48 protein-coding genes are annotated in these 51,772 nt (G+C 60.9%); 24 read left to right on the forward strand and 24 right to left on the reverse strand.

Annotation, left to right across the window (positions count from 1 at the left end):
- Positions 1 to 125: 125 nt before the first annotated feature.
- On the reverse strand, positions 126 to 590 hold the full coding sequence (locus tag GIW79_RS20390) for a CopD family protein (RefSeq protein ID WP_034125939.1): 465 nt from the start codon (positions 588 to 590) through the stop codon (positions 126 to 128).
- Between the two features lie 99 nt (positions 591 to 689).
- On the opposite strand from GIW79_RS20390, the gene dinG reads away from it, so the two are divergent.
- From dinG to GIW79_RS20420, 6 genes are all read left to right on the forward strand, one after another.
- Positions 690 to 2,834: an ATP-dependent DNA helicase DinG gene (gene dinG, locus GIW79_RS20395; RefSeq protein WP_014717263.1), complete on the forward strand. Its 2,145-nt coding sequence runs from the start codon at positions 690 to 692 to the stop codon at positions 2,832 to 2,834.
- 88 nt (positions 2,835 to 2,922) lie between these two features.
- Positions 2,923 to 5,220 carry a beta-galactosidase gene (locus GIW79_RS20400; protein ID WP_236455375.1) on the forward strand — a complete coding sequence of 766 codons (2,298 nt, stop codon included), beginning with the start codon at positions 2,923 to 2,925 and terminating at the stop codon, positions 5,218 to 5,220.
- An 82-nt stretch (positions 5,221 to 5,302) separates the two neighbouring features.
- The gene (locus GIW79_RS20405; RefSeq protein ID WP_236455373.1) at positions 5,303 to 6,448 is read left to right on the forward strand and encodes a serine hydrolase domain-containing protein; all 1,146 of its coding nucleotides are present in this window, start codon (positions 5,303 to 5,305) and stop codon (positions 6,446 to 6,448) included.
- A gap of 143 nt (positions 6,449 to 6,591) precedes the next feature.
- Positions 6,592 to 7,743: an OmpA family protein gene (locus GIW79_RS20410; protein WP_080757662.1), complete on the forward strand. Its 1,152-nt coding sequence runs from the start codon at positions 6,592 to 6,594 to the stop codon at positions 7,741 to 7,743.
- 27 nt (positions 7,744 to 7,770) lie between these two features.
- Positions 7,771 to 8,418 (forward strand): pyridoxamine 5'-phosphate oxidase, encoded by a 648-nt coding sequence (pdxH, locus tag GIW79_RS20415; RefSeq protein WP_236455372.1) that lies wholly within the window; start codon positions 7,771 to 7,773, stop codon positions 8,416 to 8,418.
- A 265-nt stretch (positions 8,419 to 8,683) separates the two neighbouring features.
- Positions 8,684 to 9,148, forward strand: a complete 465-nt coding sequence (locus tag GIW79_RS20420) for a glycine zipper 2TM domain-containing protein (protein ID WP_003189251.1) — start codon at positions 8,684 to 8,686, stop codon at positions 9,146 to 9,148.
- 101 nt (positions 9,149 to 9,249) lie between these two features.
- Here the strand turns inward: GIW79_RS20420 and nhaA are convergent, their stop codons facing one another.
- Positions 9,250 to 10,434 carry a Na+/H+ antiporter NhaA gene (gene nhaA / locus GIW79_RS20425; protein ID WP_032893143.1) on the reverse strand — a complete coding sequence of 395 codons (1,185 nt, stop codon included), beginning with the start codon at positions 10,432 to 10,434 and terminating at the stop codon, positions 9,250 to 9,252.
- 216 nt (positions 10,435 to 10,650) lie between these two features.
- Here nhaA and GIW79_RS20430 point away from each other — a divergent pair, with 216 nt between their 5' ends.
- Entirely contained in the window at positions 10,651 to 11,745 is a 1,095-nt protein-coding gene (locus GIW79_RS20430) for a PLP-dependent cysteine synthase family protein (protein WP_054917906.1), read from the forward strand.
- A 92-nt stretch (positions 11,746 to 11,837) separates the two neighbouring features.
- Here GIW79_RS20430 and GIW79_RS20435 read toward each other — a convergent pair whose 3' ends face one another.
- From GIW79_RS20435 to GIW79_RS20445, 3 genes are all read right to left on the reverse strand, one after another.
- Positions 11,838 to 13,451, reverse strand: coding sequence for an NAD(P)/FAD-dependent oxidoreductase (locus GIW79_RS20435; RefSeq protein WP_034125946.1), 1,614 nt, complete (start codon positions 13,449 to 13,451; stop codon positions 11,838 to 11,840).
- Between the two features lie 106 nt (positions 13,452 to 13,557).
- Positions 13,558 to 14,229: a COG3650 family protein gene (locus GIW79_RS20440; RefSeq protein WP_034125947.1), complete on the reverse strand. Its 672-nt coding sequence runs from the start codon at positions 14,227 to 14,229 to the stop codon at positions 13,558 to 13,560.
- Positions 14,230 to 14,325: 96 nt separating this feature from the next.
- Positions 14,326 to 14,925, reverse strand: coding sequence for a short chain dehydrogenase (locus GIW79_RS20445; protein ID WP_034125948.1), 600 nt, complete (start codon positions 14,923 to 14,925; stop codon positions 14,326 to 14,328).
- A gap of 218 nt (positions 14,926 to 15,143) precedes the next feature.
- On the opposite strand from GIW79_RS20445, the gene GIW79_RS20450 reads away from it, so the two are divergent.
- Complete coding sequence (locus tag GIW79_RS20450; RefSeq protein WP_034125949.1) at positions 15,144 to 16,058, forward strand: LysR family transcriptional regulator; 915 nt, start codon at positions 15,144 to 15,146, stop codon at positions 16,056 to 16,058.
- Here the strand turns inward: GIW79_RS20450 and GIW79_RS20455 are convergent.
- From GIW79_RS20455 to GIW79_RS20495, 9 genes are all read right to left on the reverse strand, one after another.
- Positions 16,049 to 16,534, reverse strand: coding sequence for a DoxX family protein (locus tag GIW79_RS20455; RefSeq protein WP_034125950.1), 486 nt, complete (start codon positions 16,532 to 16,534; stop codon positions 16,049 to 16,051). The two genes, GIW79_RS20450 and GIW79_RS20455, sit on opposite strands and share 10 nt — an antisense overlap.
- Positions 16,531 to 17,307, reverse strand: coding sequence for an HvfC/BufC N-terminal domain-containing protein (locus GIW79_RS20460; protein WP_236477407.1), 777 nt, complete (start codon positions 17,305 to 17,307; stop codon positions 16,531 to 16,533). Before GIW79_RS20460 ends, GIW79_RS20455 begins: the two co-directional genes overlap by 4 nt.
- Entirely contained in the window at positions 17,304 to 18,182 is an 879-nt protein-coding gene (bufB, locus tag GIW79_RS20465) for an MNIO family bufferin maturase (RefSeq protein ID WP_054898405.1), read from the reverse strand. The genes GIW79_RS20460 and bufB overlap by 4 nt, the downstream gene beginning before the upstream one ends.
- A gap of 22 nt (positions 18,183 to 18,204) precedes the next feature.
- Entirely contained in the window at positions 18,205 to 18,501 is a 297-nt protein-coding gene (locus GIW79_RS20470; RefSeq protein ID WP_034125953.1) for a BufA1 family periplasmic bufferin-type metallophore, read from the reverse strand.
- 257 nt (positions 18,502 to 18,758) lie between these two features.
- Positions 18,759 to 19,460, reverse strand: a complete 702-nt coding sequence (locus tag GIW79_RS20475) for an ABC transporter ATP-binding protein (RefSeq protein WP_003193540.1) — start codon at positions 19,458 to 19,460, stop codon at positions 18,759 to 18,761.
- Position 19,461: 1 nt separating this feature from the next.
- Positions 19,462 to 20,229 carry a high-affinity branched-chain amino acid ABC transporter ATP-binding protein LivG gene (livG, locus tag GIW79_RS20480; protein ID WP_236455006.1) on the reverse strand — a complete coding sequence of 256 codons (768 nt, stop codon included), beginning with the start codon at positions 20,227 to 20,229 and terminating at the stop codon, positions 19,462 to 19,464.
- Entirely contained in the window at positions 20,226 to 21,479 is a 1,254-nt protein-coding gene (locus GIW79_RS20485; RefSeq protein WP_034125955.1) for a high-affinity branched-chain amino acid ABC transporter permease LivM, read from the reverse strand. The genes livG and GIW79_RS20485 overlap by 4 nt, the downstream gene beginning before the upstream one ends.
- Positions 21,476 to 22,399, reverse strand: coding sequence for a high-affinity branched-chain amino acid ABC transporter permease LivH (livH, locus tag GIW79_RS20490; protein ID WP_003193535.1), 924 nt, complete (start codon positions 22,397 to 22,399; stop codon positions 21,476 to 21,478). Before livH ends, GIW79_RS20485 begins: the two co-directional genes overlap by 4 nt.
- Before the next feature lie 227 nt (positions 22,400 to 22,626).
- Positions 22,627 to 23,754 carry a branched-chain amino acid ABC transporter substrate-binding protein gene (locus GIW79_RS20495; protein ID WP_003193533.1) on the reverse strand — a complete coding sequence of 376 codons (1,128 nt, stop codon included), beginning with the start codon at positions 23,752 to 23,754 and terminating at the stop codon, positions 22,627 to 22,629.
- Between the two features lie 341 nt (positions 23,755 to 24,095).
- Here GIW79_RS20495 and GIW79_RS20500 point away from each other — a divergent pair, with 341 nt between their 5' ends.
- Positions 24,096 to 24,398 (forward strand): DUF2288 domain-containing protein, encoded by a 303-nt coding sequence (locus GIW79_RS20500; RefSeq protein WP_034125956.1) that lies wholly within the window; start codon positions 24,096 to 24,098, stop codon positions 24,396 to 24,398.
- A gap of 228 nt (positions 24,399 to 24,626) precedes the next feature.
- Here GIW79_RS20500 and GIW79_RS20505 read toward each other — a convergent pair whose 3' ends face one another.
- Both GIW79_RS20505 and GIW79_RS20510 read right to left on the reverse strand, forming a co-directional pair.
- Positions 24,627 to 26,888 (reverse strand): putative bifunctional diguanylate cyclase/phosphodiesterase, encoded by a 2,262-nt coding sequence (locus tag GIW79_RS20505; RefSeq protein WP_034125957.1) that lies wholly within the window; start codon positions 26,886 to 26,888, stop codon positions 24,627 to 24,629.
- 139 nt (positions 26,889 to 27,027) lie between these two features.
- Positions 27,028 to 27,396 (reverse strand): YkgJ family cysteine cluster protein, encoded by a 369-nt coding sequence (locus tag GIW79_RS20510; protein ID WP_034125958.1) that lies wholly within the window; start codon positions 27,394 to 27,396, stop codon positions 27,028 to 27,030.
- A gap of 253 nt (positions 27,397 to 27,649) precedes the next feature.
- Here GIW79_RS20510 and GIW79_RS20515 point away from each other — a divergent pair, with 253 nt between their 5' ends.
- On the forward strand, positions 27,650 to 28,996 hold the full coding sequence (locus tag GIW79_RS20515) for a spinster family MFS transporter (protein WP_034125959.1): 1,347 nt from the start codon (positions 27,650 to 27,652) through the stop codon (positions 28,994 to 28,996).
- 175 nt (positions 28,997 to 29,171) lie between these two features.
- Here GIW79_RS20515 and rapA read toward each other — a convergent pair whose 3' ends face one another.
- The gene (gene rapA, locus GIW79_RS20520) at positions 29,172 to 32,018 is read right to left on the reverse strand and encodes an RNA polymerase-associated protein RapA (RefSeq protein WP_034125960.1); all 2,847 of its coding nucleotides are present in this window, start codon (positions 32,016 to 32,018) and stop codon (positions 29,172 to 29,174) included.
- A 219-nt stretch (positions 32,019 to 32,237) separates the two neighbouring features.
- On the opposite strand from rapA, the gene GIW79_RS20525 reads away from it, so the two are divergent.
- A complete protein-coding gene (locus tag GIW79_RS20525) occupies positions 32,238 to 32,579 on the forward strand; it encodes a hypothetical protein (RefSeq protein WP_054898409.1) in 342 nt (113 codons plus the stop codon).
- Here GIW79_RS20525 and GIW79_RS20530 read toward each other — a convergent pair.
- The 3 genes from GIW79_RS20530 to GIW79_RS20540 all read right to left on the reverse strand — a co-directional run bounded on the left by GIW79_RS20530 (position 32,576) and on the right by GIW79_RS20540 (position 35,188).
- Positions 32,576 to 33,757, reverse strand: coding sequence for an aminotransferase class V-fold PLP-dependent enzyme (locus GIW79_RS20530; RefSeq protein ID WP_236455004.1), 1,182 nt, complete (start codon positions 33,755 to 33,757; stop codon positions 32,576 to 32,578). The two genes, GIW79_RS20525 and GIW79_RS20530, sit on opposite strands and share 4 nt — an antisense overlap.
- The gene (locus GIW79_RS20535; RefSeq protein WP_054898411.1) at positions 33,754 to 34,224 is read right to left on the reverse strand and encodes a RidA family protein; all 471 of its coding nucleotides are present in this window, start codon (positions 34,222 to 34,224) and stop codon (positions 33,754 to 33,756) included. Before GIW79_RS20535 ends, GIW79_RS20530 begins: the two co-directional genes overlap by 4 nt.
- 91 nt (positions 34,225 to 34,315) lie before the next feature.
- Positions 34,316 to 35,188 (reverse strand): LysR substrate-binding domain-containing protein, encoded by an 873-nt coding sequence (locus GIW79_RS20540; RefSeq protein ID WP_057975633.1) that lies wholly within the window; start codon positions 35,186 to 35,188, stop codon positions 34,316 to 34,318.
- Between the two features lie 133 nt (positions 35,189 to 35,321).
- On the opposite strand from GIW79_RS20540, the gene GIW79_RS20545 reads away from it, so the two are divergent.
- Both GIW79_RS20545 and ccoM read left to right on the forward strand, forming a co-directional pair.
- Entirely contained in the window at positions 35,322 to 35,483 is a 162-nt protein-coding gene (locus tag GIW79_RS20545) for a hypothetical protein (protein ID WP_236455002.1), read from the forward strand.
- Positions 35,484 to 35,626: 143 nt separating this feature from the next.
- Positions 35,627 to 35,743 carry a cytochrome c oxidase subunit CcoM gene (gene ccoM / locus GIW79_RS29690; protein WP_019817835.1) on the forward strand — a complete coding sequence of 39 codons (117 nt, stop codon included), beginning with the start codon at positions 35,627 to 35,629 and terminating at the stop codon, positions 35,741 to 35,743.
- A gap of 230 nt (positions 35,744 to 35,973) precedes the next feature.
- On the opposite strand, the gene GIW79_RS20550 is transcribed toward ccoM, so the two are convergent.
- Both GIW79_RS20550 and GIW79_RS20555 read right to left on the reverse strand, forming a co-directional pair.
- Positions 35,974 to 37,449, reverse strand: coding sequence for an inorganic phosphate transporter (locus GIW79_RS20550; RefSeq protein ID WP_003189291.1), 1,476 nt, complete (start codon positions 37,447 to 37,449; stop codon positions 35,974 to 35,976).
- Between the two features lie 315 nt (positions 37,450 to 37,764).
- Positions 37,765 to 37,965 (reverse strand): hypothetical protein, encoded by a 201-nt coding sequence (locus tag GIW79_RS20555; RefSeq protein WP_003189295.1) that lies wholly within the window; start codon positions 37,963 to 37,965, stop codon positions 37,765 to 37,767.
- Between the two features lie 561 nt (positions 37,966 to 38,526).
- On the opposite strand from GIW79_RS20555, the gene pcaR reads away from it, so the two are divergent.
- The 11 genes from pcaR (at position 38,527) to pcaC (ending at position 49,340) form a co-directional block, all read left to right on the forward strand.
- Positions 38,527 to 39,369 (forward strand): pca regulon transcriptional regulator PcaR, encoded by an 843-nt coding sequence (gene pcaR / locus GIW79_RS20560; protein ID WP_236454993.1) that lies wholly within the window; start codon positions 38,527 to 38,529, stop codon positions 39,367 to 39,369.
- A gap of 144 nt (positions 39,370 to 39,513) precedes the next feature.
- The gene (locus tag GIW79_RS20565; RefSeq protein ID WP_034125964.1) at positions 39,514 to 40,854 is read left to right on the forward strand and encodes an MFS transporter; all 1,341 of its coding nucleotides are present in this window, start codon (positions 39,514 to 39,516) and stop codon (positions 40,852 to 40,854) included.
- Between the two features lie 248 nt (positions 40,855 to 41,102).
- Positions 41,103 to 41,960, forward strand: coding sequence for a CoA transferase subunit A (locus GIW79_RS20570; RefSeq protein WP_003189300.1), 858 nt, complete (start codon positions 41,103 to 41,105; stop codon positions 41,958 to 41,960).
- Entirely contained in the window at positions 41,960 to 42,739 is a 780-nt protein-coding gene (locus GIW79_RS20575; RefSeq protein ID WP_034125965.1) for a CoA-transferase subunit beta, read from the forward strand. The genes GIW79_RS20570 and GIW79_RS20575 overlap by 1 nt, the downstream gene beginning before the upstream one ends.
- Positions 42,736 to 43,938, forward strand: coding sequence for a 3-oxoadipyl-CoA thiolase (gene pcaF / locus GIW79_RS20580; protein ID WP_172415466.1), 1,203 nt, complete (start codon positions 42,736 to 42,738; stop codon positions 43,936 to 43,938). The genes GIW79_RS20575 and pcaF overlap by 4 nt, the downstream gene beginning before the upstream one ends.
- Before the next feature lie 21 nt (positions 43,939 to 43,959).
- Positions 43,960 to 44,664 (forward strand): protocatechuate 3,4-dioxygenase subunit beta, encoded by a 705-nt coding sequence (gene pcaH, locus GIW79_RS20585; RefSeq protein ID WP_236454991.1) that lies wholly within the window; start codon positions 43,960 to 43,962, stop codon positions 44,662 to 44,664.
- Between the two features lies 1 nt (position 44,665).
- Positions 44,666 to 45,232 (forward strand): protocatechuate 3,4-dioxygenase subunit alpha, encoded by a 567-nt coding sequence (pcaG, locus tag GIW79_RS20590; RefSeq protein ID WP_236454989.1) that lies wholly within the window; start codon positions 44,666 to 44,668, stop codon positions 45,230 to 45,232.
- A 226-nt stretch (positions 45,233 to 45,458) separates the two neighbouring features.
- Positions 45,459 to 46,754, forward strand: coding sequence for an MFS family transporter (locus GIW79_RS20595; RefSeq protein ID WP_032893116.1), 1,296 nt, complete (start codon positions 45,459 to 45,461; stop codon positions 46,752 to 46,754).
- A 10-nt stretch (positions 46,755 to 46,764) separates the two neighbouring features.
- Positions 46,765 to 48,129 carry a 3-carboxy-cis,cis-muconate cycloisomerase gene (locus GIW79_RS20600; RefSeq protein ID WP_127881197.1) on the forward strand — a complete coding sequence of 455 codons (1,365 nt, stop codon included), beginning with the start codon at positions 46,765 to 46,767 and terminating at the stop codon, positions 48,127 to 48,129.
- A gap of 10 nt (positions 48,130 to 48,139) precedes the next feature.
- Positions 48,140 to 48,931 (forward strand): 3-oxoadipate enol-lactonase, encoded by a 792-nt coding sequence (gene pcaD / locus GIW79_RS20605; protein WP_127881198.1) that lies wholly within the window; start codon positions 48,140 to 48,142, stop codon positions 48,929 to 48,931.
- 10 nt (positions 48,932 to 48,941) lie between these two features.
- Positions 48,942 to 49,340, forward strand: coding sequence for a 4-carboxymuconolactone decarboxylase (pcaC, locus tag GIW79_RS20610; RefSeq protein ID WP_003189316.1), 399 nt, complete (start codon positions 48,942 to 48,944; stop codon positions 49,338 to 49,340).
- 129 nt (positions 49,341 to 49,469) lie between these two features.
- Here pcaC and GIW79_RS20615 read toward each other — a convergent pair whose 3' ends face one another.
- Together GIW79_RS20615 and GIW79_RS20620 are read right to left on the reverse strand one after the other, a co-directional pair.
- The gene (locus GIW79_RS20615) at positions 49,470 to 50,369 is read right to left on the reverse strand and encodes a polysaccharide deacetylase family protein (RefSeq protein ID WP_236454987.1); all 900 of its coding nucleotides are present in this window, start codon (positions 50,367 to 50,369) and stop codon (positions 49,470 to 49,472) included.
- Between the two features lie 82 nt (positions 50,370 to 50,451).
- Positions 50,452 to 51,702 carry an OprD family porin gene (locus GIW79_RS20620; protein WP_236477408.1) on the reverse strand — a complete coding sequence of 417 codons (1,251 nt, stop codon included), beginning with the start codon at positions 51,700 to 51,702 and terminating at the stop codon, positions 50,452 to 50,454.
- Between the last annotated feature and the right edge of the window lie 70 nt (positions 51,703 to 51,772).

Here is a 51,772-nt window from a genome sequence, read left to right on the forward strand (position 1 = left end):
GGCTGTAGGAGCCAGCTTGCTCGCGAAAAACGTCAACGATAACGCGTGCTTCCTGAATAAACGCGGCGTCTGTGAGTTTTTCGCGAGCAAGCTCGCTCCTACACGCGTTAGGGCAAGCCAACAGCTCAGAACATCGGCCGAGCCGAAGCCACCGCCACCACCACCAACCCCACGATCAAATTAATCCCCACCAACCTGCGAATCTGCCCCAGCGCTGCCGCGCCCGCCGGCCAATCCTCAGCCGCCACCGCTGCCTTCAGCTCCGGGAACTTCAAGGCCTGGATGCGGATAAACAACGCCGTCATCACCAGATACAACCCCATCATCACCTGTACATAACGCGGCGCGGTCTCAAAACCACTGAAGCGCAGTTGCAGCAAACCAATGCCGCTGATCGGCAAAAGCACCACAGCCACCCATACCCAAACAAAAAAACGTTGAAACACATTTGCCCACAGCTTGAGCCGGGCAGGGCCCTCAAGTGCCGCCACGGCGGCGGGGCGCAGGATCATCCAGGCGAAAAACATGCCGCCTACCCAGATCAAGGCGGCCAGTACATGCAGGGTATAGGCGAGGCTAAACGCGGTCATTGTGGTACTCCGTTCTGCGCGGGATTAATTAGCGGGGTATGATAGCGGCCGATCCGAACCACTGAAAATTTATCCAGCGTTTTTTGCGCCCGACTATCCATGATCAGCACTGAACTCAAAACCACGATCCAGGGCGCCTATTCGCGTTTTCTCGAAGCCAAGAGCTTGAAACCGCGCTACGGCCAACGCCTGATGATCGCCGAAGTGGCAAAAGTCCTCGGGGATATCGACACCGACGACGAAGGCCGCCGCGAGGGCGAGCCTGCGGTAGTGGCCGTCGAGGCCGGTACCGGTACCGGCAAGACCGTGGCCTACAGCCTGGCTGCGATCCCTACGGCCAAGGCTGCTGGCAAGCGCCTGGTGATCGCCACCGCTACCGTCGCGCTGCAAGAGCAGATTGTCTACAAAGACTTGCCCGACCTGATGCGCAACAGCGGCTTGAGCTTTACCTTCGCCCTGGCCAAGGGCCGTGGCCGCTATATGTGCCTGTCCAAGCTCGACGTATTGCTGCAGGAAGGCCACGCCCAAACCGCCACCGCCTCCTTGTTCGAAGAAGAAGGTTTCAAGATCGAGGTGGATGAGGCCAGCCAGAAGCTGTTTACCAGCATGATCGAGAAGCTGGCCGGCAACAAATGGGACGGCGACCGCGACAGTTGGCCCACCGCCCTGGAAGATTCAGACTGGGCGCGCCTGACCACCGACCACAGCCAATGCACCAACCGCCATTGCCCTAACTTCGGCCAGTGCGCCTTCTACAAGGCGCGCGAAGGCATGGGCAAGGTAGATGTCATCGTCACCAACCACGATATGGTATTGGCTGACCTTGCCCTGGGTGGCGGTGCGGTACTGCCCGACCCACGCGACACCCTCTATGTGTTCGACGAAGGCCACCACCTGCCAGACAAGGCCATTGGCCATTTCGCCCATTACACCCGCTTGCGCTCCACGGCCGACTGGCTGGAAACCACTGCCAAGAACCTCACCAAGTTACTGGCCCAGCACCCGTTGCCCGGCGACCTGGGCAAGTTGATCGAGCAAGTGCCGGAGCTGGCGCGCGAGATCAAGACCCAGCAGCAGTTCATGTTCAGCGCCTGCGAACAGGTTGCGGACTTCAAGCCCGGTGAAGACGTCGAGGGCCGAGAGCGCCCGCGCCACCGTTTTGTCGGCGGGATGATTCCCGAGCACATGCGCGAAATGGGCATCGAGCTGAAGAAAGGCTTTTCACGCCTGACCGACCTGTTCACCCGCCTGACGGACTTGCTCAAGGAAGGCATGGATGGCGAGGTCAATATCGGCATCGCCAGCAACCAGGCCGAAGAGTGGTATCCCTTGTTCGGCAGTTTGCTGTCTCGTTCCCAAGGCAATTGGGAGCTGTGGACCGCCTTTACCGTCGAAGACCCGGAAGACAACCCGCCCATGGCCCGCTGGCTGACGTTGTCGGAAAGCGGTGCGCTGTTCGATATCGAGGTCAACGCCAGTCCGATCCTCGCCGCTGAAATGCTGCGCCGCAACCTGTGGAACGTCGCCTACGGCTGCCTGGTAACCTCGGCCACGCTGACGGCCCTGGGCACCTTTGACCGCTTCCGCATGCGCGCCGGCCTGCCGAAAAAGGCCGTTACCGCCGTGGTGCCCAGCCCGTTTCATCACGCTGACGCCGGCGTGCTGCGGGTGCCAGACCTCAAGGCCGACCCACGGGACGCTGCGGCGCACACGGCGGCGATCATTCGTGATCTGCCGTCGTTGGTGGAAGGCTCCCGCGGCACTCTGGTGCTGTTCTCGTCGCGCAAACAGATGCAGGACGTGTTCGACGGCCTCGACCGCGACTGGCGCAAGCAGGTGTTTATCCAGGGCAACCTGTCCAAGCAGGAAACCCTGAACAAGCACAAGGCGCGGGTCGACGGTGGGGATTCCAGTGTGTTGTTCGGCCTGGCCAGCTTTGCCGAAGGCGTGGACTTGCCCGGTGCCTACTGCGAACACGTGGTGATCGCCAAAATCCCGTTCTCGGTGCCGGATGACCCGGTCGAGGCCGCACTGGCCGAATGGATCGAAGCCCGGGGCGGCAACCCGTTCATGGAAATCTCGGTGCCGGATGCTTCACTGAAGCTGGTGCAGGCCTGCGGGCGTCTGCTGCGTACCGAAGAAGACCGCGGCACCATCACCTTGCTCGACCGTCGCCTGGTTACCCAGCGCTATGGCAAGGCGATCCTCAATGCATTGCCGCCGTTCAGGCGCGAAATTTCTTAAGCCACCGTGGGCGGATTCGCCCACTCTGTGGTCTATCTCATCACTATCATCAGGCCAGTCATCGGCCGTTTGGGAGAACCTTGTTCGTATGATTCGCACGCTGCCCGCTCTTTTTGCCCTGCTGTTCGCTGCGCCGTTGATGGCGGCGCCCGAGGGGCAACAAACGCTGTTCAACTTCGTCCGGCCGGCCGATGTGGTCAAGGTGGCGACCCAGGACGCCAGCCTGCCGCAATACAATGCCGAACAAACGCCCGAAGGCGAGGTGCTGCGCCGCATCACCTTCAACCCAGCGGCCGAGCCGAGCCTGGTGCTCAGCCCGCAGACGGGGACGTGGGACTGGTCGCAATCGAGCGCCATGAGCCTGCGTATCCAGAGCGCGATGAACTGGGCGCTGACCCTTTACGTCAAGGTGCAGAGCGCCGACGGCAAGACGCTCGTCAGCCGCATCGACCTGCCTGCCGGCCCGGCCCAGACGCTGCTCGTCCCGCTGCAAGCCAACGCTCCCCTGAGCCAGGGCATGAAGGCCGGCCCGCCGATGCCGATGACCGTGGATGGCCAGCGGGTGTTGCTGGCCGCCAGCGCCGGAGAAATCGACCGCAGCCAGGTCGTCTCGGTGACCCTGTCGATGCTCAAGCCCAATGCCGCTCAAAGTATCCTGCTGGAGCGCTTTGGCGTGCAGGACAGCGAGCCGGTATTGAAGGCTGCCTACACTGAACTGGTGGATGCCTATGGCCAATCCAACCGCGCACGCTGGCCGGAGAAGGTCAGCAGCGACGAGCAACTCAAGGCATCGGCCGCCAAGGAACAACAGCAGCTCAAGACCTGGCTGGCCGAGCGGGACAAGTCCTCCCTGGATCAATACGGTGGCTGGAAGAAGGGCCCGGCCTTCGATGCCAGCGGTTTTTTCCGCACCCAGAAGCGCGACGGCCGCTGGTACCTGGTGACGCCGCAGGGGCATCCGTTCTACTCGCTGGGGGTGAACACCGTGGCGCCGGACAACAGCCAGACCTACGTGGCGGGGCGCGAGTGGATGTTCGCCGCGCTGCCCAAGGCCGGCGAACCCTTTGACAAGTACTACGGCAGCGAAGACAGCCGCACCGGCAACGGCGCCGGTGAAGGCCGCGGTTTTGGCTCGGGGCGTTGGTACGATTTCTATGGGGCCAACTTGCAGCGCACTTACGGCGGTGACGCGTTGGACCAGCCACGCTGGGTGACCCATACCCTCGATCGCCTGCAAGCCTGGGGCTTCAACACCGTCGGCAACTGGAGCGATCCGGACCTGGCTACTGCCGACCGCGTGCCGTACACCTTGCCGCTGTCGATTGTCGGTGACTATGCCAGCATCAGCACCGGCACCGACTGGTGGGGCGGCATGCCCGATCCGTTCGACCCGCGCTTTGCCATGGCCACCGAGCGCGCAGTGGCTATTGCCGCACGCGATCACCGTGACGATCCTTGGCTGATCGGTTTCTTTGCCGACAACGAACTGGCCTGGGCCGGTCCTGGCGAGGATGCAAAATCTCGCTACGCCCTGGCGTACGGCACCCTGCGCATGACCACCGACGTGCCGGCCAAGCGCGCCTTCCTCAAGCAACTGCGCGATAAATATCGCAATGAAGAGGGCCTTTCCAAAGCCTGGGGTATTCAACTGGCTGGTTGGGAACTGATGGAAGACCCAGGCTTCGAGCCGCCGATGCCCAGCCCTGAACACCCGGAAATCGAAGCCGACTTCAAGTATTTTCAGAAGACCTTCGCCGATGCTTACTTCAAGACCATTTCCGACTCGCTGAAGTGGCACGCGCCCAACCAGCTGTTGCTGGGCGGCCGTTTTGCGGTGAGCACGCCCGAGGCCGTCGCTTCGTGCGCGCAGTATTGCGACGTGCTGAGCTTCAACATGTACACCTTGAAACCCCAGGACGGTTACGACTTCGCCGCCCTGCGTGCGCTGGACAAACCGGTACTGATCACCGAATTCAACTTTGGCTCCGCCGACCGCGGCCCGTTCTGGGGCGGCGTGACGCAACTGGCCCGCGAAGAGGACCGCGGCGCGGCGTACTCCGCGTTCCTCAAGCAGGCGGTGGCCGAGCCGTTGATTGTCGGGGTGCACTGGTTCCAGTACCTGGACCAGCCGGTAACCGGGCGTCTGCTGGATGGTGAAAACGGCCATTTCGGCCTGGTCGGCATCACCGATGTACCCTTCCAGGGCTTTGTCGAGACGGTGCGCAAGAGCAACCTGGCCGCGCTCGACCAGTTGGGCCGTGAGGCGCAAAAAGCCAAGGCCACCCAAGCGATGCGTGAAAGTGAAGCCGGCAAGCCGGGGCGCGACGGCAAAGGCGCGGGGCAGGGCGCTGAGCATGCTGGTGGGCACGCTGGAAACGGTCATTGATTCATCGTTGACGGGTTCACAAAACCTACAATGGCTGAAAGAATGGCGACCACTTTTCATGGTGTTTTCCGAGGGGACTTAGGTGCAGATTCAGGGTCATTACGAGCTGCAGTTCGAAGCGGTGCGCGAAGCCTTCGCCGCCCTGTTCGATGATCCTCAGGAGCGTGGTGCCGGGCTGTGCATCCGGATCGGCGGGCAAACCGTCGTCGACCTGTGGGCCGGTACTGCCGACAAGGACGGTGCCGAGGCCTGGCATAGCGATACCATCGTCAACCTGTTCTCCTGCACCAAGACCTTCGCGGCAGTGACTGCCCTGCAACTGGTGGCCGAAGGCAAGCTCAAGCTCGATGCGCCGGTAGCCGAGTACTGGCCGGAGTTTGCCGCTGCTGGCAAGGACGCGATCACGCTGCGCCAGTTGCTCTGCCACCAGGCCGGGCTGCCGGCCATCCGCGAAATGCTGCCCACCGAAGCGTTGTACGACTGGCAATTGATGGTCGATACCCTGGCGGCAGAAGCCCCGTGGTGGACACCGGGCCAGGGCCACGGCTATGAGGCGATCACCTACGGCTGGCTGGTTGGCGAACTGTTGCGCCGCGCCGACGGGCGCGGGCCGGGGGAGTCGATCGTGGCGCGGGTGGCACGGCCATTGGGGTTGGACTTCCATGTAGGCCTGCCGGATGAGGAGTTTTATCGCGTCGCTCATATAGCGCGCAGCAAAGGCACTATGGGGGATGAAGCCGCGCAACGGTTACTTCAAGTAATGATGCGCGAGCCGGCGGCGATGACTACCCGTGCATTTGCCAATCCACCGTCTATTCTGACCAGCACTAATAAGCCCGAATGGCGACGCATGCAGCAGCCTGCGGCGAATGGCCACGGTAATGCACGCAGCCTGGCCGGGTTTTATAGTGGTTTGTTGGACGGTAGTTTGCTGGAAAGCGACATGCTCGAACAATTGACCCGCGAGCACAGTATCGGGCTGGATAAAACCTTATTGACCCAAACCCGCTTCGGCCTGGGCTGCATGTTGGATCAACCGCAGTTGCCCAATGCCACGTTCGGCCTCGGGCCACGTGCATTCGGGCATCCCGGGGCAGGAGGTTCAGTCGGGTTTGCCGACCCTGAACATGATGTAGCCTTCGGTTTTGTGACTAATACCTTGGGTCCCTACGTACTTATGGACCCGCGGGCCCAGAAGTTGGTCGGAATATTGGCCGGTTGTCTATAAACCCCTTGCTGTTTCACAATTTTTTGTTACAAAGGCAAGTATAAAAAAGATGCTGAACGACATGTTGTAACTTGAATGTTCTTTTAGCGTCTGTTTAACGGGTCCTGCGACCCTCTGGTTTTTTCTCATTTTGTGGATATCTCATGTTATCGAACAAGTCTTTGGCACTGGCGCTGTGCCTCACTATTACGGGTTGTGCACAAACTCCACAAAATGATGCCGAAGGTGGGCATTGGTGGTCATTTGGATCTGACAAAACGGCGACCAAGGATCCAGTGGCCCAGACCGACGCCAAGTCGGATGCCAAACCCGACGCCAAGCCGGCCGCCGGTGCCAAGCCTGTTGAGCCTGTCACCGCTGCTGCCGCTGCCCCGGCTGCCAAAGCCGACACCGGTTACAGCTGGTGGCCGTTTTCCACCAAGAGTGCCGAAGACAAAGCCGCCGACGCCAAGGCTGACCTGAAAGCCGACCTCAAGGCGGCAACCCCGGCCTCGGACGCCGCACCTGTCGTCGCCAAGACCGACAGCGAGCCGCGCTGGTGGTGGCCGTTCGAAAGCAAGCCGAAGCCATTGGCCAAGGTCGATGTGACCAATGTACAAATGCCTGACCCGAAGATCACCCAAGCCTGGCTGGACGAATACGAACCACGCCTGCGTGCCGCCATCAAGGACAGCAACCTGCAACTGGAGCGCCGTGACAACACCCTGGTGGTGATTGCCCCGGTAGACGGCTCCTACAACCCGAAGCGTCCGGCTATGTTGCTGCCGGTGACCCTGGGCCCGTTCACGCGGGTGGCCAAGGCCGTTGAAGCTGACCCGAAGACCGCCGTACTGGTGCTGGGCCACGTTGATGCCACGGGCAGCGCCCCGGCCAGCCAGGCGTTGAGCAAGGAACGTGCGCAGTCCATTGCCTCGATTTTCAGCCTGAGTGGTCTGAAACAGGATCGCTTGATGCTGCGTGGCATGGGCGACCTTATGCCGCGTGCCGCCAACGACAGCAATCAGGGGCGTGCGCTGAACCGTCGCATGGAAATCATGTTCACTCAGCGTACAACGATGTTGGCACTGCTGAGCAAGTACAACTCCGGCAAGACCCCGCCCGTAGCCGAAATGGTCGCGGTGCAGAATGTGCCTGCGCCAGCACCTGCGGCCAAAGCGCCTGCCAAAAAGGCCACGGCCAAGAAAGCGGCGGCCAAGCCAGCGGCTAAAAAGGCTGCGGCCAAGCCGGCTGCGAAGAAACCTGCCACGGCAAAAGCCAAGGCGGCACCCGCTTCGAACGATCAGGCGAAGAACTGAGCTGTTGAACCACAAGGATAAAGCCGCATGACCCAGGCACTGGCCGATATGCGCCGTGACTACACACGGGACGGTTTGAGCGAGGCCCAGGCCCCGGACGAGCCGTTTGCGTTGTTCCACCAATGGTTTGCTGATGCAGTGAAAACCGAACAGCCGCCAGTGGAGGCCAATGCCATGACGCTGGCGACAGTGGATCAGGACGGTCGCCCGCACTGCCGCATCCTGCTGCTCAAGGGCCTGGATGCACAGGGCTTTACCTTCTTCACCAACTATCAGAGCGCCAAGGGTGAACAACTCGCGGCGCGGCCGTTTGCGGCCATGACCTTCTTCTGGCCAACCCTGGAGCGCCAGGTACGCATTGAAGGGCGCGTGGCCAAGGTCACGCCTGCAGAGTCGGATGCTTATTATCAGGTGCGCCCGTTGGGCAGCCGCCTGGGCGCCTGGGCCTCTCCGCAGAGCAAAGTCATTCGTGATCGCGATGAGCTGCAGGCGCTGCTCAAGGCCGCTGAAGAGCGTTTCAGCGATACCCAGCCCGATTGCCCCGAGCATTGGGGAGGGTACCGTTTACTGCCTGAGCGCATCGAGTTCTGGCAAGGCCGCGCCAGCCGCCTGCATGATCGCCTCAACTACCGCCTGCAAGACGGCCAATGGTGCCGCGAGCGCCTGGCGCCCTGAGCGTCACCTTTCGTCATCCCACCTGGATCAACACCGTTGCGTCGAAGTCTCTGTTCAAGAGACTTCGGACGGTTTCGGCTGTGCGGCTACACTGATCGAGCCGGTTATGGCATCGTTCCGTACCCTGGCTTGGTTACCGTTCGTCGAGTTCTCTGGTGCTGGCAGTCTGTACTCAGGCTGAATGAAAGCAAGTTTCTGCCTGGTGCGCCGTGACACGCGCCAAGCCACAGCGTTTAATGAATACCTGTCCTTTGGAGTTGATGCTATGCGTAAGTCCGTTTTACTAGTTGCCTGCTTTACCACCCTGTCGTTGCTGTTGGGTGGCTGCGCCTCGAGTCTGACCGGCGACTCGTACTCTCGTGATGAGGCGCGTCGTGTACAGACCGTTCGCATGGGCACCATCGAATCCCTGCGTCCGGTGAAAATCGAAGGCACCAAAACCCCAATCGGCGGCGCCGCGGGCGCAGTCATCGGCGGCGTTGGCGGCAGCGCCATCGGTGGCGGCCGAGGCAGCATCGTTACTGCTGTGATCGGCGCAGTTGCGGGCGGCCTGCTGGGCTCGGCCACTGAAGAAGGCCTGACCCGTACCCAGGGCGTGGAAATCACCGTGCGCGAAGACGACGGCAGCATGCGTGCTTACGTACAAGCCGTGCAGGAAAATGAAATCTTCCGCATTGGCGACCGCGTACGCATCATGACCGTCGACGGTACCAGCCGCGTTACTCGCTAAGCCTTAAGCTTCAGGCGAAGAAAAACCCCCAACCGGGTGACCGGTTGGGGGTTTTGTTTGTAGGAGCGAGCAAGCTCGCTCCTACAACTGACTGACTTCAATCATGCAACGACGGCTTTCTTGCGACTTGCCATCGCCGTCACCGCATACCCGATAAAGGCCGCCAGGATCGACCCGGTCAGAATCCCCATGCGATCTTCACCGGCAAACTCACTGGCGCCTGGCACAAACGCCAGGGAGCCGACAAACAGGCTCATGGTGAAGCCGATCCCGCACAGGATCGCCACGCCCAGTACCTGGCCCCAATTGGCGCCGCTGGGCAGTGAGGCGATGCCGGTCTTGATCGCCAGCCAGGTGAGGCCGAACACACCGACTGTCTTGCCGATCAACAGGCCCGCGGCGATGCCCATGGGCACGGAGTGGGTGAAGCTCTCCAGGCTGACACCGGTGAGTGACACGCCGGCATTGGCGAACGCGAACAGCGGCAGGATGGCGTAGGCCACCCAGGGGTGCAGGGCGTGTTCCAGGCTCAGCAGCGGTGAGGTTTCGGCATTCTTGGTGCGCAGTGGAATGCAGAACGCCAGGGTTACACCCGCCAAGGTCGCATGCACACCGCTCTTGAGCACGCACACCCACAGGATCAGGCCGATGATCATATACGGCCCCAGCTTGATCACGCCCAGGCGGTTCATCGCAATCAGCGCAATCAAGCACGCCCCCGCGCCCGCCAGGGATGCCGTGGACAAGTCAGCGGAATAGAACAAGGCAATGACGATGATGGCGCCAAGGTCATCAATGATCGCCAGGGTCATCAGGAACAGCTTCAGCGACACTGGTACGCGCTTGCCCAGCAGGGCCAGAACGCCCAGCGCAAAGGCAATGTCGGTGGCCATGGGGATCGCCCAGCCGGCCAGGGCGGCCGGGTTGTCCTTGTTAAGCGCCCAGTAGATCAGCGCCGGCACAACCATGCCGCCGATGGCCGCTGCGCCAGGCAGCACCACTTGCGAAGGCTTGGACAGGTGACCATCCAGCAGCTCACGCTTGACCTCCAGGCCGATCAGCAGGAAAAACAGGGCCATCAGGCCATCGTTGATCCAAAGCAGCGCCGGCTTGGCGATTTTCAACGCGCCAACCTGAGCCACCACCGGCGTGTCGAGAAAGGCGTTGTACAGGTGCGACAACGGTGAGTTGTTGATAATCAGCGCCAAAGCGGCAGCGGCGATCAACAACAGACCACTGGCGGCTTCCAGCTGGAAGAAACGGGTGAAAGTGCTACGCAGAGGCAAGGGATGCTCTCCAATCCAGGTTCAATAGGTGGGTACCCTAACCCGTACCGTTAGTTGTTAAAACAAAAGTTATATTCTTATTTGTTATAAGGAGTTGGCCGGAACATCGGTGGGTTAAAGACTAGCAATTGTGTGTCCAATTGCGTCGTCACTGTATCTGTGTGAAGTGTGGGAAACATCCTAAGATCACCGCTGAAAACCTTTAGAGAAGCCACCATGAGCGACCACCGTACCTGGGCCCGCGAAGCCATTCGTATCATTGAAGCGGACTTCCAGCGGAGCGCCGATACCCACCTGATCCCGCTGCCATTACCGGGTTTGCCAGGCATCGAGTTGTACTTCAAGGATGAGTCCAGCCACCCCACCGGCAGCCTGAAACACCGGCTGGCGCGCTCGTTGTTCCTGTATGCGCTGTGCAATGGTTGGCTCAAGCCTGGCGCCCCCGTTATTGAAGCGTCCAGCGGCTCCACCGCGATCTCGGAAGCCTACTTCGCGCGCTTGCTCGGCTTGCCGTTCATTGCCGTCATGCCCGCTACCACGTCCCAAGAAAAGATCGCCCAGATTGCCTTCTATGGTGGCAAGAGCCATCTGGTCCAGGACCCGACGCAGATCTACGCCGAATCCGAACGCCTGGCCCAGGAAAGCGGTGGTCACTTCATGGACCAGTTCACTTACGCCGAACGTGCCACCGACTGGCGGGCGAACAACAACATCGCCGAATCGATCTTCCAGCAGATGCGCTTTGAACAGCACCCGGAGCCGAGTTGGTTGATTTCCAGCCCTGGCACCGGCGGCACCACCGCGACCCTGGGCCGATATGTGCGTTATCGCCAGCATTGCACCCGGGTGTTGTGTGCCGATGCCGAACGCTCGGTGTTCTTCGACTTCTACCAGAGTGGTGACGCCAGCCTGCGCCTGGACTGTGGCTCACGGATTGAAGGGATTGGTCGCCCACGGGTGGAGGCATCGTTTCTGCCGGCGGTGATTGACGCAATGGTCAAGGTGCCGGATGCATTGTCCCTGGCGGCCATGCATTACCTGGCGCAGCGTTTGGGGCGACGGGTTGGCGGGTCCAGCGGGACCAACCTGATCGGTGCGCTGATGGCGGCGCAACAGATGAAAGCGGCGGGGGAGTCGGGGTCGATCGTTGCGATCTTGTGCGATGGTGGTGAGCGCTATGCCACGACCTATTACGATCAAGCGTGGCTGTCGGGGCAGGGCTATGAGCTGGAAGGGTTGATCGCGGCGGTTGCGGCGAGTGTCGAGCGCGGTGAGGCGCTACCCGCTAACATCCTGCGCGCTAATATCTGACAAGCAGCGCCAAGTTGTAAGCTCCAAGCTACAAGAAAAGCAGGATGCATACCTGTTTTTAGCTTGTGGCTTGAAGCTTACAACTCGAAGCTTCAACCGTGGATGCCGAGCATATCCCGCGCCAACGCCTCGGCGATCCGAATCCCGTCGACACCCGCCGACAGAATCCCACCGGCATACCCCGCGCCTTCTCCGGCCGGGAACAAGCCTTTGACGTTCAGGCTCTGCATTGACTCGTTGCGGGTAATGCGCAAGGGCGATGAGGTGCGGGTCTCGATGCCGGTCAGCACCGCATCGTGCAGCGAGTAACCTTTGATCTGTTTCTCAAACGCCGGCAAGGCTTCGCGGATGGCTTCGATGGCGAAGTCCGGCAGGGCCAGGGCCAGGTCACCCAGCGACACACCGGGTTTGTAGGACGGCTCCACACTGCCCAGCGCGGTGGAGGGTTTGCCGGCGATGAAGTCGCCCACCAGTTGCGCCGGGGCCTCGTAGTTGCTGCCGCCGAGGATGTAGGCGTGGGACTCCAGGCGCTCCTGCAACTCGATACCGGCCAGCGGGCCACCCGGGTAATCCACCTCGGGGGTAATGCCTACCACGATGCCAGAGTTGGCATTGCGTTCGTTACGCGAGTATTGGCTCATGCCGTTGGTCACGACGCGATGGGGCTCCGAGGTCGCAGCCACGACGGTGCCGCCGGGGCACATGCAGAAGCTGTAGACCGAACGGCCATTCTTGGCGTGGTGCACCAGTTTGTAGTCCGCTGCGCCCAGCTTGGGGTGGCCAGCGTATTTGCCCAGGCGTGCGGCGTCGATCAGCGACTGTGGGTGTTCGATACGGAAACCCACCGAGAACGGCTTGGCTTCCATGTACACGCCACGGTCGTGGAGCATGCGGAAGGTGTCCCGGGCGCTGTGGCCCAGGGCAAGAATCACGTGCTTGGAGAGGATCTGCTCGCCGCCGTCGATGACCACGCCGTTCAACTGGCCGTCTTCGATCAACACGTCGGTGACCCGCTGCTCGAAGCGTACTTCACCGCCCAGGGCGATGATCTGCTCGCGCATGTTTTCCACCACGCCGGTCAGGCGGAAGGTGCCGATGTGGGGCTTGCTGACGTAGAGAATTTCTTCCGGCGCGCCGGCCTTGACGAACTCGTGCAGCACTTTGCGACCGTGGAATTTCGGGTCCTTGATCTGGCTGTACAGCTTGCCGTCGGAGAAGGTGCCTGCGCCGCCTTCACCGAATTGCACGTTGGACTCGGGGTTGAGCACGCTTTTGCGCCACAGGCCCCAGGTGTCCTTGGTGCGTTGGCGCACTTCCTTGCCGCGCTCGAGGATGATCGGCTTGAAGCCCATCTGTGCCAGCAGCAGCCCGGCGAAGATCCCGCAGGGACCGAAGCCCACCACGATTGGCCGCTCAGCCAGGCCTTCCGGCGCCTGGCCCACCACCTTGTAGCTGACATCCGGTGCCGGGTTGACGTTGCGGTCGTCGGCAAACTTGAGCAGCAGCGCGGCTTCACCCTTCACGTTCAGGTCGACGGTGTAGATGAAGCACAGCTCAGAGGTCTTTTTACGCGCATCGTAGCTGCGCTTGAACAGGGTGAAATCGAGCAGGTCATCACTGGCGATGCCCAGGCGCTGCACGATGGCAGTGCGCAGGTCTTCTTCGGGATGGTCGATGGGCAGCTTGAGTTCGGTGATTCGTAACATGACAGGATCCGGTAGGCGGCGGGCAAGGAGGCCGGCTGTTTTGCAAACCGGCGATTATAAGCCCCAATGGCAAGTTTCCGTCAGGTTAAAACAGCACAGGGCCTAATCAGTCGTCCCGCGAGCCGCCGAATGCTGCGCAACCACGCTGCACCTGGCCGTTCACGCGCAACTCGGCGCTCATGTGTTGCAGGCTGCCGCTCACACTGTCGACGCAGCGCTGGGGCGCCACCCACAGTTCGATGTGCTGGTTGTTGGCTTCAGTCATCAGATTGAAGCGGCCGTCGCCCAGTTGTTCCTCGACGTAGGGTACTGCCAAAGGTGGATGGCCTTCGCGTTCCAGCACCATACCCTTGGCCGTGACATTCATTGCCCAGGCGGGTTTATGGCCGTTGGCCCGCAGTATCATGCGCTTGAAGTCCGGGTCGGAGCACGCTGAAGTCGAGCGTTCGACGCGATACAGCTGTTGCAGGTCCACTGAACCCTGGGTGCCGCTGGCGACCCCGGAAAACTTGCCGCGCAGGTCGGCAAACAGCTTGCCCTGCTGGCCGGCCAGCGAGGCGGCTTCCTGCAGGACGCTGGTGCCGCCGGTGTCGTTGACCACGTAGCTACGCTGGTCGCCGCACGGCTGGAACAGCAGTTTGCCGTCCACCGCGGTCAACTCACCCTGCATACGGGTCAGCCCGACAGTCGATGGCTTGGCCGGCTCGCTTTCGAACAATTGGCAGGCGGCGAATACAGGAAGCAAGGCAAACAGGACGAGGGTACGGGCGGCGCGCATTATCGGGTCTCCAGGCAAGTGCCGCCACGTTACGCAGGCTGGCCGTGCATCACAAGCCCGCTTGCCAGCTTCAGGCGTTTCTTACAGCACTCACCCTCACCCCACGATAAAGGTCTGACCAGTTTGTAGGCCCTCGACGCTTTTGGCGTAAGCCAGCGCTACATCGGCGGCGGGGGCAGGTTTGTAGCCACGGAAATAAGGGGCATAGCTGCCCATGGCTTCCAGTAGCACAGTCGGGCTGACCGAGTTGATACGCAGGCCGCGAGGCAATTCAATGGCCGCCGCTTTGACGAAGGCGTCCAGAGCACCGTTGACCAAGGCCGCCGAAGCGCCGGTACGGATAGGATCACGGTTCAGGATGCCGCTGGTGAACGTGAACGAAGCACCGTCGTTGGCGTACTCACGGCCGATCAACAGCAGGTTGACCTGGCCCATCAGCTTGTCACGCAGGCCCAGTTCGAAATCGCTGTCGTTCATGTCTGCCAGGGGCACGAAGTTGACGCTGCCTGCCGCGCAGATCAGGGCGTCGAACTTACCGGTCTGCTCGAACAGCTTACGGATCGAGGCGCTATCGCTGATATCCACCTGGAAGTCACCGCTGGTGCGGCCGATGCTGATCACTTCGTGGCGCTGGGCCAGTTCCGCCTTGACCGCTGAACCGATGGTGCCGCTGGCACCGATCAATAGGATTTTCATCGTGCTGTTCCTCTGGGGCTGATTTCCTGCAGGGGCAAGCGTGCTCGCGAAAAACTCAAGGTCGCCGGCGTGTAGTCAGGCTTACCGCGTGATCGTTGACGTTCTTCGCGAGCAAGCTCGCTCCTACAGGGGTTGGGATTTGCGTTCAGTCTAGTGTGGCTTTTTAATTGGATAAACGTGCTAATAGGCAACCTTTGGTTTTCAAATGGAAACAGTCCATGAGCGAAATGGATGACTTGGCGGCGTTCGCCGTGCTGATCGAAGCCGGCAGTTTCACCGTGGCGGCCGCACAATTGGGCTGCAGCAAAGGGCAGTTGTCCAAGCGCATCAGCCAGTTGGAAGCGCAGTTTGCCGTGGTTTTGCTGCACCGCACCACGCGCAAGCTGAGCCTGACTGCTGCCGGCGCGGCGTTGCTGCCCCAGGCACAAGCATTGGTGGTGCAGGTGGAGCGCGCCCGCCAGGCATTGGCGCGGCTCAAAGATGATTTGGCTGGCCCTGTGCGTATGACCGTTCCAGTGTCGTTGGGTGAAACCTTCTTCGATGGCTTGCTGCTGGAGTTCTCCAAGCAATACCCGCAGGTGCAGATCGAGCTGGAGCTCAATAACAACTACCGAGACTTGGCACGGGATGGTTTTGACTTGGGGGTACGGTCGGGCGCCATCGAACATGAACGCTTGGTGGCTAAACCTTTGCTGGCCTGGCATGAGATGACCTGCGCCAGCCCGGCTTATCTGGAACAGCATGGCGAGCCGCAGACCCCAGCGGACCTGGCGGCGCACAGCTGTTTGCTCAACAGTCATTACAGTGGCCGCGAGGAGTGGTTGTACCACCAGCAACACGAATTGCTGCGGGTAAAGGTGAGCGGCACCTTCGCCTCCAACCACTACAACCTGTTGAAAAAAGCAGCGTTGGTCGGCGCCGGTATTGCCCGCCTGCCGTCCTACGTTCTACCCACGGAGCTGGCTGACGGCCGATTGCGCTGGCTGCTGCGCGATTATCAGACACGCAGCATGCCGATGTACTTGGTGCATCCCTACCAGGGCGGTTTGCCTCGGCGTACCCAGGTGTTGGCCGACTACCTGGTGGACTGGTTCAAGCGCAGCGGCGAAGCGCTGGATCGGCTTCAGCGATAACGACGGGCAATCAGGTGGTCGATGGACAGGCACCCGGGGCCTTTGGCAAGCAACAACAATAACAGCGCAAGCCAGGTGCCGTGAGTGGGGTAGGCGTCAGGGTAGACGAACAGCTGGATGGTCAAGGTCATGCCGATCAAGGCCAGGGCCGAGAAGCGCGTGGCGAACCCCAGCAGAATCAATACCGGAAAAAAGTGCTCGGCAAAGGTTGCCAGGTGCGCGGCCACCTCTGGCGACAGCAGAGGCAATTGGTATTCGCTGCGAAACAAAAAGAGCGTCGAGGCGGCGAGTTTGGGCTCACCCCATTGGAAGGTGCCGCTGATCAGGTCAATGGCAAAGCCTTCGACCTTGGTCTGGCCAGACTTCCAGAACACCGCAGCAATGGAGAAGCGCGCGATAAAGGCGATCAGGCTGTAGGGGATTTTTTCAAACAGTGCGACGGTTCGTTTTACCAGGCAGGGAGCGGGAAAGTTCATGGCGATACCTCTGGTTGCAGATGCAAATGGGTGATGGCGTCGTGGCTGATCAATAGCGTGAGACATAGGTGCAAATCGAATTCGTCAGAGGCTTGCAGGGCATCAGCTATGGCCATTTCCAGCCCTGCGCCTTGGTTGAGTCGGTTGATAAAGGTCACAGACCCGCGGTCGATGGCGAATACCTTGACCACCAACCCTTGGCGCAAGACCAGCCCGCCTTGAGCATGCCAGGGGTTAAAGCTGGTAATGGCCCCGTCGGCCTGGTGCGCCGTCCAGACCGATACCACCGCGTAGGAAGATTCCAGCGTGGCAAGTGATGGATGCAGTCGTACACGCAGTTGCCCCAGTTGCGCGCAACCTTGCAGTTGCCGAAGTACGCTGTGCTGATCCAGAACCTGGCAATCCGCCGCGTGATAAGCGCGGACCCTCAAGCGTTCCAGCCGGGCGACATCGGCCAGGTAGGGCACGCTCCAGGCTGGTTCGAAACCCTGGATAAAGTCAGCGAACGTGCCGCCGTACTCACTGATCAAGGGGCTGGTGGGCGGGTGGGCCTGGGCATACAGGCCGGCCATGGCGCGGAAAAACTCATCGCCGACCAGTTGCCGCGCCACCGGGTAGGCGGCTGCCAAAGCATTGATCAAAGCGCTATGGACATTGTTTCGATACACCGCAAAGCGGCTCGCCGGTTCAGCACCGTTGCTGCTGAACACGCCCTCGGGGCAGGCTGCTTGCGGGGCCAGTAAAGCCTCGGCGAATGTTTGCTGAATGCTCATCGGGCCACCTGCGACAAATACCATTCGGCCTGCCGGGCCTCTGCTTGCAACACGCTGAACGCGGGCACCTGGTTATCCCGCTCGATCAGCGTCGCCACCGCTCCGGTCCGCGCCAGTACCTGTGCGTAAAGCTGCCACACGGCGTTATCGATCGGCGCGCCGTGGTCATCAATCAGCAGGCGGTCGCCCAGGCTGTCGGTGTCTTCGGCAAAACCGGCCAGATGAATCTCACCCACTGCGTGCAATGGCAAGGCATCGATGTAGGTCAGCGGGTCGCGCTGATGATTGATGCAGGACACGTAGACGTTGTTGACGTCGAGCAGCAGGCCGCAACCAGTACGGCGGACTATCTGGCTGATGAAGTCGGTTTCGTCCAGGGTAGAGCGCTGGAACTGCAGGTAAGTGGAGGGGTTTTCCAACAGCATCGGCCGCTTGAGCGTGCTCTGTACCTGATCCACGTGTTCGCATACCCGCTCCAGGGTGCAGGCGTCGTAGGCCAGGGGCAGCAAGTCGTTGAGAAACACCGGGCCGTGGCTGGACCAGGCCAGGTGTTCGGAAAAAGACTGGGGTTGATAGCGTTCGATCAGCGTGGCCAGGCGTGCCAGGTGCTCGCGATCCAAGGGGGCTTCGCCGCCGATGGACAGGCCGACGCCGTGCAGTGACAGGGGGTACTGCGCACGAATCAACCCCAGGTAGTGATGAAACGGGCCGCCGGCCACCATGTAGTTTTCGGCGTGTACTTCGAAAAAACCGATGTCGGGGCGGGTCTCGAGAACCTCGGTGAAGTGCTCGGTCTTGAGCCCCAGCCCGGCCCGATAGGGGAGGCCGGGCACCTGAGCCGGTGAGACCGCGTGTTGGGCTGTAGGCGTCATCATCAGTACTCAGGCTGCGCGGGGTTCAGGATTTGGCGGTGAAGGCCGCTTCCTGGCCAAAACCGGTCGGCGAGGTGGTGCTTGGGGTCTTGGTGCAAGTGCCGGCGGGTACCAGCTTCCAGGCATTGGCCTGGTCTTTGGTTTTGGAGGTGCCAGCGCAGGAAGTGCCGGCGCCCGCGGCGCAGTCATTTTTGCCGGCTTCAGCCACGCCGAAGCATTTCTGCATGTCGTCGGCCGCGTGGGCGGTGGTGGTCAGGGCGGACAGGCTCAGGGCAGAACCAAGGGCCAGAACGAGGGTGGCAGCGGACAGTTTGGTGGTCATGGTGTGTCTCCAGCAGTGGTTGAATGCGCAGGCTTGATTGCCTGCATGCACCACTAGAGAAAGGGGGAGGGAATTCGTTACAAAGCCATCGAAAAAAACTGCAAACAACACCTGTTTAATGACTTATACAAAGCAAATGTGGGAGTCGGGCTTGCCCGCGATGCAAACGCCTCGGTTCTTCAGATACACCGGGGTGATGCCATCGCAGGCAAGCCAGCTCCCACACAAGCCAGCTCCTACTTAGAACTCACTCTTTCTTAGCCGCCGAGGTAGGCCTCCCGCACCTTCGGATCGGTCAGCAATTGCTCACCCGTACCCTGCATCACCACCCGGCCATTCTCCAGTACATAGGCACGGTCAGCGATTTTCAGCGCCTGGTTGGCGTTCTGTTCCACCAAAAACACCGTCACACCGTCCTTGCGCAGTTGTTCGATGATGTCGAAGATCTGCTGGATGATGATCGGTGCCAGGCCCAGGGAAGGCTCGTCCAGCAGCAACAGCTTGGGCTTGCTCATCAGCGCCCGGCCGATGGCGAGCATCTGCTGCTCGCCGCCGGACATGGTGCCGCCGCGCTGGCTGAAGCGTTCCTTGAGGCGGGGGAACAGGTGCAGCACCTTGTCCATCTGCTCCTGGTAATCGCCCTTGTCGGTGAAGAACCCACCCATGGCCAGGTTCTCTTCCACGGTCAGGCGCGAGAACACCCGACGGCCTTCGGGCACCACCGCAATGCTCTTGCGCATGATCTCGGCGGAGTGCTTGCCCACCAGTTCTTCACCCATGTAGCGGATGCTGCCACTGTAGGCTTGCGGCGAACCGCACAAGGTCATCAGCAAGGTCGATTTGCCGGCACCGTTGGCGCCGATCAGGGTGACAATCTCACCCTGGCGCACTTCCACATTGACGCTGTGCAGGGCCTGGATCTTGCCGTAGAAAGTGGAAACGTTTTCGAATTGCAGCATTTTACGCTTCCCCCAAGTAGGCTTTGATCACTTCAGGATTGTCGCGGATCTGCTCCGGCGTCCCGTTGGCCAGCGGCGTGCCCTGGTTGATCACCACGATATGGTCGGAGATGCTCATGACCAGTTTCATGTCGTGTTCGATCAACAGCACCGTGGCGTTGTTTTCCTCACGCAGCACACTGATCAGCGCCTTGAGGTCTTCGGTTTCCTTGGGGTTCAGGCCCGCGGCAGGTTCGTCGAGCATCAGGATGCGCGGGCGGGTCATCATGCAGCGGGCGATTTCCAGGCGACGTTGCTGGCCGTAGGCGAGGGTGCCTGCCGGGCGGTTGGCGAACTCGGTCAGGTTGACCTTGTCCAGCCAGTACGCCGCATATTCCATGGCCTCGTGTTCGCTCTTGCGGAACGCCGGGGTCTTGAACAGGCCAGCGAAGAAGTTGGTGTTCAAGTGACGGTGCTGGGCGATCAACAGGTTCTCGACCGCCGTCATGTCCTTGAACAACCGCACGTTCTGGAAGGTACGCACCACGCCTTTGCGGGCGATTTCGTGGCCGGCCAGGCCCTGTATGGGTTGGCCGTCCAGCAGGATGCTGCCACCGCTCGGCTTGTAGAAACCGGTGAGGCAGTTGAACACCGTGGTCTTGCCGGCGCCGTTGGGGCCGATCAGCGCTACCACTTGTTTCTCTTTGACGGTCAGGGCCACGCCATTGACCGCCAGCAAACCGCCGAAGCGCATGCTCAGGTTTTCGACTTTCAGGATCTCGCGGCTCATTTGCGCAGCTCCATGTGTGGACGTTGCATGGGCAGCAGGCCTTGAGGGCGCCAGATCATCATCAGCACCATCATGGCGCCGAACATCAACATGCGGTATTCGCTGAACTCACGCATCATTTCCGGCAGCAGGATCATCACGATGGCCGCCAGGATCACGCCCAGTTGCGAGCCCATGCCACCCAGTACCACGATGGCGAGAATGATCGCCGACTCGATAAAGGTGAACGATTCCGGCGTCACCAGGCCTTGGCGAGCGGCGAAGAAGCTGCCGGCAAAACCGGCGAATGCAGCGCCCAGGGTGAATGCGGAAAGCTTGATGATGGTCGGGTTCAGGCCCAGGGCACGGCAGGCGATTTCATCTTCGCGCAGCGCTTCCCACGCACGGCCGATGGGCATGCGCAGCAGGCGGTTGATCACGAACAGTGCCGCCAACGCCAAAAGCAGCGCCACCAGGTACAGGAACACCACTTTGCTCACCGGGTTGTAGGCAATCCCGAAGTACTCGTGGAAGGTCTGCATGCCTTCGGCGGCGGTGCGGTCGAACGACAACCCGAAGAACGTCGGCTTGGGAATGCTGCTGATACCGTTGGGGCCACCGGTGATATCGGTGAGGTTACGCAGGAACAGGCGAATGATTTCGCCGAAGCCCAGGGTCACGATGGCCAGGTAGTCACCGCGCAGGCGCAGCACCGGGAAGCCCAGCAGGAAGCCGAACGTGGCCGCCGCCATACCCGCCAATGGCAGGCAGATCCAGAAGCTCCAGCCCAGGTAATGCGAGAGCAGCGCGTAGGTATAGGCACCCACGGCGTAGAAGCCCACATAACCCAGGTCGAGCAGGCCTGCCAGGCCCACCACGATGTTCAGGCCCAGGCCCAGCAACACGTAGATCAGGATCAGCGTGGCAATGTCGACCGCGCCGCGCGAGCCGAAGAACGGCCAGATCAGCGCCGCGATGATCAACCCGATGATGATGTAGCGCTGGGTGCGCGGCAGGGTCAGAAATTGGCTGACCTTGGGCGACACCAACGGGCCACGGTTGCCCTTGAACAAGGCACCGACCTGCTGGGTGAACAGTACACGCAGGAACATCAGCACCGAACACAGGGCGATGACGGTCAGGGTCACAGGCCCGGTGCCGTGCACTTCCAGGTTGATGCCGACAATGCTCAGCTTGAGGCCGAGTACCGGGAAGGCCACGGCCCACACCAGCAAGGCGCTGAAAAACGCCGATTTAAGATATCTGCTCATACTTTCTCAACCTCCGGACGGCCCAGGATGCCGGTCGGACGGAACAACAACACCAGAACCAACAGGCCGAACGCGACGACGTCCTTGTACTGGTCACCGAAGATATCGGCGCCAAAGGCTTCGGCCACACCCAGCACCAGCCCGCCGAGCATGGCGCCCGGAATGCTGCCGATGCCGCCCAATACCGCAGCGGTAAAGGCCTTGAGGCCCACCAGGAAACCGGCGTTGGGGTTGATCACGCCGTATTGCATGCTCAGCAACACGGCCGCAACGGCCGCCAGCGCAGCACCAATGACGAAGGTCAGGGCGATGATGTTGTTGGTGTTGATGCCCAGCAGGTTGGCCATCTTGATGTCTTCGGCGCAGGCCCGGCAGGCGCGCCCCAGACGGGAGCGGGAGATGAACAGCGTCAGGCCCAGCATGGCCACCAGGGTGACCACGAAAACCAGAATCTGCATGTACGAAATCAGCACTTCTTGTGCGCCACCCGGGCCGAAGGAGATGCTCCCCGGAATCAGGTTGGGAATGGACTTGTCCTTGGAGTCCTGGGACAGCAATACGGTGTTCTGCAGGAAAATCGACATGCCGATCGCGGAAATCAGCGGGATCAAACGGTTGCTGCCCCGCAGGGGACGGTAGGCAACCCGCTCGATGCTGTAGCCATAGGCACTGGTTACGATGATCGACGCCAGGAACGCAGCGGTCATCAATAGCGGCAGGGAGTGGATCCCCATCATGGCCAGCCCGGCAAGGGCGATAAAGGCCACGTAGGAACCAATCATGTACACCTCGCCATGGGCGAAGTTGATCATTCCAATGATGCCGTAAACCATTGTGTAGCCAATGGCTATCAAGGCATAGGTGCTGCCAATGGTCAGGCCATTAACCAGCTGTTGGAAAAAATGATAGATCTCAGGCATTACAGCGCTCCTAAAAACCCGATACGCATTTCACTGGTGGAGTCATTTCCGGCTCGGTGCCCTGTTCTGTGACCAGGTTGCACGAAGCGTTTGCCAGCGAACCGCTGGTGACGGTTTTAAGATTTTCAGGTGAGCCAGCGCCCGGATCGCGGGTGACATGGCCCATAAACCTCGTAAAACAAAGCCCACTGCTTGCACAGTGGGCTTGTTGACCAGTAACGCCTGGCTTACTGAGGGGAAACTTCGGTTTTTGGTTTACCGAAGTGCCATTCGTAGACCACGAACTTGAAGTCCTTCAGGTCGCCCTTGGCGTCGAAGCTCAGGTCGCCGGTAGGGGTCTTGAAGGTACCGGCGTGGATGGCCTCGGCCACTTTGGCGGTGTCTTCGCTCTTCGCGGCAGCGATACCGCCGGCGATGACTTCAACTGCCGAGTACGCCGGGAATACGAACGGACCGGTTGGGTCCTGTTTGTTCTTCGCGAACTCTTCAACGATGGCTTTGTTGGCAGGGTCGGTGTCGAACGATTTCGGCAGGGTCACCAGCAGGCCTTCGGAAGCGCCCTGGGCGATTTGCGAGATAGAGTCGTTACCCACGCCTTCTGGGCCCATGAACTTGGCGTTCAGGCCTTTTTCCTTGGCTTGGCGCAGGATCAGGCCCAGCTCAGGGTGGTAACCGCCGTAGTAGACGAAGTCGACGTTGGCTTGCTTGAGTTTCTGGATGATCGAGGAGAAGTCTTTGTCACCGGCGTTCAGGCCTTCGAAGACGGCAACCTTGGTGCCTTTTTCTTCAAGGGTCTTCTTCACGGCGCTGGCAATACCTTCACCGTATTGCTGCTTGTCGTGCAGGACGGCAACGATTTTCGGCTTCACGTGGTCGGCGATGTAGTTGCCGGCCGCTGGGCCTTGCGCGCTGTCCAGGCCGATGGTGCGGAAAATCAGCTTGTAGCCACGGGAAGTGATTTCAGGGCTGGTGGCAGCGGGGGTGATCATGATGACGCCTTCGTCTTCATAGATATCCGACGCTGGCTGAGTGGAGCTGGAGCAGAGGTGGCCGACAACGAACTTGACGCCATCATTGACCACTTTGTTGGCAACGGCCACGGCTTGTTTTGGATCGCAAGCGTCGTCGTATTCCTTGGCCTCAAGCATCTTGCCGTCTACGCCGCCCTTGGCGTTGATGTCTTTGATGGCTTGCTTGGCACCCATGAATTGCATGTCGCCGTATTGCGTCACCGGACCGGTCTTGGGACCGGCGATGCCGATCTTGATGGTGTCGGCTGCGAACGAATGGCCGGCAACCCCAGCCAGGACCATAGCGGCAAACAGTTTGGAAATCTGCTTAGTAGCCTTATTCATAGTGCTCCACTCTTACTGTTGTATTTTTTATAGTTCTAGCGGCCTTGTGAGCTGCAGAACCGGATCAGATATCGCGGATATCCCCCCGGCATTGCCCTGGCAACTGTACCGGTACAGTGTAGAGCGCCGGCTGATCGCTTGAAAAGCTGGCAGCTGGGGGCAAAACCTGGGTATGTCGCTTAAGTGAAAGAAAAAGACAGAATTGCGCCGGGCTGCTAACAGCTTTCAAGGCATTCCTTGGCTTTCCTGGCAGTTTCAATCGCTACTTCATTTGCTACTGGGTTTTTCTGCCTGAGCGACGGGGCTATGATTGCGCCGATTTTCTACTCAGGTGAATTCCCATGACGCAAGAACCAAGCACCCTCTATGCCAAGCTGCTCGGTGAAACCGCCGAAATTTCCTGGAAGGAGCTTGAACCGTTCTTTGCCAAGGGTGCCCTATTGTGGGTCGATGCCGGCCTGGATTTGATCGAGGCCGCCGAAGGAATGGCCGAAGACAACCGTGACAAAGTCGCCGCCTGGCTGGCTGCAGGCACCCTTGGCGAGGTGTCTGCGACGCGGGCATTGGACCTGGTCGAACGGGATCCAAGCTTATGGGCAGTGGTGGTCTCGCCATGGATCCTGATCCAGGAAAGGGCAGCATAAGAATGGCGCGCACGAAAAAGGTGCGTATTTTTCACGCGCTGAAGTGTGTAGCCGAGTAACCGCTGAACGCGTGATGGCACCTTGCCGTAGAGAAAGGTCACAGCCGAGGGTGACGTAAGCGTCACGGGAACAGTTGAGGTCCGAAGGAATGAGTGGCGCAATTGTTTCCAGGTATGACCCGGCGTGAAGAGAAGCAGCGATTACACCACCACTCCCCGTGCCTGGGTCTCAGCGAATCGGCCTGACAATAGACGGCGGGCCGATACGCCCTGGCGCCGGGTCTTTTGGCTGTGGAGCGTCGTTGTTCTCCACGCTGAGCGGGTATAGCGGGTTGCGCATGGCAATCCCCTGCATCACGCCGATGATGTCATTGAAAGGCACCGCCGGGCTGAGCAGGTAGCCTTGGATGTAGTCACAGCCATGCTTGAGCAGCAGCTCGAACTGCGCTTGGGTTTCCACGCCTTCGGTGACCACCTGCAAGTGCAGGGTGTGGGCCATGCCGATAACCGCCTGGACGATTTCACTGTCTGCGGTGGATTTGGGAATGTCCTGGATAAACGAGCGGTCGATCTTCAAGGTGTTGAGCGGCAAGCGCTTGAGATAAGCCAGCGACGAATAGCCAGTGCCGAAGTCATCGATGGCCAGTGACACACCCAGGGCGCGAATTTGCCGCAACAGTGCCAGGGTGCTGCTGATGTTGCCCATCAGCGCATTTTCAGTGACTTCCAGTTCAAGTCGGTTGGTGCCTATGCCGGCGAAGCGCAGGGCGTCTTCGATTTCATCGGCCAGTTCGTCACGCGCCAGGTTCAACGCCGAGCAGTTCACCGCCATGATCAACTCGGTGTAGCCCCGGTCAGACAACAGGCTCAGGTCGTGACAGGCCTGGCGCAATACCCAGTGGTCCAGCTCGGCGATCAGCCCGTTGTTCTCGGCAATGCCGATAAAGCGGTCCGGAGCCAGGAGTCCGTGCTGGGGGTGTTGCCAGCGCACCAGGGCTTCCAGGCGCGTGACCTTGCCCAGCTTCATGTCGAAGATCGGCTGATAAAACAGCACCAGCTGGTTGCGCGTACGCAAGGCGGCGCGCAGTTCCTCCTCCAGTTGCAGCTCAAGGAAGGCGCGTGTTTTCAGGTTGGAGCTGAAGAAGTGCAAGCTGTTGCGCCCGGCGTCCTTGGATTGGTACAGCGCCAGGTCGGCAGTTTTCAGCAGCTCTTCGCAGGTGTGGCCGTCCTCGGGAAACAGGCTGATGCCGATGCTGGTGGTCATCACCATGCGCCGGCCAGCCAGCTCGATGGGCTCTTTCATCTTCTGCATGATGCGCTGGGCCATCTGCCGGGCTTCGTCGCGGTGATGAATAGTGATCAGAATGCAGAATTCATCGCCGCCAAAGCGTGCCACTACATCTTCATGGCTGCGTATCGAGCCCTTGATATGCCCGGCCAGCACCGTGAGCAACTGGTCGCCCGCATCGTGGCCAAGGCTGTCATTGATGCGCTTGAAGTGATCAATGTCGAGAAAGATTACCGCCAGCATGCCTTGGCTTCGGGTTTTTTCCGCAACCTTTTCCGCGAAGATCTGATTGAAACCACGGCGGTTGAGCAGGCTGGTCAGTGCATCGAAGTGGGCCACTTGTTGCAGTGAAGCGCGGGCCTGGTCGAGTTCGCTGAGCAGCGCATTGACCCGGCGCAGGTCCCGCTCTTTGTGCTGCAGCTTTTTATCTGCCAGGGCTGCGCTGACACTACTGCCGATCACCAGCAAGGTAATTACCGCCACCGACAACCCCAGTTGAATCGGACTGCCATCCACCGGCAATGAAAGATCCGCGCCAGCGGGCACCAGCATTTGCATGGCCGCCATGCCGGTGAAATGCATGCTCAGGATCCCGGCCCCCAGCACCAGGCTGGCGGCGTATTTGAGCAGTTGGTGAAACATGCCGGTTCCGTTGCGCAGGTAGCTGGACAGCAACAATGCCGCCAGGCTGGCGCCGATGGCAATCGCCACCGAGGCCAGGAACAGCCGTGTTTCGAAGTACACCTGGGCCTGGGAGCGCATGGCCGACATGCCCACGTAATGCATCAGCGCGATACCCAGTCCCATCCACACCGAAGCCACCAGGTACTGATGAAAGCGCAGGTGAGTATGACTGAGGGTCTGCATGGCGAGCAGCGAGGCGATCAGGGCGATCAGCAGCGAGGCGAACGTCATGATCAATTCGTAGTGAATGGCGATGGGGGCCTGGAACGCCAGCATGCTGATGAAATGGGTCGACCAGATTCCGCCTGCCAGGCAACCCGCGCCCAGCCAGCGCCAATGGCGGCGGGCGGTGGGGTCTTCGACATGGCCCACACGTTCGGCCATGTCCAGCGTACCGAAGCCCGCCGCGCAGGCGACCAGGTACGCCAGTAGCACCAGAAAGGGGTTATGACTGCAATTGAGTAATAAATGCCCACTATCTGGAAGGTCGGTAAAAAAGTGCTGCCCCAGCCATTCCATAGCGTATCCCGTCATAGAGCCATGTCACTGCCAGAGGCGATGACCGATGAGATCGAGTATAGAAGTCTCCGAAGATTTGCCATGAGTAATGGCGTTTTGATCTCAAATTATTTTGACATGCCTTCCATAGCGTTTGGTGCTAAGCGCTGATGGGCAGGTCGAGTTCGAAGTGTGGGGCTTCCAGCGGCGCCAGGCCGAATGCGGCACGGGCGGCGTCGCAATCGACATTTTGCTCGCCCTGGCTCCAGGACGAGTCGAACTCACGGCATACGCTGGAGCGTTGCTCATAAATAGAGCAGCTGGTGGCCTGTCCGACTTCACCTTCAAGGCTGCAGCACCGTGCAGGTTTCTGATCGGTGCCGATCATCGCCACGCGGCTGGGGTTGATCTGCACCACCAGGTCATCGGGCACCGTGCCCCCGGACGAGGCGCACTCACCCCAGAAGAAAGACACGCGAAAGTGTGAACAGCAGGCACCGCAATTCAGACACGGACTGGCTTCGGACATGGGCGTCATCAATAAGAAAAGTAGGAGGAGGGTGCTACGAAAGGCTCGCCATTCTATCCGTGCCATCGCCATTGGGAAGAGGGGCACGCACTTATATTTTCGTGGGCAAAATCCGCTGTTGCCTGGGTGAAATCATGCCCTATCAGCTTTACGAATCATTACAGACAATCACTGCCAGCCTGACTATGTTGCAGTGACCTGAGCAGGATGCATCGGGCATCGCAGCTCTCATAACAATAAAAGAGACGGACCCATGCAGAACTCGACCCAAGCGGCGAATGCCTGGCGCATTCTGTTCCTGCTGTTCCTCGCTAACCTGTTCAACTTTTTTGACCGCACCATTCCCGCGATCATCATTGAGCCCATCCGCATGGAATGGCACCTGAGCGACTTCCAGCTCGGTATCATCGGCACCGCTTTTACCATCGTCTACGCCATTGCCGGGCTGCCGCTCGGGCGCCTGGCCGACACCGGTTCACGCAGCAAGTTGATGGGTTGGGGCCTGTTCGCCTGGAGCGGGCTGACGGCGGTCAACGGCATGGTCGGCAGTTTCTGGACCTTCCTGCTGGTACGCATGGGCATTGGCATCGGCGAAGCCAGCTATGCACCCGCGGCCAATTCGCTGATTGGCGACCTCTTTCCCGCCCACCGCCGTGCCCGAGCCATGGGGATTTTCATGCTTGGCCTGCCGTTGGGCCTGTTGCTGGCGTTCTTTACGATCGGTGCGATGGTCAAGGCGTTCGACAGCTGGCGCGCGCCCTTCTTTATCGCGGCGGTGCCGGGGCTGATCCTTGCGGTGTTTATGTTCTACATAAAAGAACCCAAGCGTGGTGCGGCGGAAACCGTGCAAGTCTCCCAAGAGCGCGTCGACCGCCCGATCCGTCGCGTGCTGGCTGTGCCGACCTTTCTGTGGCTGGTGCTGGCCGGGTTGTGCTTTAACTTTGCCACCTATGCGTGCAACTCGTTCCTGGTGCCGATGCTGCAGCGCTATTTCCTCATGCCGTTGCAGGACGCGGCCGTCGCGACGGGTGTCATCGTCGGCCTGACCGGTTTGGTGGGCTTGACGCTGGGGGGCTGGATTGCCGACAAGATTCATCAGCGGGTCGCCAATGGCCGACTGTTGTTCGCCGCCTTCAGCTTGATCATCTCCACGGTCACCACCGCCTGGGCATTGCATGCCGGGCGTGTCGAAATCGGGGTGTTTGTCGCGCTGTTCAGTGTGGGCTGGCTGTTTGCCTACAACTTCTATACCTGCGTGTATACCGCGATCCAGGACGTGGTCGAACCACGCTTGCGCGCAACGGCGATGGCGCTGTTCTTTGCCGGGCTGTATCTGCTCGGCGGTGGCATGGGGCCGGTGGTGGTCGGGGCGTTGTCCGATCACTTTGCCCATTCAGCGATGTATGCGGCTGGGGCGCAGCAGATGACAGAGGCTTATAAAGCGGTAGGCTTGCATGACGCCATGTACCTGATTCCAGTGGCGTTGTTCTTGACCATGCTGTTTCTGTTCCAGGCCTCGCGCAGTTTTGTGCGTGATGCCAAGCGGATGAAGGAAGGGTTGAGTGCGGTTGAGGTGCCGGCAGCGGCGGCAACGGCGTGAGACCGAGTGATCGTTCCCATGCTCTGCGTGGGAACGCCGCTCTGGACGCTCTGCGTCCGCTTAAAAGTCGTGACGCAGAGCGTCACATGATGCATTCCCACGCCGAGCGGGGGAACGATCTCTAAGGCTAATAAAAAGGCCCGCATTGCGCGGGCCTTTTACGTTCAGCGGATTATCAACCCGCCACCAACACCCGAATAGCTTCCAGTCGCAGTGCCGCTTTATCGAGCATGGCCAGGCCTTGCTCGCGCTGGTTGCGCAAGGCGACCAACTCGCTGTCACGCACGGTCGGGTTGACCGCTTGCAGCGCGGTCAGGCGCGCCAGCTCTTCGTCGGTGTCTGCTGCCAGGCGACGCTTGGCTTCGGCTACACGCTCGGCGTGACGCGGGGCGATCTTCTCTTCACCGGCGTTGATGCGCGGTGTGAGTTGGTCGCGCTGCGCCTGTACGAATTTGTTCGCGCTGGCCCGTGGCACGCTTTCCAGCTGGTCATTCAAGGTTACGAACGACACGCGGCCCGACAGGTCATTGCCGTTGGCATCCAGCAAGCAGCGCAAGGCGGCCGGTGGCAGGTAGCGACCCAGTTGCAGGGAGCGCGGGGCGACCACTTCGCTGACATACAGCAGTTCAAGCAATACGGTGCCTGGCTTGAGCGCCTTGTTCTTGATCAGCGCCACGGCGGTGTTGCCCATGGAACCGGACAGCACCAGGTCCATGCCGCCTTGCACCATCGGGTGCTCCCAGGTGATGAACTGCATGTCTTCGCGCGACAGCGCCTGGTTACGGTCGTAGGTGATGGTTACACCCTCGTCGTCGCCCAGGGGGAAGCTGGCGTCGAGCATTTTTTCGCTGGGCTTGAGGATCAGCGCGTTTTCCGAATGGTCTTCGCTGTCGATGCCGAATGCGTCGAACAGGGTTTCCATATAGATCGGCAGGGCGAACTGGTCGTCTTGTTCGAGGATGTCCTCGACCAGTGCATCGCCTTCGCCAGCGCCGCCTGAATTGAGTTCGAGCAAGCGGTCGCGACCGGTGTGCAGCTCCTGCTCCAGGCGCTCGCGCTCGGCACGGGCTTCGTCGATCAGGGCTTGCCACTCGCCGTCGTCGGCGGCTTCCAGCAAGGGCAGCAGGCGTGGGCCGAACTGATGCTGCAAGGCGTTGCCGGTCGGGCAGGTGTTGAGGAAGGCATTGAGCGCCTCGTGGTACCACTGGAACAGGCGCTCTTGCGGGCTGGTTTCCAGGTAGGGCACGTGCAGTTCGATCACGTGTTTCTGGCCGATCCGGTCCAGGCGCCCGATGCGCTGTTCCAGCAGGTCGGGGTGGGACGGCAGGTCGAACAGCACCAGGTGATGGGAGAACTGGAAGTTGCGGCCTTCACTGCCGATTTCCGAGCAGATCAGCACCTGGGCACCGAACTCTTCATCGGCAAAATAGGCAGCGGCGCGGTCACGCTCCAGAATATTCATGCCTTCGTGGAACACCGTGGCCGGGATGCCGGAGCGCACACGCAGGGCGTCTTCCAGGTCCATGGCGGTTTCGGCGTGGGCGCAGATCACCAGGACCTTGGTGCGCTTGAGCATTTTCAACTGGTCGATCAGCCACTCGACCCGAGGGTCGAAACGCCACCAGCGGTTCTCTTCCTCGATGTCCGGTTGCGCCTGGAAGCTGACTTCCGGGTACAGCTCGGCGTGTTCGCCCAGGGGCAGTTCGAGGTATTCGTCCGGGTTCGGTAGCGGGTAGGCGTGCAGCTTGCGCTCGGGGAAGCCTTGCACCGCAGCACGGGTGTTGCGAAACAGCACGCGGCCGGTGCCGTGGCGGTCCAGCAGTTCACGCACCAGGCGCGCGCTGGCCTCGGTGTCGCCATCGTTGACGGCGGTGAGCAGGGCTTCACCTTCGTCACCGAGGAAGCCTTGAATGGTCTTGTGCGCGGTCGGCGACAGGCGGCCCTTGTCCAGCAGCTCCTGCACGGCTTCGGCCACCGGGCGATAGTTTTCGCTCTCGGCGCGGAAGGCTTGCAGGTCGTGGAAGCGGTTCGGGTCCAGCAGGCGCAGGCGTGCAAAATGGCTGTCCTGGCCCAGTTGTTCCGGGGTGGCGGTTAGCAGCAGCACGCCAGGAATCACTTCGGCCAGTTGTTCGACCAGCGAGTATTCGGCGCTGGCCTTGTCTTCGTGCCACACCAGGTGGTGGGCTTCGTCGACTACCAGCAAGTCCCAGCCGGCGGCGAACAGCGCGTCCTGGGCCTTCTCGTCGTCCACCAGCCATTCCAGCGCAACGAGTGCAAGCTGGGTGTCTTCGAACGGGTTGGTGGCATCGCTTTCGATAAAGCGCTCTTCATCGAACAGCGCAACCTGCAGGTTGAAGCGGCGGCGCATTTCCACCAGCCATTGGTGCTGCAGGTTTTCCGGGACCAGGATCAGTACGCGGTTGGCACGGCCCGAGAGCAGTTGGCGATGGATCACCAGGCCTGCTTCGATGGTCTTGCCCAAACCCACTTCGTCCGCCAGCAACACGCGTGGCGCGATACGGTCAGCGACTTCGCGGGCGATGTGCAGTTGGTGGGCAATCGGTTGGGCGCGTACGCCACCCAGGCCCCACAGCGAGGACTGCAACTGGCGGCTGGTGTGTTCCAGGGTGTGGTAGCGCAGCGAGAACCACGCCAGCGGGTCGATCTGCCCGGCGAACAGGCGATCACTGGCCAGGCGGAACTGGATGAAGTTGGACAGTTGGGTTTCTGGCAGGGTGACCTGCTCGTTCTGCCCATTGAGGCCGTGGTAGACCAGCAGGCCATCGACGTCGTCGACTTCCTGTACGGTCATTTTCCAGCCTTCGAAATGGGTGATGGTGTCACCCGGCGAAAACCTCACGCGAGTGAGGGGCGCATTCCGTAGCGCATACTGGCGAGTGTCGCCAGTGGCCGGATAGAGCACGGTCAACAAGCGGCCGTCCTGTGCCAGAACGGTGCCTAACCCCAGCTCTGCTTCGCTGTCACTAATCCAGCGTTGCCCCGGTTGATACTGCTGCGCCATGCTGCCTGACTCCCGCCGTGAAAAAGCCGACTATGTTAACGGAACACGGCCCGGCGCCCAAGAACTCTGACAAAAACTACGCTGTTTGTACGGGCAGGCGGAAATTGAATCGACGGGTGGCGGGCACTTGAGAGTGTCGACTGAGTCACAGCTTGGCACGCGGGTGCTCAAGTCGCCCTGCCACCCGCCGACAGCCTGTTGATCAGGAGAATAATTATCATGCTGCCACCCATGCTGCCCGTCAGTGTTGTGCCGGTCACGTCGCAACTCGACCCGGCACGCCAGAAACCGGATATTCCGCCGGTGGTGCCCATTCAACCGGGCTCCAACGAGAGCACGATCGACCTGAAAAAAGGCGATGCCGAGCAATCGACCTTTCTGCTGCGCGAAGAGCAGCGTCGCCAGCAGGAGCAGCAGAAACGCCGGCGCGAAGCCGACGACGACGCGGAGCAGCATTTGCCGATTCCCGGCGACTTGCTCAACGCTGACAACACCGTGCCCGTGGCGCCGCTGATCGAAGACGCGCCGCGCCAGGGCCTGTGGGTGGATATCGAGGTCTAACCGTTCAGTTCGCGCAGGGCCTTCACCAGCAGCTCAATATCGTCATCGGTGTTGAGCGGGCTGACGGAGATGCGCGCAATGCTGTTCAACCCACGTGCTTGCATATCCAGCGGGGTGTAGGCCACGCCATTGGCGCCGATGTTGATGCGCTTGCAGGCCAGGCGTTGCTTGAGTTCAAAGCTGTCCCAGCCGGCCAGGTTGAACGCGATCAAGCCTGAATGCGTTCTGCCTAAGTCATGCAAGGTAATTCCCGGTATCTGACGCAGTGCTTCGCGGATTCGCGCGCTGGTCTTCGAGACCCTTTGCCATACTTGCTCAATCCCCAGTTGATTGATCTCGTGCAACGCATTGCCCAGGCCGGCCAGCAGGGCGAAAGAGACTTCGCTGGTTTCAAAGCTCCGGGCGTCGTTGCGCAGGTCGAAGCCTTCTGCGGTCCAGGGCGCTGAAAACACGTCGCGTTGGGCCGGGTTCAGATGCGGCAGAAAATCCGGCCTGATATACAGCAGCGCGGTACCGCGAGGCCCGCGCAGGTGTTTGCGGCCGGCAGACTTGAGCACATCGCACTGCAACGCTTGTACATCCACCGGCACCTGGCCGACGGCTTGGCCCGCGTCGATGAAGTAGGGAATGGTATGCCGCCTGGCCACATCGCCGATGGCCTGGGCCGGGTTGATCAAGCCACCGTTGGCCGGCAGCCAGGTGAGGTCGATCAGCTTCACCTTTGCATCCAGCATCGCCTCCAACGCCACCGGGCAGGCCGCGCCGCTGGCATCGCACGGGATGACCTCCACCCGCGCCCCGGCTTGAACGGCCAGTTCCATGCTCGCCAGGTTACCGCCCCATTCGTGGCGCCCCACTAGAATACGATCGCCCGGCTGCCATGGCCCCAGCGCCTGGAAGGCCATGCTCCAGGCCGTCGAGCCACTGCTGGCGAAGGCAATCGATGAGGCGGGCGCATTGAGCAGTTGGCCGGCGGCTCGGCGGGCATTTTCCACTAAGACGGCACCCTGTTCTCCGGCCTCCATCGGGCCGTCGCGGGCTTCGCGTTGCAGCTGTTCGATGATGGCGTCGAGCGTCGCCTGGCTGGGCAAGGATGCCCCGGCGTGGTTGAAGTGCACGATGCCGGACTGGCAACCGGGCGTGGCTTCTCGCAAGTGCTGGACTTGCAGCGGGGTCATGGCTGCAGCTCGAAAATGGCGTCCACTTCCACGGCGACACCAGCCGGCAGACTGCAGACCCCTACGGCGGTGCGCACGTGCCGGCCCTTGTCGCCGAGGGCATTGACCAGCAGGTTCGAAGCGCCATTGGCGACCAGGCTTTGGCGCTGGAAGTCGGCGCTGCTGGCAATGAACACGCCCAGGCGCAGGATGCGCACCACCCGCGACAGGTCATCGCCCAACGCGTCGCTCAATTGCCCCAGCAGGCCCAGCGCCGCCAATTCCGCCGCTTGGGCGCCATCTTCATCGCTGAGAGAATCGCCCAGCCGGCCAAGGTAGGCAGGTTTGCCATCGGCCATGGGAATTTGTCCCGAGATGAACAGCTGGTGTTGGCTGATCACATGATTGACATAGTTGGCAGCGGGTTGGCTGGGCGTGGGCAGTGTCAGGCCGAGGGCGTGTACGCGCTGGCGGATGGAGTCGGTCATGGTGAAATCCTCTGGTGTCAGAAGGTTCCAGCATGTTGGCGGTGGCGAGGGGCGACAAACGGATAGATCTCAACCGACGTATCGAAAAACCTCACGCGTCGGCACACGCCTGCTTCAACCACTGGCTGAAGCATTCAGCCGCCTCACTGAGCGGGCGCTGAGGTGCGATCAGCCAATAGCCGATATCGCTGTGATAGGGCGGCCAGTCAAAGGCCTCTACCAGGCTGCCGTCCTGGAGCCTGCGTTCGATCAGGCGATGGCGGCCCATGGCGATCCCCTGGCCGGCCACGGTCGCTTCGACCACGATGTTGTAGTCATGCAGCATCACGCGGGGGTGGTGATCTAGGTTGACCTGGTAATGGGCCGACCAATCGGTCCACTCGAAAGGGCGGTGGGAGGTCGCCATCAACAGCGCGCCCCTGGCGATCTGCCTGGCTTTGAACCCAGGGCTGCATACCGGTGACAGGGTTTCGGCCATCAGGCGTGTGGCGCGCACGTCGGGCCAGTCGCCCTTGCCGTAGCGGATGGCCAGGTCAACCTCGGCCGTGGCGACGTTGGCCAGTTGAATGGCGGGCAGCAACTCCACCTGGATATGGGGGTAGCACCGTAGAAACTCGGCCAGGCGCGGCGCCAGCCATAACGTGGCAAAGGATGCCAGCAAGCCGATACGCAACACACTTGCGCTGGGCGCACCCCGTTGGTTGCGCGTCGCAGCGGCGATGGCGTCCAGGGCAGGGCGGATTTGCGCGTAGTAATCTTGCCCGGCCAACGTCAGGTCAATCGCACGGGTTCGCCGGATAAACAACGGTTTGCCCAGGTGGTGTTCGAGCTTATGTACCTGGTGGCTCAGCGCGCTTTGGGTCACCGACAACTCGTTGGCCGCCTTGATAAAACTCAAGTGCCGCGCCACGGCCTCGAAGGCGCGCAGGGCCAGCAGCGGTGGAAGGTCGTTGTGCAAGGCCACCTGGATGCGCCTCCTGGGCAGGGTAGAAAATGCCGATTTTGGTCGATGGCCTGCATTTTGTCGCCCGCTTAATTGCCGTCGGGCGGGGCAGGCCGCATTATTGAGGCATTCCCGCCACGACGTAAGCCAAGCCATGAGTGATGACGACAAGCTGATCGACCTGAACGCCGAACGTGCCAAGCGCGTGCACGACCTCAATGACAAACGCTTGAATGAAGTGCGCCAAGCCTTTGAACAAGCCATGCCCTTGGGCAAGACCAAGAAAAAGTCCAAGAGCAAGCCGAAAAAACGTTGAAACGCCCTGTATCCATTGATGCAGGTCAGTTATTCCCCTTCTTTACGCCCCGTTGTGGGCGACATTGATCCTGGTCAATTTCCCACTGCGCCTTCTCCATTAACTTAGCCCTATCGCAACAGGGCAAGTGCAGGAGGCCGGTCATGTTTTTCGATAATGTGGTTTTCGCCGGAGTGCTGACTGTTAGCCTCATGGTGCTGTTTTTTGTAGGGTTTGGATTTTTTATCTGGAAAGACGCGAACAAGCGTAAAAAACCTTAAGTCTTTCCGGGTTACATGAGCACGCAAGGCATTTTGGGCGACTTCGGTCGCCCTTTTTTTTGGCTCGTTCCCACGCTCCGCGTGGGAATGCATCCTGTGACGCTACGCGTCACCCGTGCGCGAGTGGGACGCGGAGCGTCCGTGGCGGCATTCCCACGCAGAGCGTGGGAACGAGCATAAAAAAAGGTGCGACCCTCGCGGGTCGCACCTTTTTTATTGCCGGCTGGCTATCAGTTGCCCAAAGCCTTGGACGCCAACCAGAACAACCCGGCCGAGAGGCCTACGGTCGCTGGCAAGGTCAATACCCAGGCCATCAGGATGGTCTTGACGGTGCCACCTTGCAGGCCGCTTTTGTTGGCAACCATGGTGCCCGCCACGCCAGAAGACAGGACGTGGGTGGTGGACACTGGCAGGGCGAAGATATTGGCAAAGCCGATCATGGTGGCCGTGGTGATTTGCGCCGACATGCCCTGGGCATAGGTCATGCCTTGCTTGCCGATCTTCTCACCGATGGTCAGTACCACGCGCTTCCAGCCCACCATGGTGCCCAGGCCCAGGGCCAGTGCGACCGCGAGAATCACCCAGAACGGAGCGTACTCGGTGGTGGCGGTCAGGTCTTTGCGCAGCTTGTCGAGGTCTGACTTCTCACGGGAGTCCAAGCCTGGCAGCTTGCCGACCTTTTTCGCGGTGTCATCCAGGCAAAGCAGGTAGCGACGCACTTCGATGCGGTGGTCGGCCGTCAGCGAGTGGTAGTCCGAGACGCCCTTGAGGGTGCCCAGCAGCGCGTTGATCGTCGGTTCGGTCTGCTGCGGGTTGCAGCGGAACTTGCCCGGCAGGTCATCCTTCACGCTTTTGCCCAGGGCCAGGAACTCACCGAGGGTCTCGTGGTTGCGCTGGTAGAACTGGTTCAAGTGCAGGGTGGCGTCGCGGGTACGTTCGATCTGGTAAGTTGTGCTGCCCAGGTCCAATACGAACTGCGCCGGCACGATACCGATCAGTACCAGCATGATCAGGCCGATGCCTTTCTGGCCATCGTTGGAGCCGTGCACGAAGCTTACAGCCATGGCCGAAATCACCAGGACCAGGCGGTTCCAGAACGGCGGGTGCTTCTTGTCGTCGAGCTTGCGGCGCTGGTCCGGGGTCTTGTGCATCTTAGACAGCGGGCGCCACCACTTCAGGCCGATCAGCACCAGGGCGGCGACCAGGAAGCCCGCCATCGGCGAGAACACCAGGGAGGCGCCGATATCCACGGCCTTCTGCCAGTTCACACCGTCAGCCAGGGGGATGTCGTTGATCAATGCATTGGCCAGGCCGACACCGAGGATCGAGCCGATCAGGGTGTGGGAGCTGGAGGCGGGGATACCGAAGTACCAGGTGCCCAGGTTCCAGGTGATCGCCGCCGCCAACAACGAGAAGACCATTGCCAAGCCGTGGCCGGTGTTCACATTGATCAGTAACTCCACCGGCAGCAAGTGCACGATGGCGTAGGCGACACCGACACCACCGAGCAATACCCCGAGGAAATTGAACACCCCGGAGAAGAACACGGCCAGGTGTGGCGGCATGGCTTTGGTATAGATGACTGTGGCCACCGCGTTAGCGGTGTCATGAAAGCCATTGATGAACTCGAAGGCGAGGACAAAGGCCAGGGCGAGCAACAGGCTCACGAGAACCCAAGCATCCAGTCCGCTGAATAAATCGATCATGAAGGTTTTCTGACCCGGTCGTAAGGGGGCGCGATTATGCCAGAAAACATCAGTAATCGATGCATTAGCTGCTCATCGGTAACAATCTTCCTGGAAAAAAAACCGGCAAGACACACGTATCCCAGGGTTTTCGGGGCTTTGGCAAGTCTTTGATTTATAAAGCGCGGGCCGCGGAAGGCGGGCTTTTGTCATGAAAATGCCATGCCTGAAACATTTGTATGAAATTTCGTGGGTGGCTGTAGGTTACTGACCAGCGGCCGCTGAACCAGTGGTTGACCTGCAGCGACTGCAAGGCGCTGAACTCGACCAAAGTGCTCAGGGCTCCTCGGTCTTGAGTTCCTGCTCGATTTTTTGGATTTCCTGGGCAAATGCCTGATCCAGCAGGCTGGCTCGTTTGCGCCATGGTTTGCGTTCCGGCTCAGGTTGCGCGGCGTAGGTGGTGACTTCCCCGCCGTAGACGTCCTTGTAACGTTGCTCCTGGCGCTCAAGTTCCGCGCGCAGTTCATCTTTCGTCACAGTATTACCTAATTGAGTTGAGTTATTGATTGCGCAGTGTCATGCCTGAAAGTCGTGCTCGGGGCGATTCCAAATAGAACAGTAGAACCGTTCAAGTTGGTATACGGGCCTGAGGGCCGTTCTTTTAAGCGAGTACTTGTGACCGGCGTTGCCTGCAGCCTGCAATGCCTGGTGAGCTCCCCTCCCGATAGTGATACCGGGCTGACCTCTGCACAGGTTGCATTATAGCGGCGCATTTGAATAACACTATCATCATGAAGTTAAAAAGCGTCAACGGCGTGCTTGGGTTTTGTTACATATCGCCGACGTATTTGTGAACAGCGTCATCTTCATATCTGTATTCATACTGAGAGAAGGGTAAATGCCTACACTTTTCGGCAACATCAGCTAAATCTCGAACCTTATCTGCAGGATCTGCACCCATGCCGGCCAAATTGCGATAATCGCATGGTTGTCCGATAATCGCCCAATGTTACCGGCGTTGACTTGTGCAGGGCGGCCGGCACGGCTTGTAATAGCCGCCAACCCTCCCGTGGTGATAACAAGAGAAGGCCCGTTGAAATGAACGATCAATTGCGCAACTCCTTTGCATCAGTAGCGCCGCCGATCGTGGCTTCACCGGCCAAGCGCATCCAGGCATTCACCGGTGATCCGGATTTCATGACGTCCCTGGCCCGTGGCCTGGCCGTGGTGCAGGCGTTCCAGGAGCGCAAGCGTCACCTGACCATCGCCCAGATCAGCCACCGCACCGAAATTCCCCGCGCCGCCGTGCGCCGTTGCCTGCACACCTTGATCAAGCTCGGCTACGCCACCACGGATGGGCGCACCTACTCGCTGTTGCCCAAGGTGCTGACCCTCGGTCACGCCTATCTGTCGTCCACACCGCTGGCCGTTTCGGCACAGCCTTACCTGGACCGCATGAGCGAGCAGCTCCATGAAGCCTGCAACATGGCTACCCTGGAAGGCGATGACATCCTCTATATCGCCCGTTCCGCCACCACCCAGCGGCTGATCTCGGTTGACCTGTCGGTGGGCGGGCGCCTGCCTGCGTATTGCACGTCCATGGGTCGCATTCTGCTGGCCGCCCTCGACGATGCCTCGCTGCAGGATTATCTCGACCATGCCGACCTGCAAACCAAGACCAGCCGCACCCTGACAACACCGCAAGCGTTATTCGAATGCCTGCAACAGGTGCTTCAGCAGGGCTGGTGCATTGTCGACCAGGAACTGGAGCAGGGCCTGCGCTCCATCGCGGTGCCGGTGTATGACGCGTCCGGCCAGGTATTGGCCGCGCTGAATGTCAGCACCCACGCCGGGCGGGTCAGCCGCGGTGAGTTGGAGCAGCGCTTTCTACCGAGCATGCTCAGCGCCAGCCGTGAGCTGAGTGCGCAACTGTTTGCCTAAGCTGTTCGGTGACCGCACAGATCCCGGCGGGCTCGATTGACGGTGTTTCCCTTGGCTTATTAATGTGCGGCAGCGCTCTGAGGAGCTGCCCAATAAGAATGACGGCCCAGGTCGTCAGCCCGCCATCGGTGTGGAATAAAAATAATGAATCAGCCTTCTGTCGGTACCACCCTGGACGTACAGTCCTTTATCAACACCCAGCCACTTTCGCGCTATCAGTGGCGCGTGGTGATCCTGTGTTTCCTGATTGTCTTTCTCGACGGCCTCGATACAGCCGCCATGGGCTTTATCGCGCCGGCACTGTCCCAGGACTGGGGCATCGACCGCGCCAGCCTGGGCCCGGTGATGAGCGCCGCGTTGATCGGCATGGTGTTTGGCGCACTCGGTTCCGGCCCGCTGGCCGACCGCTTTGGCCGCAAAGTCGTGCTGGTCGGCGCGGTGTTGGTGTTTGGTGCGTTCAGCCTGGCGTCGGCCTACAGCACCAATGTCGACCAGTTGCTGGTGCTGCGCTTTCTCACCGGTCTGGGCCTGGGCGCCGGCATGCCGAATGCCACCACCTTGCTGTCTGAATACACCCCCGAGCGGCATAAATCCTTGTTGGTGACCAGCATGTTCTGTGGTTTCAACCTCGGCATGGCCGGTGGTGGGTTTATTTCGGCCAAGCTGATTCCCGCGTTCGGCTGGCACAGCCTGTTGCTGATAGGCGGCATCCTGCCGTTGATCCTGGCGGTGGTGCTGTTGGTGTGGCTGCCGGAGTCTGCCCGCTACCTGGTGGTACGCAATCGCGGCACCGACAAGGTACGCAAGACCCTTGCCCCCATCGAGCCAAACATCGTTGCCCAGGCCACTCACTTCAGCGTACCGGAGCAAAAAACCGTCAAGGCCCGCAATGTGTTCGCAGTGATCTTCTCGGGCACCTACAGCGCTGGCACCTTGCTGTTGTGGCTCACGTACTTTATGGGCCTGGTGATTGTTTACCTGCTGACCAGTTGGCTCCCCACTTTGATGCGTGACAGCGGCGCGAGCATGGAACAGGCCGCGTTTATCGGCGCGCTGTTCCAGTTTGGTGGGGTATTGAGCGCGGTGGGCGTGGGCTGGGCGATGGACCGGTTCAACCCGCACAAAGTGATCGGCACTTTTTATCTGCTGGCCGGGGTGTTTGCCTACGCGGTGGGGCAGAGCCTGGGCAACATCACGCTGTTGGCCACCCTGGTGCTGGTCGCCGGGATGTGCGTCAACGGTGCGCAATCGGCAATGCCATCCCTGGCAGCACGTTTCTACCCCACCCAAGGCCGTGCCACCGGGGTGTCATGGATGCTCGGCATCGGCCGCTTCGGCGCGATTCTGGGGGCGTGGATGGGCGCTACTTTGCTGGGCCTGGGCTGGAACTTCGAGCAGGTGCTTACGGCACTGGTGATTCCGGCGGCATTGGCCACGGCAGCGGTGGTGATCAAGGGCATGGTCAGCCATGCCGATGCCACCTGAAACCAATCGCTACCCCTGTGGGAGCTGGCTTGCCTGCGATATCGGTGCTGAATCCACTCGCGCCATCGCAGGCAAGCCAGCTCCCACATTGACCCTGTTCCTTACAATGGTTAGTTAAGTAACAATCGGTTCGATAATCGAACGCTCAGTCGATTATCGGATTGTTCGGTCCATTTCCCCGGCTTAATCTTCAAGCACTTCGGCGCCACCTCAGCGCCTTTTTCGATCAACACCGGGAGCCCAACCCCATGGCTGAAATCCTCACCTTGCGTGATGCGGTCAAGCGCTTCGTGAACGACGGCGATACCGTCGCCCTCGAAGGCTTCACCCACCTGATCCCTACGGCCGCAGGCCATGAAATCATTCGTCAGGGCAAGAAAGACCTGACGTTGGTGCGCATGACGCCTGACCTGATCTACGACCAGTTGATCGGTGCCGGCTGTGCGCGCAAGTTGATTTTCTCCTGGGGCGGCAACCCGGGCGTGGGTTCCCTGCATCGGCTGCGCGACGCGGTAGAGAAACAATGGCCGCAAGCGCTGGAGATCGAAGAGCACAGCCACGCCGACCTGGCCAATGCCTACGTTGCCGGTGCCTCCGGCCTGCCGTTCGCGGTGTTGCGTGCCTACGCCGGTTCCGACTTGCCCAAGGTCAACCCGCTGATCAAGACCGTCACCTGCCCCTTCACCGGCGAAGTGCTGGCGGCGGTGCCGTCGGTGCGTCCGGACATTACCGTGATTCATGCGCAGAAAGCCGACCGCAAAGGCAACGTGCTGCTCTGGGGCATTCTCGGGGTGCAGAAGGAAGCGGCCCTGGCGGCCAAGCGCTGCATCGTCACCGTCGAGGAAATCGTCGACGACCTGAATGCGCCGATGAACAGCTGCGTGCTGCCGACCTGGGCGCTGACGGCGGTGTGTCACGTACCCGGTGGTGCCCATCCGTCCTACGCGCACGGCTACAACGAGCGGGATAACCGTTTCTACCAGGCGTGGGACCCGATTGCCCGCGACCGCGGCACCTTTACCGCCTGGATCGACGAATATATCCACGGCACTGCCGACTTCAGTGAATTCCAGGCCAAGCTGGCCACCGCGCAGGAGGCTAAGTAATGGCTTACTCCACCAATGAAATGATGACCGTCGCCGCCGCACGTCGCCTCAAGAACGGCTCGGTGTGCTTCGTTGGCATCGGCCTGCCATCCAAGGCGGCCAACCTGGCGCGCCTGACGTCCTCGCCGGATGTGGTGCTGATCTACGAGTCGGGCCCGATTGGGGCCAAGCCCAGTGTGTTGCCGCTGTCCATCGGTGATGGCGAGCTGGCGGAGACCGCCGACACTGTGGTGCCCACCGGTGAGATCTTTCGCTACTGGCTGCAGGGCGGGCGCATTGATGTCGGTTTTCTCGGCGCGGCCCAGGTCGACCGTTTCGGCAATATCAACACCACCGTGGTCGGTGATTATCACCAGCCCAAAGTGCGTTTGCCGGGTGCCGGTGGCGCGCCGGAAATCGCAGGTTCGGCCAAGAGCGTGTTGATCATCCTTAAGCAGTCGTCCCGTTCGTTTGTCGACAAACTCGATTTCATCACCTCTGTGGGGCACGGCGAAGGTGGCGACTCACGCAAGCGTCTGGGCCTGCCCGGCGCCGGCCCGGTAGGCATCATTACCGACCTGTGCATCATGGAGCCGGAGGAGGGCAGCCATGAGTTCGTGGTCACTGCGCTGCATCCGGGCGTGACCCGCGAGCAAGTGATCGCCGCCACCGGCTGGGCGATTCGCTTTGCCGACCAGGTGAGCACCACCGCTGAACCCACCGAGACCGAACTGACCGCCCTGCGTGACCTCGAAGCGCGCACCGCGGCTGCCCACGGCCAAGCACCGGGAGAAGCCTGATGCGCGAGGTTTTTATCTGTGATGCCATTCGCACACCTATCGGCCGTTTCGGCGGTGGCCTGTCCACGGTGCGTGCCGACGACCTGGCGGCGCTGCCGATCAAGGCGCTGATCGAGCGCAACCCGTCGGTGGACTGGAGCGCCGTAGACGAAGTCTTCCTCGGCTGCGCCAACCAGGCAGGTGAAGACAACCGCAACGTGGCACGCATGGCGTTGCTGCTGGCGGGGCTGCCGGAAAGTATTCCTGGAGTGACCCTCAACCGCCTGTGCGCCTCGGGCATGGATGCCATCGGCACCGCTTTTCGTGCGATTGCCAGTGGTGAAATGGAGCTGGCGATTGCCGGTGGCGTCGAATCGATGTCCCGCGCTCCGTTTGTGATGGGCAAGGCCGACGCGGCGTTCTCGCGCAACATGAAGTTGGAAGACACCACCATTGGCTGGCGCTTTATCAACCCGCTGATGAAGGCCCAGTATGGCGTGGATGCCATGCCGCAGACGGCCGATAACGTGGCCGATGACTATCAGGTTTCCCGCGTCGACCAGGACGCTTTCGCCCTGCGCAGCCAGCAACGCACCGCCGCTGCCCAGGCCGCCGGGTTTTTTGCCGAGGAAATCGTTCCGGTGCGGGTCGCCCATAAAAAAGGCGAAACCCTGGTGGAACACGATGAACACCCACGGGACACCACGTTGGAAGCCCTGGCCAAGCTCAAGCCGGTCAACGGCGCGGACAAGACCGTCACTGCTGGCAATGCCTCGGGCGTCAACGATGGCGCCGCCGCGCTGATCCTCGCCAGCGCCGAGGCCGTCAAGCAACACGGCCTCACCGCCCGCGCCCGTGTGCTGGGCATGGCCAGTGCTGGTGTAGCCCCGCGCGTGATGGGCATCGGCCCGGTGCCGGCGGTGCGCAAACTGGTGGAGCGCCTTGGGTTGGCTGTCACCGACTTTGATGTGATCGAACTCAACGAAGCCTTCGCCAGCCAAGGCCTGGCGGTGCTGCGCGAGCTGGGTATTGCGGACGATGCGCCCCAGGTCAACCCCAACGGCGGCGCCATTGCCCTCGGCCATCCCTTGGGGATGAGTGGTGCGCGTTTGGTACTGACGGCCCTGCACCAATTGGAAAAAACCGGCGGCAGCAAAGGCCTGGCGACCATGTGCGTGGGCGTCGGCCAAGGCTTGGCCCTGGCGATTGAACGCGTCTGATCAATAAAAGAGGATTGCTCCATGAGTGACAAGCCCGGTTATCGGCGCCCGCAAGCGGGCACTCAACCTGATTACCTGCACCCGGCGTATCAGTCGACGAACCTGCGTTCGCCGTCCCAGCCTTTGGTGTTCCTGCCCCATTCCTTGTCGGAAATCACCGGCCCGACCATCGGCGCCGAACGTATCAATGAGAAGGACAACGACCTGACAGCCCAGCATGACGGCGAGCCGCAAGGCGAGCGCATCATCATTCATGGCCGTGTGCTGGACGAAAACGGCCTGCCAGTGCCGGGCATCCTCGTGGAGATCTGGCAGGCCAATGCCGCCGGCCGCTACAACCACAAGCGCGACCTGCACGATGCACCCCTGGACCCGAACTTCACCGGCACCGGGCGCACCGTCACCGACGCCGACGGCTGGTACCAGTTCCAGACCATCAAGCCCGGCGCCTACCCGTGGGGCAACCACCACAACGCCTGGCGCCCGGCGCATATCCACTTTTCGCTGTTCGGCCCCAGCGTGCTGACGCGCCTGGTGACGCAAATGTATTTCCCGGGCGACCCGTTGCTGGAATACGACCCGATCTACAACTGCGTGCCGGATACCAGCGCCAAGCAACGCTTGATCGCTAGCTTCGACCTGGAAAAAACCATTCCTTCCTATGCCCTCGGCTACCGCTGGGACATCGTCCTGCGCGGCCGCGACGCCACGCCGATGGAGAAATGAGATGACACTCAACGCGACCACGTCCCACACCGTCGGGCCGTATTACCACATTGGCCTGACCTGGCTGAACCGTGAAAACCTGACCGTCACCGCCACCCTCGGCGAACGCGTGGCGATCAGTGGGCAAGTGGTGGACGGCAACGGTGATGTCGTCAACGACGCCATGCTGGAAGTCTGGCAGGCCAACGCCGTCGGCAAATATGCTCACCCCGAAGACGAGCAGGACAAAGCGCTCGACCCGAACTTCGAAGGCTTCGGCCGCGTGCCGGTGGATGCCGAAGGGCGTTTTCGTTTTACCACCATCAAGCCGGGCAGTGTGCCGGGGCTCAAGGGCACCACCCAGGCGCCGCATTTGGTGGTGCTGGTGTTTGCCCGTGGGTTGGTGAAGCACTTGCTGACGCGGATTTATTTTGACGGTGAGGCCTTGAACGGCGATGACCCGTTGCTGGCGTGTGTGCCGGCAGGACGTCGTGGCACCTTGATTGCCCAGGCGGATGCGGCAGGGGTATATCAGTGGAATGTGATTTTGCAGGGCACAGATAAGGAAACGGTGTTCTTCGACTATTGAGTTGGCTGTTGACGATCGTTCCCACGCTCTGCGTGGTAATGCATCCCGTGACGCTGCGCGTCACCCGCGAACGGCAGGACGCGGAGCGTCCCATGCGGCATTCCCACGCAGAGCGTGGGAACGATCAGGGTGAGGCTCAGGCTCCACCTATCCAAAAGTCTGCTTGCGGAACAGGGTTGTTGCAAAGTATGTCTAGGCTATAACCGTTCCCACTGAGTAAAAAAACATGACAACAAAAACCAGCCACTACACCGGAGAAGAACGCAGCAAACGGATCTTTGCGATTGTCGGTGCGTCCTCCGGCAACCTGGTCGAATGGTTCGACTTCTACGTCTATGCCTTCTGCGCGATTTATTTTGCCCCGGCGTTTTTCCCCTCGGACGACCCCACGGTGCAGTTGCTCAACACCGCCGGTGTGTTTGCCGCCGGGTTCCTGATGCGACCGATCGGTGGCTGGTTGTTTGGCCGGGTGGCCGACAAGCACGGGCGCAAGAACTCGATGATGATCTCGGTGCTGATGATGTGCGGCGGCTCCCTGGTCATCGCCTTCCTGCCCACTTACAACGACATCGGTGCCTGGGCCCCGGCGCTGCTGTTGGTGGCACGACTGTTCCAGGGCTTGTCGGTGGGCGGCGAATACGGCACCACGGCCACCTACATGAGTGAAGTCGCGCTCAAGGGCCAGCGTGGCTTCTTTGCTTCGTTCCAGTACGTGACCCTGATCGGCGGCCAGTTGCTGGCGGTGCTGGTGGTGGTGATCCTGCAACAGATCCTCACCGAAGAAGAACTGCGTGCCTGGGGCTGGCGCATCCCGTTTGTGATCGGCGCCATAGCCGCCGTGATCTCCCTGCTGCTGCGTCGCACCCTGAAAGAAACCACCAGCAAGGAAATGCGCGAAGACAAGGACGCCGGTAGTATCGTCGCGCTGTTTCGCGACCACGGCAAAGCTTTCATTACGGTGCTGGGCTACACCGCCGGCGGCTCGCTGATTTTCTATACCTTCACCACCTACATGCAGAAGTACCTGGTGAATACCGTGGGCATGCACGCCAAGACGTCGAGCTACATCATGACCGGCGCGCTGTTCCTGTACATGTGCATGCAGCCGCTGTTCGGCATGTTGGCCGACAAGATCGGCCGGCGTAATTCGATGCTCTGGTTTGCCGGCCTTGGCACGCTGTTTACCGTGCCGATCCTGCTGACCTTGAAAACCGTGACCAGCCCGTTTTTGGCGTTTGTGCTGATCACCCTGGCCTTGGCGATTGTCAGCTTCTACACCTCCATCAGCGGCCTGGTCAAAGCGGAGATGTTCCCGCCCCAGGTGCGTGCCTTGGGCGTGGGCCTGGCCTATGCGGTGGCTAACGCGGTGTTTGGCGGTTCGGCAGAAGTGGTTGCGCTGAGCCTCAAATCCATCGGCATGGAAAACACCTTTTATTGGTACGTCACCGCGATGATGGCGGTGGCCTTCCTGTTCAGCTTGCGCCTGCCGAAACAGGCGGCGTACCTGCATCACGATCTGTAAGGGATGAGTTATGACGTTGCGCACGAGCAATCAACTGTTCGACGCTTATTTCACCGCTGACAGCATGGCCGAGGTGTTCTGTGACCAGGGGCGCTTGCAGGGCATGCTGGATTTCGAGGCGGCGCTGGCTCGGGCGCAGGCCCGGGTTGGGTTGATTCCCCAGGCCGCCGTCGCACCGATTGCCCAGGCGTGCCTGGCGTCGCTGTATGACGTGGACGCCCTTGGCAGCGCGATTGCCACGGCGGGCAACTCTGCGATTCCATTGGTGAAGGCGTTGGGCAAGTTGATCGCCAGTGAGGATGCCGACGCCGAGCGTTATGTCCACCTGGGCGCAACCAGTCAGGATGTGATGGACACCGGCCTGGTGCTGCAACTGCGCCGTGGGGTGGAATTGATCGAGGCCGACCTGGCTCGCCTGGGGGAGGTGTTGGCCGCCCAGGCTCAGCGTTACGCCAGCGTGCCGTTGGCCGGACGCACCTGGTTGCAGCACGCGACACCGGTCACCTTGGGGATGAAAATCGCCGGTTGGCTGGGCGCGGTGACGCGCAGTCGCCAGCGCCTGGCCGAGTTGAAGCCGCGCCTGCTGGTGATGCAATTTGGCGGCGCCTCGGGCACCTTGGCCGCGCTCGGCGAACACGCCATGCCTGTGGCCGAGGCCTTGGCTGCCGAGTTGCAACTGGGCTTGCCGGAGCAACCCTGGCACACCCAGCGTGACCGCCTGGTGGAGTTTGCCAGCCTGCTTGGCCTGATCGCCGGTAGCCTCGGCAAATTGGGCCGCGATATCAGCCTGCTGATGCAGACCGAAGCGGCGGAGGTGTTCGAGCCTTCGGCGCCGGGCAAGGGCGGTTCGTCCACCATGCCGCACAAGCGTAACCCGGTGGGCGCCGCGGTGCTGATCAGCGCGGCCACCCGCGTACCCGGCCTGGTGGCGACAATGTTCAGCGCCATGCCCCAGGAGCACGAACGCAGCCTGGGCTTGTGGCACGCCGAATGGGAAACCTTGCCAGAGATTTGCCGCTTGGTGTCCGGTGCCTTGCATCAGGCAATTCTGGTCAGTGAAGGGCTGGAGGTGAATGCCGAACGCATGGCACACAACCTCGGCCTGACTCAGGGCCTGGTACTGGCCGAAGCGGTGAGTATCGTGCTCGCCCAACGCTTGGGCCGCGACACTGCGCACCATCTGCTGGAGCAGTGCTGCAAACGTGCGGTCGCCGAGCAGCGCCATTTGCGCGCGGTACTGGCGGATGAGCCGCACGTCACCGCCGAGCTGTCGGCGGCTGAACTGGATCGCCTGCTCGACCCTGCCCACTACCTGGGCCAGGCGTCTACCTGGGTCACGCGTGCGGTGACCGAACATTTTGCTTTGACTGCCTGAGGAGAACGCTGTGGCTTTTGTACAACTCGCCGAGGGCGAACTGCATTACCAACTCGAGGGGCCCGCCGACGCACCGGTACTGGTGCTGTCCAATTCCCTGGGTACCGACCTGCATATGTGGGATCTTCAGATCCCGGCCTTCACCGAGCATTTTCGTGTGCTGCGTTTCGACACCCGTGGCCACGGCCAATCCCTGGTGACCGAGGGGCCTTACAGCATCGAGCAACTGGGTGCAGACGTGCTCGCACTGCTGGATGCGCTGGATATCCAGAAGGCACATTTTTGCGGATTGTCCATGGGCGGCTTGATCGGCCAATGGCTGGGCATTCATGCCGGCGAGCGCCTGCAACGCCTGGTGGTGTGTAATACCGCGGCCAAGATCGGCACGCCCGAGGTGTGGAACCCGCGTATCGAAATGGTCCTGCGTGATGGCGCCGCCGCGATGGTGGCGCTGCGCGATGCGTCGATTGCGCGCTGGTTCACCGCAGATTTCGCCGCTGCCAACCCGCACCAGGCCAAGCAGATCACCGATATGCTCGCAGCCACTTCGCCCGAGGGGTATGCCGCCAACTGCGGCGCCGTGCGCGATGCGGATTTTCGTGAGCAATTGTCCTCGATCAAGGTGCCGACCCTGGTGATTGCCGGCACCGAAGACGCGGTAACGCCGCCAGCCGGCGGCCACTTTATCCAGAGCCATGTGCAGGGCGCCGAGTACGCCGAGTTCTATGCGGCGCACCTGTCCAACGTTCAGGCCGGTGCTGCGTTCAGCGACCGGGTGATCGAATTTCTGCTGGCCCGCTGAGGAGCTATTTGTGGACGAGAAACAACGTTACGCCGAGGGCCTGCAGGTGCGCCGCGAAGTACTGGGCGATGCCCATGTCGACCGCAGCCTCAATGCCCTGACCGAGTTCAACAGCGAGTTCCAGGAAATGATCACTCGCCACGCCTGGGGTGACATCTGGACCCGCCCCGGCCTGCCTCGGCATACCCGCAGCCTGATCACCATCGCAATGCTGATCGGCATGAACCGCAGTGAAGAACTGAAACTGCACCTGCGTGCCGCCGCCAGCAACGGCGTGACCCGCGCCGAGATCAAGGAAGTGCTGATGCAGAGTGCGATCTACTGCGGGATTCCGGCAGCGAATGCGACGTTTCATTTGGCTGAGTCAGTGTGGGATGAGTTGGGTGTGGAGTCCCGCCAACAAGACTGAATGTGAAAGGCGATCACCTGTGGGAGCTGGCTTGCCTGCGATTGCAGCGACGAGGTCTGACTGGGGACCGTGTTGTCTGCAATCGCAGGCAAGCCAGCTCCCACAGGGGATCGTCACAGGTTTAAGGTATTAGTGGGAATCAGCATCCCACAGCCAATTCCACACCCCCGGCAGATGCACCGGCTCGTTCACAGCCTTGACCGTACGGGCCAGCGCTGCGCGTTCCAGCGCGGCGTGGTCGGTGTAGAACGGCTGGACGGCGGTCTTCAAACCGTTGACCCGTGCGCTGTCCATCAGAATCTGCAAGTACTCCTGCATATGCCGCGCGGTGTAGCGGTTGATGTCATGGAAGGTGACCACTACCGGGATCACACCCTCCACTGTCGGTAGTTCACCCAAGGCGATGCGTTCGCGTACCACCGACAGTTGCCGATACAGGTTGGCCCGCCGACGCGGGCTGGCGTTGAAGCCCCAGATCTTGCCGTCATTGGCACTCAAGTCCGTCAGCAGTACGTGCATGCCGTGGCGTTGGTAGGCGGCGAAGGTGCGCTTGTCGTAGTTCCAGAAGGGGGGGCGTACCAGCACGGGGGGCGCGCCCGTGATGGCGGCAATGTCTGCGGCCCCTTCGGTAAGGGTGTGTTCCAGGGTGGCGTCGTTCAGCCAGCGATGATTGGTGTGAAACGCCGTGGCGGTGTGAAAGGCCAGGACATGGCCGGCGGCGAATTCGCGTTCCATGGTCTTGCGCCCCCGGGCACTGCCGCCGGAGCGAGCGGCTTCGGTCTGCAGGAAGAACACCGCCTTGATCCCCGGCAGCACCGGGTTGTTGGCCAGGTCCGCCACTACCGAACGGCTCGGATTGTTGTAGCCCGAGGCGCTTGGGCCGTCATCGAAGGTCAGCAAAAAGCGGATCGGCGCCTGGGCCAGCAGGCGCTGTTCGGTCTGTGGCGTCAGGGCGATGGGGGCGCTGATGCAGCCCCCCATGCTCAAGGCCAGGGCAAACAGTGCGATTGCTGTAGCGAAGGATTTCATGCCGTGCAGGGCTCGAGTAAAGGCCGCTGCTGGGGGGATCAGCAGCGGCAGGCGCGCACCATACAGTAAGTGCTATGCCGGTTTACAGCAGACTGATCGGATAGCTGACGATCAACCGGTTCTCATCGAACTCGTTGTTGCTGTAGTCCCTGCGCATGCTCGAATTGCGCCAGCGCACGTTGAGGTTTTTCAGCGTGCCGCTTTGCACCGTATAGCCTACTTCGGTCTCGCGGCCCCATTCCTTGCCGTCGGTGATGGTGCCGGTGTGTACGTTGCTGCCGCTGATATAGCGGTTCATCAGGGTCAGGCCCGGTACGCCGAGGGCGGCGAAGTTGTAGTCGTGGCGAACCTGCCAGGATTTCTCCTGCGCGTTGTCGTAGCTGGAGTTGTAGCTGTCGTTGGCCAGGGTGCCGCCGCTGGTGCCGTTGACGCGCATCCAGGCACTGTCGCCGGTGAGTTTTTGCAGGCCGACGTAGAAGGTGTTGCCGCCGTACCTGGCCGAGAACAAACCGGACCAGGTTTTGTTGTTCAGGTCCCCGGCACGGGCGCTGCCGTCGTCCTTGCCGTAGAAGAAGCCCAGGTTGGCGCCCAGGGTCCAGTCGCCCACAGGCTGGCTGTGGATCAGATTGACGAACTGCTGGCTGTAGATGTCCTTGAGCTGGGCATTCCACACGCCGACTTGGGTGTATTTGTCGTTGAACGCGTATTCGGCGCCCTGGAAATTGAAACGGTCGGAGGTGAAGGCGGTTTTGCCGAACATCGACATGTCGCTCATGCTGCCGTCGTCCCGCGGGCTGTTGGCGCGGAATTGGCCGCCATAGAGGGTCAGGCCGTCGATTTCCTTCGAGGTGATCTGCCCACCACGCAGGGTCTGTGGCAGGGAGCGGCCATCGTCGGAACGCAGGATCGGCAGCACCGGCATCCATTCGCCCACCTTCAACTCGGTCTTGGAAAAGCGCGCCTTGAATGCCACGCCCAGCCGACCAAATTCATCGGCTGGCCGACCGTCATGGTCCAGCGGCAGCAACTGCGTGCCGCCCGTGCCACGCCCGCCATCAAGCTTGAGCGAGTACAAGCCCAGCACATCCACACCAAAACCGACTGTGCCTTGGGTGAACCCGGACTTGGCGTCGAGAATGAAACTTTGCGTCCACTCCTGCGCGCCACCCTGAGCCTTCGTAGGATTGGTGTAGTTGCGGTTGAAGAAGAAATTACGCAGGTTGAGGTTGGCGCTGGCGTCTTCGAGAAAGCCGTGATCCTGGGCGAGAACGGGCAGGGCAGAACTGGCGACAGCAGCCGCCAGCAACAGCTGGCGCGGTTGGAAAGTGCTCATGGTGTGAACCTGTTGTTATTGGGTTTATGCAGGTGGCGGCCATGGTGCGCGGCGGTGCGGGGGCGATGAA

Source organism: Pseudomonas sp. PA-7-1E, assembly GCF_021605325.1.
GTDB lineage: Bacteria > Pseudomonadota > Gammaproteobacteria > Pseudomonadales > Pseudomonadaceae > Aquipseudomonas > Aquipseudomonas fluorescens_BV.

What these genes read in the sequence shown, in the direction of transcription:
- GIW79_RS20460 (WP_236477407.1), bottom strand. Translation starts at nt 17,307, where the DNA reads ATGAGCATTCAGCAAACATTCGCCGAGGCTTTACTGGCCCCGCAAGCA.
- rapA (WP_034125960.1), bottom strand. Translation starts at nt 32,018, where the DNA reads ATGGCGCAGCAGTATCAACCGGGGCAACGCTGGATTAGTGACAGCGAA.
- GIW79_RS20470 (WP_034125953.1), bottom strand. Translation starts at nt 18,501, where the DNA reads ATGACCACCAAACTGTCCGCTGCCACCCTCGTTCTGGCCCTTGGTTCT.
- pcaR (WP_236454993.1), top strand. Translation starts at nt 38,527, where the DNA reads ATGAACGATCAATTGCGCAACTCCTTTGCATCAGTAGCGCCGCCGATC.
- GIW79_RS20455 (WP_034125950.1), bottom strand. Translation starts at nt 16,534, where the DNA reads ATGAACTTTCCCGCTCCCTGCCTGGTAAAACGAACCGTCGCACTGTTT.
- GIW79_RS20430 (WP_054917906.1), top strand. Translation starts at nt 10,651, where the DNA reads ATGAGCGACCACCGTACCTGGGCCCGCGAAGCCATTCGTATCATTGAA.
- GIW79_RS20400 (WP_236455375.1), top strand. Translation starts at nt 2,923, where the DNA reads ATGATTCGCACGCTGCCCGCTCTTTTTGCCCTGCTGTTCGCTGCGCCG.
- GIW79_RS20390 (WP_034125939.1), bottom strand. Translation starts at nt 590, where the DNA reads ATGACCGCGTTTAGCCTCGCCTATACCCTGCATGTACTGGCCGCCTTG.
- GIW79_RS20550 (WP_003189291.1), bottom strand. Translation starts at nt 37,449, where the DNA reads ATGATCGATTTATTCAGCGGACTGGATGCTTGGGTTCTCGTGAGCCTG.
- GIW79_RS20595 (WP_032893116.1), top strand. Translation starts at nt 45,459, where the DNA reads ATGACAACAAAAACCAGCCACTACACCGGAGAAGAACGCAGCAAACGG.
- GIW79_RS20575 (WP_034125965.1), top strand. Translation starts at nt 41,960, where the DNA reads ATGGCTTACTCCACCAATGAAATGATGACCGTCGCCGCCGCACGTCGC.
- GIW79_RS20445 (WP_034125948.1), bottom strand. Translation starts at nt 14,925, where the DNA reads ATGAAAATCCTATTGATCGGTGCCAGCGGCACCATCGGTTCAGCGGTC.
- GIW79_RS20570 (WP_003189300.1), top strand. Translation starts at nt 41,103, where the DNA reads ATGGCTGAAATCCTCACCTTGCGTGATGCGGTCAAGCGCTTCGTGAAC.
- GIW79_RS20545 (WP_236455002.1), top strand. Translation starts at nt 35,322, where the DNA reads ATGAGTGATGACGACAAGCTGATCGACCTGAACGCCGAACGTGCCAAG.
- GIW79_RS20535 (WP_054898411.1), bottom strand. Translation starts at nt 34,224, where the DNA reads ATGACCGACTCCATCCGCCAGCGCGTACACGCCCTCGGCCTGACACTG.
- GIW79_RS20515 (WP_034125959.1), top strand. Translation starts at nt 27,650, where the DNA reads ATGCAGAACTCGACCCAAGCGGCGAATGCCTGGCGCATTCTGTTCCTG.
- pdxH (WP_236455372.1), top strand. Translation starts at nt 7,771, where the DNA reads ATGACCCAGGCACTGGCCGATATGCGCCGTGACTACACACGGGACGGT.
- dinG (WP_014717263.1), top strand. Translation starts at nt 690, where the DNA reads ATGATCAGCACTGAACTCAAAACCACGATCCAGGGCGCCTATTCGCGT.
- bufB (WP_054898405.1), bottom strand. Translation starts at nt 18,182, where the DNA reads ATGATGACGCCTACAGCCCAACACGCGGTCTCACCGGCTCAGGTGCCC.
- GIW79_RS20600 (WP_127881197.1), top strand. Translation starts at nt 46,765, where the DNA reads ATGACGTTGCGCACGAGCAATCAACTGTTCGACGCTTATTTCACCGCT.
- pcaG (WP_236454989.1), top strand. Translation starts at nt 44,666, where the DNA reads ATGACACTCAACGCGACCACGTCCCACACCGTCGGGCCGTATTACCAC.
- GIW79_RS20435 (WP_034125946.1), bottom strand. Translation starts at nt 13,451, where the DNA reads ATGTTACGAATCACCGAACTCAAGCTGCCCATCGACCATCCCGAAGAA.
- ccoM (WP_019817835.1), top strand. Translation starts at nt 35,627, where the DNA reads ATGTTTTTCGATAATGTGGTTTTCGCCGGAGTGCTGACTGTTAGCCTC.
- livH (WP_003193535.1), bottom strand. Translation starts at nt 22,399, where the DNA reads ATGCCTGAGATCTATCATTTTTTCCAACAGCTGGTTAATGGCCTGACC.
- GIW79_RS20505 (WP_034125957.1), bottom strand. Translation starts at nt 26,888, where the DNA reads ATGGAATGGCTGGGGCAGCACTTTTTTACCGACCTTCCAGATAGTGGG.
- GIW79_RS20475 (WP_003193540.1), bottom strand. Translation starts at nt 19,460, where the DNA reads ATGCTGCAATTCGAAAACGTTTCCACTTTCTACGGCAAGATCCAGGCC.
- GIW79_RS20420 (WP_003189251.1), top strand. Translation starts at nt 8,684, where the DNA reads ATGCGTAAGTCCGTTTTACTAGTTGCCTGCTTTACCACCCTGTCGTTG.
- GIW79_RS20440 (WP_034125947.1), bottom strand. Translation starts at nt 14,229, where the DNA reads ATGCGCGCCGCCCGTACCCTCGTCCTGTTTGCCTTGCTTCCTGTATTC.
- GIW79_RS20450 (WP_034125949.1), top strand. Translation starts at nt 15,144, where the DNA reads ATGAGCGAAATGGATGACTTGGCGGCGTTCGCCGTGCTGATCGAAGCC.
- GIW79_RS20485 (WP_034125955.1), bottom strand. Translation starts at nt 21,479, where the DNA reads ATGAGCAGATATCTTAAATCGGCGTTTTTCAGCGCCTTGCTGGTGTGG.
- GIW79_RS20530 (WP_236455004.1), bottom strand. Translation starts at nt 33,757, where the DNA reads ATGACCCCGCTGCAAGTCCAGCACTTGCGAGAAGCCACGCCCGGTTGC.
- GIW79_RS20500 (WP_034125956.1), top strand. Translation starts at nt 24,096, where the DNA reads ATGACGCAAGAACCAAGCACCCTCTATGCCAAGCTGCTCGGTGAAACC.
- GIW79_RS20620 (WP_236477408.1), bottom strand. Translation starts at nt 51,702, where the DNA reads ATGAGCACTTTCCAACCGCGCCAGCTGTTGCTGGCGGCTGCTGTCGCC.
- pcaH (WP_236454991.1), top strand. Translation starts at nt 43,960, where the DNA reads ATGAGTGACAAGCCCGGTTATCGGCGCCCGCAAGCGGGCACTCAACCT.
- GIW79_RS20525 (WP_054898409.1), top strand. Translation starts at nt 32,238, where the DNA reads ATGCTGCCACCCATGCTGCCCGTCAGTGTTGTGCCGGTCACGTCGCAA.
- GIW79_RS20510 (WP_034125958.1), bottom strand. Translation starts at nt 27,396, where the DNA reads ATGTCCGAAGCCAGTCCGTGTCTGAATTGCGGTGCCTGCTGTTCACAC.
- GIW79_RS20495 (WP_003193533.1), bottom strand. Translation starts at nt 23,754, where the DNA reads ATGAATAAGGCTACTAAGCAGATTTCCAAACTGTTTGCCGCTATGGTC.
- livG (WP_236455006.1), bottom strand. Translation starts at nt 20,229, where the DNA reads ATGAGCCGCGAGATCCTGAAAGTCGAAAACCTGAGCATGCGCTTCGGC.
- GIW79_RS20410 (WP_080757662.1), top strand. Translation starts at nt 6,592, where the DNA reads ATGTTATCGAACAAGTCTTTGGCACTGGCGCTGTGCCTCACTATTACG.
- GIW79_RS20615 (WP_236454987.1), bottom strand. Translation starts at nt 50,369, where the DNA reads ATGAAATCCTTCGCTACAGCAATCGCACTGTTTGCCCTGGCCTTGAGC.
- GIW79_RS20565 (WP_034125964.1), top strand. Translation starts at nt 39,514, where the DNA reads ATGAATCAGCCTTCTGTCGGTACCACCCTGGACGTACAGTCCTTTATC.